Annotated in this window: 56 protein-coding genes (2 of these 56 only partly in view); 11 read left to right on the top strand and 45 right to left on the bottom strand. The window is 61.5% G+C overall.

The window, feature by feature from the left end; genetic code table 11:
- The 4 genes from GNP00_RS06290 to GNP00_RS06275 form a co-directional block, all read left to right on the top strand.
- A protein-coding gene (locus GNP00_RS06290; RefSeq protein ID WP_049764908.1) for a DMT family transporter crosses the window boundary here: on the top strand, positions 1-320 show its end. It extends 541 nt beyond the left edge of the window; only the last 320 of its 861 coding nucleotides appear in the window; its start codon lies beyond the left edge, outside the window; the stop codon is at positions 318-320.
- A 340-nt stretch (positions 321-660) separates the two neighbouring features.
- Positions 661-2610: a PrkA family serine protein kinase gene (locus GNP00_RS06285; protein WP_011579602.1), complete on the top strand. Its 1950-nt coding sequence runs from the start codon at positions 661-663 to the stop codon at positions 2608-2610.
- 18 nt (positions 2611-2628) lie between these two features.
- Positions 2629-3939 (top strand): YeaH/YhbH family protein, encoded by a 1311-nt coding sequence (locus tag GNP00_RS06280; protein WP_011579603.1) that lies wholly within the window; start codon positions 2629-2631, stop codon positions 3937-3939.
- Between the two features lie 5 nt (positions 3940-3944).
- On the top strand, positions 3945-5495 hold the full coding sequence (locus GNP00_RS06275; RefSeq protein ID WP_011579604.1) for a SpoVR family protein: 1551 nt from the start codon (positions 3945-3947) through the stop codon (positions 5493-5495).
- A 9-nt stretch (positions 5496-5504) separates the two neighbouring features.
- On the opposite strand, the gene pbpC is transcribed toward GNP00_RS06275, so the two are convergent.
- From pbpC to GNP00_RS06050, 45 genes are all read right to left on the bottom strand, one after another.
- Entirely contained in the window at positions 5505-7544 is a 2040-nt protein-coding gene (gene pbpC, locus GNP00_RS06270; protein WP_246263705.1) for a penicillin-binding protein 1C, read from the bottom strand.
- 222 nt (positions 7545-7766) lie between these two features.
- The gene (locus GNP00_RS06265) at positions 7767-13235 is read right to left on the bottom strand and encodes an alpha-2-macroglobulin family protein (protein ID WP_041544408.1); all 5469 of its coding nucleotides are present in this window, start codon (positions 13233-13235) and stop codon (positions 7767-7769) included.
- Between the two features lie 276 nt (positions 13236-13511).
- On the bottom strand, positions 13512-14270 hold the full coding sequence (kduD, locus tag GNP00_RS06260) for a 2-dehydro-3-deoxy-D-gluconate 5-dehydrogenase KduD (RefSeq protein WP_011579607.1): 759 nt from the start codon (positions 14268-14270) through the stop codon (positions 13512-13514).
- Positions 14271-14462: 192 nt separating this feature from the next.
- A complete protein-coding gene (locus tag GNP00_RS06255; RefSeq protein ID WP_011579608.1) occupies positions 14463-15707 on the bottom strand; it encodes a Gfo/Idh/MocA family protein in 1245 nt (414 codons plus the stop codon).
- 11 nt (positions 15708-15718) lie between these two features.
- On the bottom strand, positions 15719-16753 hold the full coding sequence (locus tag GNP00_RS06250) for a LacI family DNA-binding transcriptional regulator (RefSeq protein WP_011579609.1): 1035 nt from the start codon (positions 16751-16753) through the stop codon (positions 15719-15721).
- A complete protein-coding gene (locus GNP00_RS06245) occupies positions 16750-17742 on the bottom strand; it encodes an ABC transporter permease (protein WP_011579610.1) in 993 nt (330 codons plus the stop codon). Before GNP00_RS06245 ends, GNP00_RS06250 begins: the two co-directional genes overlap by 4 nt.
- The gene (locus tag GNP00_RS06240) at positions 17739-18725 is read right to left on the bottom strand and encodes an ABC transporter permease (protein WP_011579611.1); all 987 of its coding nucleotides are present in this window, start codon (positions 18723-18725) and stop codon (positions 17739-17741) included. Before GNP00_RS06240 ends, GNP00_RS06245 begins: the two co-directional genes overlap by 4 nt.
- On the bottom strand, positions 18725-20227 hold the full coding sequence (locus GNP00_RS06235) for a sugar ABC transporter ATP-binding protein (protein WP_011579612.1): 1503 nt from the start codon (positions 20225-20227) through the stop codon (positions 18725-18727). Before GNP00_RS06235 ends, GNP00_RS06240 begins: the two co-directional genes overlap by 1 nt.
- A 64-nt stretch (positions 20228-20291) precedes the next feature.
- The gene (locus GNP00_RS06230; protein ID WP_425482924.1) at positions 20292-21272 is read right to left on the bottom strand and encodes an ABC transporter substrate-binding protein; all 981 of its coding nucleotides are present in this window, start codon (positions 21270-21272) and stop codon (positions 20292-20294) included.
- A 194-nt stretch (positions 21273-21466) separates the two neighbouring features.
- Positions 21467-21952: a hypothetical protein gene (locus GNP00_RS06225; RefSeq protein WP_011579614.1), complete on the bottom strand. Its 486-nt coding sequence runs from the start codon at positions 21950-21952 to the stop codon at positions 21467-21469.
- 5 nt (positions 21953-21957) lie between these two features.
- A complete protein-coding gene (locus tag GNP00_RS06220) occupies positions 21958-22356 on the bottom strand; it encodes a hypothetical protein (RefSeq protein ID WP_011579615.1) in 399 nt (132 codons plus the stop codon).
- A gap of 18 nt (positions 22357-22374) precedes the next feature.
- Positions 22375-22911, bottom strand: a complete 537-nt coding sequence (locus GNP00_RS23685) for a rod-binding protein (RefSeq protein WP_011579616.1) — start codon at positions 22909-22911, stop codon at positions 22375-22377.
- Positions 22912-22986: 75 nt separating this feature from the next.
- Positions 22987-23367 (bottom strand): hypothetical protein, encoded by a 381-nt coding sequence (locus GNP00_RS06210; RefSeq protein WP_011579617.1) that lies wholly within the window; start codon positions 23365-23367, stop codon positions 22987-22989.
- 2 nt (positions 23368-23369) lie between these two features.
- Positions 23370-24116 (bottom strand): flagellar biosynthetic protein FliR, encoded by a 747-nt coding sequence (fliR, locus tag GNP00_RS06205; RefSeq protein ID WP_011579618.1) that lies wholly within the window; start codon positions 24114-24116, stop codon positions 23370-23372.
- 127 nt (positions 24117-24243) lie between these two features.
- Complete coding sequence (gene flhA, locus GNP00_RS06200; protein ID WP_011579619.1) at positions 24244-26331, bottom strand: flagellar biosynthesis protein FlhA; 2088 nt, start codon at positions 26329-26331, stop codon at positions 24244-24246.
- An 82-nt stretch (positions 26332-26413) separates the two neighbouring features.
- Positions 26414-26680, bottom strand: a complete 267-nt coding sequence (fliQ, locus tag GNP00_RS06195) for a flagellar biosynthesis protein FliQ (protein ID WP_011579620.1) — start codon at positions 26678-26680, stop codon at positions 26414-26416.
- Position 26681: 1 nt separating this feature from the next.
- Positions 26682-27071, bottom strand: a complete 390-nt coding sequence (flgD, locus tag GNP00_RS06190) for a flagellar hook assembly protein FlgD (RefSeq protein WP_166015777.1) — start codon at positions 27069-27071, stop codon at positions 26682-26684.
- A 2-nt stretch (positions 27072-27073) separates the two neighbouring features.
- On the bottom strand, positions 27074-27511 hold the full coding sequence (flbT, locus tag GNP00_RS06185) for a flagellar biosynthesis repressor FlbT (protein WP_011579622.1): 438 nt from the start codon (positions 27509-27511) through the stop codon (positions 27074-27076).
- The gene (gene flaF, locus GNP00_RS06180) at positions 27508-27855 is read right to left on the bottom strand and encodes a flagellar biosynthesis regulator FlaF (RefSeq protein WP_011579623.1); all 348 of its coding nucleotides are present in this window, start codon (positions 27853-27855) and stop codon (positions 27508-27510) included. Before flaF ends, flbT begins: the two co-directional genes overlap by 4 nt.
- Before the next feature lie 21 nt (positions 27856-27876).
- Positions 27877-28926 carry a flagellar hook-associated family protein gene (locus tag GNP00_RS06175; protein ID WP_011579624.1) on the bottom strand — a complete coding sequence of 350 codons (1050 nt, stop codon included), beginning with the start codon at positions 28924-28926 and terminating at the stop codon, positions 27877-27879.
- A 1-nt stretch (position 28927) separates the two neighbouring features.
- The gene (gene flgK / locus GNP00_RS06170) at positions 28928-30391 is read right to left on the bottom strand and encodes a flagellar hook-associated protein FlgK (protein ID WP_011579625.1); all 1464 of its coding nucleotides are present in this window, start codon (positions 30389-30391) and stop codon (positions 28928-28930) included.
- Between the two features lie 46 nt (positions 30392-30437).
- Positions 30438-31706, bottom strand: a complete 1269-nt coding sequence (locus GNP00_RS06165; RefSeq protein ID WP_011579626.1) for a flagellar hook protein FlgE — start codon at positions 31704-31706, stop codon at positions 30438-30440.
- A 77-nt stretch (positions 31707-31783) separates the two neighbouring features.
- Positions 31784-32455, bottom strand: a complete 672-nt coding sequence (locus GNP00_RS06160; RefSeq protein WP_011579627.1) for a response regulator transcription factor — start codon at positions 32453-32455, stop codon at positions 31784-31786.
- Between the two features lie 138 nt (positions 32456-32593).
- Positions 32594-33142: a transglycosylase SLT domain-containing protein gene (locus GNP00_RS06155; protein ID WP_011579628.1), complete on the bottom strand. Its 549-nt coding sequence runs from the start codon at positions 33140-33142 to the stop codon at positions 32594-32596.
- On the bottom strand, positions 33111-34022 hold the full coding sequence (locus tag GNP00_RS06150; protein WP_166015775.1) for a flagellar hook-length control protein FliK: 912 nt from the start codon (positions 34020-34022) through the stop codon (positions 33111-33113). Before GNP00_RS06150 ends, GNP00_RS06155 begins: the two co-directional genes overlap by 32 nt.
- Before the next feature lie 350 nt (positions 34023-34372).
- Positions 34373-35524 carry a chemotaxis protein MotC gene (gene motC / locus GNP00_RS06145; RefSeq protein WP_246259221.1) on the bottom strand — a complete coding sequence of 384 codons (1152 nt, stop codon included), beginning with the start codon at positions 35522-35524 and terminating at the stop codon, positions 34373-34375.
- A gap of 20 nt (positions 35525-35544) precedes the next feature.
- Complete coding sequence (locus tag GNP00_RS06140) at positions 35545-36903, bottom strand: MotB family protein (protein WP_011579631.1); 1359 nt, start codon at positions 36901-36903, stop codon at positions 35545-35547.
- Positions 36900-37523 carry a hypothetical protein gene (locus GNP00_RS06135; RefSeq protein ID WP_011579632.1) on the bottom strand — a complete coding sequence of 208 codons (624 nt, stop codon included), beginning with the start codon at positions 37521-37523 and terminating at the stop codon, positions 36900-36902. Before GNP00_RS06135 ends, GNP00_RS06140 begins: the two co-directional genes overlap by 4 nt.
- Positions 37523-39160, bottom strand: coding sequence for a flagellar basal-body MS-ring/collar protein FliF (gene fliF / locus GNP00_RS06130; RefSeq protein ID WP_011579633.1), 1638 nt, complete (start codon positions 39158-39160; stop codon positions 37523-37525). Before fliF ends, GNP00_RS06135 begins: the two co-directional genes overlap by 1 nt.
- A gap of 103 nt (positions 39161-39263) precedes the next feature.
- Positions 39264-40145 carry a flagellin N-terminal helical domain-containing protein gene (locus GNP00_RS06125; RefSeq protein ID WP_011579634.1) on the bottom strand — a complete coding sequence of 294 codons (882 nt, stop codon included), beginning with the start codon at positions 40143-40145 and terminating at the stop codon, positions 39264-39266.
- Between the two features lie 155 nt (positions 40146-40300).
- Positions 40301-41170, bottom strand: coding sequence for a flagellin N-terminal helical domain-containing protein (locus tag GNP00_RS06120; RefSeq protein WP_011579635.1), 870 nt, complete (start codon positions 41168-41170; stop codon positions 40301-40303).
- 186 nt (positions 41171-41356) lie between these two features.
- Positions 41357-42094, bottom strand: a complete 738-nt coding sequence (fliP, locus tag GNP00_RS06115; RefSeq protein WP_085953104.1) for a flagellar type III secretion system pore protein FliP — start codon at positions 42092-42094, stop codon at positions 41357-41359.
- Entirely contained in the window at positions 42094-42597 is a 504-nt protein-coding gene (locus GNP00_RS06110; protein WP_041544415.1) for a flagellar basal body-associated FliL family protein, read from the bottom strand. The genes fliP and GNP00_RS06110 overlap by 1 nt, the downstream gene beginning before the upstream one ends.
- A gap of 15 nt (positions 42598-42612) precedes the next feature.
- Positions 42613-43320, bottom strand: a complete 708-nt coding sequence (flgH, locus tag GNP00_RS06105) for a flagellar basal body L-ring protein FlgH (protein ID WP_011579638.1) — start codon at positions 43318-43320, stop codon at positions 42613-42615.
- The gene (locus tag GNP00_RS06100) at positions 43317-43835 is read right to left on the bottom strand and encodes a MotE family protein (RefSeq protein WP_011579639.1); all 519 of its coding nucleotides are present in this window, start codon (positions 43833-43835) and stop codon (positions 43317-43319) included. The genes flgH and GNP00_RS06100 overlap by 4 nt, the downstream gene beginning before the upstream one ends.
- 16 nt (positions 43836-43851) lie before the next feature.
- Entirely contained in the window at positions 43852-44931 is a 1080-nt protein-coding gene (locus GNP00_RS06095; RefSeq protein ID WP_246259222.1) for a flagellar basal body P-ring protein FlgI, read from the bottom strand.
- 26 nt (positions 44932-44957) lie between these two features.
- Positions 44958-45431, bottom strand: a complete 474-nt coding sequence (flgA, locus tag GNP00_RS06090; RefSeq protein ID WP_011579641.1) for a flagellar basal body P-ring formation chaperone FlgA — start codon at positions 45429-45431, stop codon at positions 44958-44960.
- A gap of 1 nt (position 45432) precedes the next feature.
- The gene (flgG, locus tag GNP00_RS06085) at positions 45433-46221 is read right to left on the bottom strand and encodes a flagellar basal-body rod protein FlgG (RefSeq protein ID WP_011579642.1); all 789 of its coding nucleotides are present in this window, start codon (positions 46219-46221) and stop codon (positions 45433-45435) included.
- A gap of 10 nt (positions 46222-46231) precedes the next feature.
- Complete coding sequence (fliE, locus tag GNP00_RS06080; protein ID WP_011579643.1) at positions 46232-46540, bottom strand: flagellar hook-basal body complex protein FliE; 309 nt, start codon at positions 46538-46540, stop codon at positions 46232-46234.
- The gene (flgC, locus tag GNP00_RS06075) at positions 46537-46956 is read right to left on the bottom strand and encodes a flagellar basal body rod protein FlgC (RefSeq protein WP_011579644.1); all 420 of its coding nucleotides are present in this window, start codon (positions 46954-46956) and stop codon (positions 46537-46539) included. Before flgC ends, fliE begins: the two co-directional genes overlap by 4 nt.
- Before the next feature lie 2 nt (positions 46957-46958).
- Entirely contained in the window at positions 46959-47336 is a 378-nt protein-coding gene (gene flgB, locus GNP00_RS06070) for a flagellar basal body rod protein FlgB (protein WP_041544417.1), read from the bottom strand.
- A gap of 67 nt (positions 47337-47403) precedes the next feature.
- On the bottom strand, positions 47404-48009 hold the full coding sequence (locus GNP00_RS06065) for a hypothetical protein (RefSeq protein ID WP_011579646.1): 606 nt from the start codon (positions 48007-48009) through the stop codon (positions 47404-47406).
- Complete coding sequence (fliI, locus tag GNP00_RS06060; protein ID WP_011579647.1) at positions 47999-49396, bottom strand: flagellar protein export ATPase FliI; 1398 nt, start codon at positions 49394-49396, stop codon at positions 47999-48001. The genes GNP00_RS06065 and fliI overlap by 11 nt, the downstream gene beginning before the upstream one ends.
- Entirely contained in the window at positions 49396-50115 is a 720-nt protein-coding gene (flgF, locus tag GNP00_RS06055; protein WP_011579648.1) for a flagellar basal-body rod protein FlgF, read from the bottom strand. Before flgF ends, fliI begins: the two co-directional genes overlap by 1 nt.
- Before the next feature lie 2 nt (positions 50116-50117).
- Positions 50118-50894: a DUF1217 domain-containing protein gene (locus GNP00_RS06050; protein WP_011579649.1), complete on the bottom strand. Its 777-nt coding sequence runs from the start codon at positions 50892-50894 to the stop codon at positions 50118-50120.
- 141 nt (positions 50895-51035) lie between these two features.
- On the opposite strand from GNP00_RS06050, the gene motA reads away from it, so the two are divergent.
- The 7 genes from motA to GNP00_RS06015 form a co-directional block, all read left to right on the top strand.
- Complete coding sequence (motA, locus tag GNP00_RS06045; RefSeq protein WP_011579650.1) at positions 51036-51923, top strand: flagellar motor stator protein MotA; 888 nt, start codon at positions 51036-51038, stop codon at positions 51921-51923.
- A 7-nt stretch (positions 51924-51930) separates the two neighbouring features.
- Positions 51931-52866 (top strand): FliM/FliN family flagellar motor switch protein, encoded by a 936-nt coding sequence (locus tag GNP00_RS06040; protein WP_011579651.1) that lies wholly within the window; start codon positions 51931-51933, stop codon positions 52864-52866.
- Between the two features lie 11 nt (positions 52867-52877).
- Positions 52878-53243 (top strand): flagellar motor switch protein FliN, encoded by a 366-nt coding sequence (gene fliN / locus GNP00_RS06035; RefSeq protein WP_011579652.1) that lies wholly within the window; start codon positions 52878-52880, stop codon positions 53241-53243.
- A 22-nt stretch (positions 53244-53265) separates the two neighbouring features.
- On the top strand, positions 53266-54270 hold the full coding sequence (locus GNP00_RS06030) for a FliG C-terminal domain-containing protein (protein ID WP_041545008.1): 1005 nt from the start codon (positions 53266-53268) through the stop codon (positions 54268-54270).
- Positions 54271-54278: 8 nt separating this feature from the next.
- Positions 54279-55370 carry a flagellar biosynthesis protein FlhB gene (gene flhB, locus GNP00_RS06025; RefSeq protein ID WP_011579654.1) on the top strand — a complete coding sequence of 364 codons (1092 nt, stop codon included), beginning with the start codon at positions 54279-54281 and terminating at the stop codon, positions 55368-55370.
- Positions 55367-55801, top strand: a complete 435-nt coding sequence (locus GNP00_RS06020; RefSeq protein WP_011579655.1) for a hypothetical protein — start codon at positions 55367-55369, stop codon at positions 55799-55801. The genes flhB and GNP00_RS06020 overlap by 4 nt, the downstream gene beginning before the upstream one ends.
- Positions 55802-55917: 116 nt before the next feature.
- A protein-coding gene (locus GNP00_RS06015) for a threonine ammonia-lyase (protein ID WP_011579656.1) crosses the window boundary here: on the top strand, positions 55918-56819 show its 5' portion. 73 nt of this gene lie beyond the right edge of the window; only the first 902 of its 975 coding nucleotides appear in the window; it begins with the start codon at positions 55918-55920; its stop codon lies beyond the right edge, outside the window.

The raw sequence follows: 56819 nt of genomic DNA, 5'->3' as shown, positions 1-56819 counted from the left end.
GGGCGCTCGTTCTCTCTCTGCCGCTGATGCTGTTTCTGACGGCGTTCACCTTTCCGCCCGATCTGGAAGAGGTGCGCGGGCCAGCCTGGGTTGGGCTGGCCTATGTGTCGGTTTTCAGCATGCTTGTCGGCTTTATCTTCTGGTATCGCGGACTTGCGCAGGGAGGCATTGCCGCCGTTGGCCAGCTTCAGCTCCTCCAGCCCTTCTTCGGGCTCGCCATGGCGGGGCTGCTCCTGGGAGAGGTGGTGAGCCTGCCGATGGTCGCGGTTACCTTCGGCGTCATCTCCTGCGTCGTCGCCGCAAGGAAGGCGTCGCGATAGGCTTCTCGCCCGCCTGATTCGTCAGGACCGCGTCCCGATTTGCTCCCGACGCAAAAAAAGCGAGTTTGTCCCTTCCCAGCCCCATTCATGTCACAGAACTGGGCATAATATGGGGGACAACTAGGCCGTGCAGTAGCATACCACCTTAATAGTGGAGCCTGAATCATCCGCTCGTGTTATCGTTTGGCTTCGATGGTGATCATGCGCACGGCGATGCACGGGAAGCTGGCTTCGGGGAGTTCCGTAAGGAACTTTGGGTGGGGGAAACCGTTCACTCCAAGCAGGAGCCGACAGGCAGCGATCTCCGTTGCAACCAACCGGCCTGTCGGGAGAAGGTGCGATGCACAGGAGCGAATCTGACGTCTTTGATCTCTTTTCTGAGATTTACAGCAGCGCGGCGCGGGAAGAGATGAGTCTCCAGGAATATCTCCTCGCTTGCCGGGATGACAAAACCATGTATGCCACCGCCGCCGAAAGGATGGTGGATGCGATTGGCGAGCCTACCTTGATCGATACCAGTACCGACGAAAGGCTGGGCCGAATCTTCGCCAATAGGACGATAAAGATCTACCCTGCCTTCTCGGACTTCTACGGCATGGAAGACACGATCGAAAGGATCGTCGGCTACTTCCGCTATGCCGCGCAGGGTCTCGAAGAACGCAAGCAGATCCTCTATCTCCTTGGGCCCGTCGGCGGGGGCAAATCGTCGCTTGCCGAGCGGCTGAAGAAATTGATGGAGCAGCGGCCGATCTATACGCTTTCCGTTGGCGGAAAGGTCAGCCCGATCTTTGAGTCTCCCCTGGGGCTTTTCCATCCCGACCGCATGGCGGACTTGCTGGAAGACAAATACGGCATAGCCCGGCGGCGGCTCACAGGGCTGATCTCGCCATGGGCGGCCAAGCGCCTCGAGGAAGTGGGCGGGGATATCTCCAAGTTCAGTGTCGTGAAGCTGACGCCTTCGCGCCTCCGGCAGGTCGCTATTGCGAAGACCGAGCCAGGCGACGAGAACAATCAGGATGTTTCCTCGCTCGTGGGCAAGGTCGATATCCGCCAGCTCGAAAATTTCAGCCAGCACGATCCCGACGCCTATTCCTATAGCGGCGGCCTGAACCGGACCACCCAGGGCTTGCTTGAGTTCGTCGAGATGTTCAAGGCGCCGATCAAGGTGTTGCATCCGCTGCTCACCGCGACACAGGAAGGCAACTACAACGGCACCGAAAACTTCGGTGCCTTCCCCTATCAGGGCATCGTGGTCGCTCACTCGAACGAATCGGAATGGCTGCAATTCAAAAACAACAAGAACAATGAAGCCTTCCTCGACCGCATCCTTGTGGTGAAGGTGCCCTACTGCCTCCGTGTGACCGAGGAGAAGATGATCTATGACAAGCTTCTCCGTGAGAGCGAGCTGAAAAGCGCGCCCTGCGCTCCAGAGGTGCTGGAAATCTTGAGCCGCTTCACGGTTGCCACGCGTCTTACCGAGCATGAAAACTCGTCCCTCTACACCAAGATGCGGGTCTACGACGGCGAGAACCTGAAGGATGTCGATCCGAAGGCGAAGTCCGTCCAGGAGTACCGTGACGCTGCCGGCGTGGACGAAGGCATGACGGGGGTGAGCACACGGTTTGCCTTCAAGGTGCTTTCGGAGACCTTTAACTACGATACGAAGGAGGTCGCCGCCGATCCGGTACACCTCATGTACATCTTGGAGCAGGCGATCCGGCGCGAGCAGTTCCCGAAGGAGAAGGAAACGGCGTTCCTTGATTTCATCAAATCGGAACTCGCCACGCGCTACGCCGAATTCATAGGACACGAAATCCAGAAGGCGTATCTGGAGTCCTATAGCGAATACGGGCAGAACCTGTTCGATCGCTATATCGCCTATGCGGATGCATGGCTGGAGGACCAGGACTTCAAAGATCCGGACACGGGGCAGATCCTCAACCGGCAGGTGCTCGATAGCGAGCTGTCGCAGATCGAAAAGCCGGCTGGAATCGCAAATCCGAAGGATTTCCGCAACGAGGTGGTGAAGTTCACGCTGAGGGCGCGCGCTAAGAACAACGGGCGCAACCCGTCGTGGACCAGCTACGAAAAATTGCGGGAAGTCATAGAAAAACGGATGTTCGGCCAGGTTGAGGACCTGTTGCCGGTAATCAGCTTCGGTTCTAAAAAGGATTCCCAAACTGAGAAGCAGCATGCGGAATTCGTTCAGCGCATGGTCGAACGCGGTTATACCGAACGTCAGGTTCGGCGCCTGGTCGACTGGTATATGCGTGTCAACAAGGCAGGCTAACGATGCGCGGGTTCCCTGATGCCGATTTATATCGATCGCCGGCTTAATCCCAAGGACAAGAGCCTGGGCAACAGGCAACGCTTCCTCAAGCGGGCCAGGGAGGAACTGAAGCGGACGATCAAGGAGCAGGTCAGGGCCGGCAAGATCACCGATGTGGACGCGGAGCATCGTGTGCCGATGCCCGCGCGCGGCACCAGCGAGCCGACCTTCAGGCCTGACCGGTCCAGCGGCGAACGGGGCTATATCCTGCCTGGCAACAAGGAGTTCGCGCCGGGTGACCGGCTGCCGAAGCCGGGAGCTTCCGGCGGCGAGGGCGGCACTGGCGCCGGCCGGGGAGGCTCGGACGACGACTTTCAGTTCGTGCTTTCGCGTGAAGAGGTTCTCGACCTCTTTTTCGAGGACCTCGAATTGCCGGATATGGTGAAGCTCAATCTCAAGGAGGCGGTGGCCTATAGGCCGCGCCGTGCGGGTTTTGCCACCAGCGGCTCACCGACCAACATCAATGTCGGCCGTACCATGCGCAACAGCTATGGCCGCCGCATCGCCCTTCACCGGCCCAAGCGGCAGGAGGTGGAGCGTCTTGAGGCAGAAATTGCCCGGCTGGAGGTGGAATCCGATAAGCTCGGGGGCAAGCAGCTGGAGGCGCTGCGCGCCGAGCTGGAGTCGCTGGAGCGCAAGCGTCGGCGCATTCCCTATGTGGACCCCATCGACATCCGCTTCAACCGCTTTGAACAGCAACCGCTGCCCAATGCCAGCGCTGTCATGTTCTGCCTCATGGACGTGTCGAGTTCCATGGGTGAACGGGAGAAGGACCTCGCCAAGCGCTTTTTCGTGCTGCTCCACCTCTTCCTGAAGCGACGCTACGAGCGCATCGACATCGTCTTCATCCGCCACACCCACGAGGCGCGGGAAGTGGATGAGGAGACTTTCTTCTATTCCACCCAGAGCGGCGGCACGGTCGTTTCCACAGCGCTTGAGGAAATGCAGCGGATCATCGCCGAACGATATCCGTCGCGGGAGTGGAACATCTATGCTGCCCAGGCATCCGACGGCGACAATATCGCGGGGGATTCGGAGCGCTGCGCTTCGATGCTGCGCGACGAGCTGATGCAGCTCTGCCAATACTACGCCTATGTGGAAATCATCGATGAGCGGGAGACGGAGATATTCGGGGCAACTGACAATGGTACTTCGCTCTGGCGTGCCTATCGCACCGTCGGCGACCAGTGGCCAAACTTTCAGATGACGCGGATAGCGCGGCCGGCGGATATCTACCCTGTCTTCCGAAAGCTCTTTGCCCGACAATCGGCCTCCCCGACGCGCAGGTGACAGGAATGCCAGGCTCGAAATCTGCTGCAGGGTCGAAACTTCTCTTCGCCGGCTCGGACTGGAACTTTGCGACTTTGTCGCGAACTTACGATGCGATCGAGAAGATCGCACTCGAAGAGTTGCATCTGGATGTCTACCCCAACCAGCTCGAGATAATCTCCTCAGAGCAGATGCTTGACGCCTATTCCTCGGTCGGCATGCCGTTGATGTACCAGCACTGGTCCTTCGGCAAGCGCTTCGTTTTCGAGGACCATTTGTATCGCTCGGGGCGGCGGGGCCTTGCCTATGAGCTGGTGATCAACTCCAATCCCTGCATCGCCTATCTGATGGAAGAGAACACCATGGCGATGCAGGCCCTGGTGACCGCGCATGCCTCCTTCGGCCACAACCATTTCTTCAAGAACAATTATCTGTTCCAGCAGTGGACCGATGCGAGTGCCATTCTGAGCTACATGGAGTTCGCCAAGAAGTATATCGCCAGATGCGAGGAGCGTTACGGGACGCCGGCGGTGGAAGTGATCCTTGATTCCGCGCATGCGCTGATGGACCAAGGCGTTTTCCGCTATCGTCGTCCGCCGCGCCTTTCTTCCGAAAAGGAACGGGAGCGCGCACGCGAGCGTCTGGAATACGAAGAGCAAACATTCAGCGATCTCTGGAGGACACTGCCGCCGCGCACCTCGGAAGACGACGCGGACGAGGTTGAGCAGGAAGTTGCCGAGCGCAAGAAAAAGCTGAACCTGCCTGAAGAGAATCTCCTCTATTTTCTCGAGAAGAACAGCCTCATCCTGCAGCCTTGGCAGCGGGAACTCCTGCGTATCGTGCGCGTGATTGCGCAGTATTTTTATCCGCAGCGGCAGACCAAGGTGATGAACGAAGGTTGTGCCACCTTCGTCCACTACTACATCATGAACCGGCTCTACGATCAGGAGAAGATCTCCGAAGGCGCGATGCTGGAAATCCTCCAGAGCCATACGAACGTCGTCTTCCAGCCCGATTTCGATGATCCGCGCTTCCCCGGAATCAACCCTTACGCGCTGGGTTTCGCGCTGATGCAGGACATCCAGCGCATCTGCAACGAACCCACGCCGGAGGATCGTGAGTGGTTCCCCGACATCGCCGGCACGGGCAACTGGCGCGAAACGCTGCTCGATGCCTGGGCGAACCATCGCGACGAATCTTTTATATTGCAGTATCTGAGCCCCACGCTCATCCGCAATTTCAGGCTGTTCCTGCTCAAGGACAAGTCGAGCGACCCCTATTGCGAAGTGGCCTCCATTCACAACGAGCGGGGATACGAGGCTATCCGGGCGGCACTAGCCCGCAGCTACGACATTGGGGTGAGTCAGCCGGATATCCAGGTGGTCGATGTGGACCTTTTGGGGGACCGCCATCTGCGCCTGCAGCACAATGTGAAGAACGGCGTGCTTTTGGACGAGGAAAGCCGCGATTCAACGCTGCGGCACGTCTGCCGCCTCTGGGGCTATAATGTAAGCCTTGCGGGCGTGGACGCGGAAACAGAGTCAAGGCTTTACGAGACCTCGGCCACTGCAGGCTGACCGGAGCTGCTACTCCAGGAAAACGCTGACGCTGGCGGTGCGCCCTGCCGCGTCGATGACGGTGAGCGTGGAAGCGCCGCCCCCATCAGGCGCCCATGAGGCGGTGCGCCGGCGAAAGGTTTCCGCAAGCGGCTTGCCATTGGCAAGCCACCTGAACGGCGCCCGCCCTCCAATGATTTTGAGGGCAAGGATTCCCGCATTGCGGTTCTCGGAAAGACCGACATCGATGCGTGCGCCTTCTGGCGGAAAGACGATTTCCGGTGCGGGTTCCGTGGGGGCTCCCGTCTGCGCCGCTGAAAACGTGGAGGAGAACCGGCGAAGCGGCATCGGCAATTCTGCCGCGGTAAGCCGTACCGCCCCTGCAGGCCGGGGCGGAAACGGCGTAATCCCGACACCGGAGCGGGAGAAAGCTTCAAACAGGATCGGCGCCGCGGCAAGATAGCCGGTAAGACCCGGCACCGATCCTCCGTCCGGCCTTCCAACCCACACGCCCAGCACGTGTCGGCCATCGTAACCCACCGCCCAGGCGTCGCGATAGCCGTAGGAGGTGCCGGTCTTATAGGCGATGCCGAGGCGCGGCGCGCCTTGCGGCGGGACCACGCCCGAGAGCATATCGGCAATCTGCCAGGCGGCCGCTGGTGTCAGCACCTCCGTAGAGGCCGTCTCTTCGTCCTCGGTCGAATAGCGCAGCATCCTGGCCTCGCCGCGATTGGCAAGCGCGGTGTAGGCTTGCACCAGCTTCTCGAGCGTCAGCCCTGCGCCTCCAAGTCCGATGGCGAGCCCCGGCGCCTGCCCCTTTGGAAGCGCAAGTTGCACGCCGGCGCGCTTGAGCCGGGAGATAAGCCGGGCGGTGCCAACCGCATCAAGCAGCCGGATCGCCGGCACATTGAGCGACATCTGCAATGCCTGCCGGACCGTGACATCGCCCTGATACTCCATGTCGAAATTGCGCGGGCGGTAGCCGTGGAAATTGCCTGGGCGGTCCTCGATCATCGTCTCCTGCATGACGAGGCCGTCTTCGATCGCAAGCGCGTAGATAAAAGGCTTTAGCGTCGAGCCGGGGGACCGCTCGGCCACGCTCATATCGATCCAGCCTGCCCGGCTTGAATCGAAATAACCGGCCGATCCGACGCGCGCGAGCACGTCGCCCGTTCGGGCGTCGGCCATGACCATCGCCACTGACACCTTGCGGCCGAGCCGCCGCGCGCCTTCACGCGCCACTTCCTCCAGCGCGGCCTGCACACCGCGGTCAAGCAGCAGCGGCCGGCGCAGCTCCCCGGGTGTTGCACGGATCACGGTGTCGGCAAGATGCGCGGCAAAGGCGGGCATGGGCAGGCGCTGCGCCGCCACCTTCCCGCGCGAGGCGCGCTCCACCTCTCCCTCGGCAATAATGCCGGCCTTGGCCATGCGGGCCAGCACCCGGTCGCGCGCCGATTTCGCGGTATCTGGATGGCGGTCGGGCCGCCGCGCCTCGGGCGATTGCGGCAGGGCGACAAGCAGGGCAGCCTCGGAAAGTGTGAGTTTCTGCGGCTCCTTGCCAAACCAGGCAAGGCTCGCGGCGCGCACGCCCTCCAGGTTGCCCCCATAGGGCGCGAGCGTCAGATAGCGGTTCAGGATCTCGCGTTTTGACAGTCGCCACTCGATCTGTAGCGCTCGGGCGATCTGGCGGAATTTTGCTGAAAAGCTGCGCTCCTCCCGCGGCTCGATCAGCCGTGCAAGCTGCATGGATAATGTGGAGCCACCGGAGACGACGCGGCCGTTGAGCACCAGCTGCATGGCCGCGCGAGCAAGGGCGATTGGATCAACGCCGGAATGCGACCAGAAGCGCCGGTCCTCATAGGCGACCAGCATCTTGATGAATTGCGGGTCGAGCTGTTCGATCTCCGCCTTCAGCCGCCAGCGCCCATCGGGCGCTGCATAGACACGCAAGAGCGCTCCTTTCCGGTCCACCACTTCCTGTGAAAGCGCGCCGGTGTTTTCAAGCGGGGGCGGATAGGCTTGATCGAGGTGATGGAGGGTGAAGGCGCCGGCGATCGTGGCCGCGGTCATAACGGCAGCAGTAATGCCTGCCCGCCTTGCCCATACCCGCCAAGTTGATTTCATCAACATGGCGGCCACGGAGCGCTTTGGACCGGGTTAAAGACGTTGGCGTCCTTCCGCACCCCCCTCTGCCCTGCCGGGCATCTCCCCCTCAAGGGGGGAGATTGCTCCGGCAGGGCAGAGGGGGGTAGGCGGGCCTGGAGATTTCCAAGCATGACTATCAAAATGCCCCTAATTCCCCTTGATTTCCATAAAGCCCGTCGCGGTGCGAGCGGAAAGCTGCGGGCGGTACATGTCCTCCACGCTGGCAGCGGGGTGGATATAGACGCCCGGCGTCACCGCGCGGACCACATAAGCCAGCCGGAACGAGCGTTCGCTGTCGGCGCTCCGGTCGAAGGCCGCGATGAAACGGTCGTCGCGAAATTCGGTGTGCACCGCGTCCGTCTGCCCGAGCCAGGCGAAGTTCTGCAGCTGCGCGCTGTCGACGAGTTGCGGGTTGTCGATCTCGAAGCCCGCGGGCAGGAGGTCCGACACGAGCACGCGCGACGGCCACGCATTGTCTTCAGTGATCTCAAGCACCACCACGAAACGGTCGTTCTGCTGTGCCTCGGAGACATTCGCCTCGGTGCCGTCCAGCCGGTAATAGGTGCGCTTGGTAGTGAAGCCCTGGCCGCCGGCGGGCAGGGGCACCTGGGGTGCCGCCACTGTCGTCACCACCGCGTCGACAGGATCGGCTCCGGTGTTGGCTATCGTCAAAGGCGTGGCCGCAATCGCCTCGCCCGAGAGCCGGCGGGCGAAGGCGCCGGAATGAGTCGTGCCATCCACTGATAGCCGGATGTCGCTGCTAGCGCCTTCGAGCGCGCGGGCGGCAAGCAGCATCCAGGCTTCATCCTGCGTGCTCATGAAGTTGGTGCGATCCCGAAGATCTGAGACGAGGCTGATCATCTGGGGCATAAAGGCGGGTTCCGGCCGGCTTTCGGCGGCAAGCGCCAGCATTGCGGCCCCGTCGCGCAGCGCCGAGCCATAGTCTGCACGCGCGCTCAATTTGCTCTCGGACGACTGCGCCAGCTGCAGTGCCGAGGCGAAGGCGGTTTCCGCCCGCTGCCCGTCGCCATAGAGCGCAAGTGCTGCCGCGAGTTGCGCCCGCGCCATCGGCGTCGCGAACTCGGTGAGCCGCGTGTCGACATAGTATCGCAGATCGCCCGCCGATGCCCTGCGGTTGCGCGCGAGCACATAGAGCGCATAAGCGATTTCGTTGCCGTTGCTGGCCACATCCGTGTCATAAGCAAGCGTGTTTTGAAGGTTTTCCAGCGCCTGCTCCATCGCAAGCGGCGGAACGATAAAGCCCTGTTCGCGCGCCCGGGTAAGGAAATCCGTCACATAGGCGTCGAGCCAGAGATCGCCGGAACCCGGACCCCAGAGCCCGAAGCTGCCTGACGAGGATTGGTAGGAAAGAACACTCGTGATGGCATCCGCGATCCGGCCCTCGACGGCAGGGTCGTCCTCCAGGCCGGACACTCGGGATAGCTCGCTCACATAAAGGAGCGGGAGCGCACGGCTGGTGATCTGCTCGGCGCAGCCATAGGGATAGCGGTCGAGCGACATGAGCAGCGCCGGAATGTCGAAGGCCTCCGCCCGCGAGATATTCACGGACACCGACGCGCCTTCCAGGAAACTGTCGCCCAAAAGTCCGCCGTCGATCCGCAGGCTGCCGCCGTTGGCGGCGAGCGGAATCTTCTGCTGTGTGGTAACGGGCGCCGTGCCGGGCCGCACCGGCAGCTCGACCGATTTGTCCACCGTCAGCCCGGATTCATGGGCGAGCGAAACCGCGACGCCGCCTGTACCCGGCTCTTCGGCCGAAAGCGGGATGGAAATGCTCGTCCTGCCACCGGCTGCGAGCGTGACGCTCTGCGGGAGAGACTGCGTATCGACCTCCACCGCATCATTGCCGGAGACCGTGACTCTGTAATCGCCGGCCGGCCCGTCTGTATTGGCGATTTCGAGCAGCAGGCGCGACTGGTCTCCAGGCGCCATGAAGCGCGGCAGGCTTGTTGTCAGCACCACGGGATCGCGGATGATGACATCCTTCGAAGCACCGCCCACGCCGCTCTTTGACCAGGCAACGGCCATAACGCGCGCTGTGCCGTTGAACTGCGGCAGGTCGAAGGAAACCTCGGCTTTGCCTTCATCGTCCAGCCGCACGATCCCGGAGAAGAGGGCGAGCAGCTTTTCCGTGGGCGGGCTGCCGGAGGTAGTCATGCTGCCGCCGTCACCGCCGGTGCGCAGCCTTCCCGTTGCGCCCAGCGAGCCATCGATTAGCCGCCCATAGATATCGCGCATTTCAAGCCCCAGCATCCGCTGCCCGAAATACCAGCCGGCGGGATCGGGTGCTTCATAGCGCGTGAGATTGAGGATCCCGACATCGACCGCCGCGACCGTCACGTAGGCTTCCTCGCCCGCGGCAAGCCCGGCGACGGAGACCGGGATCGTCAGCGTTTCGTTGGGCAGCACCTTCTCCGGCAGGTCGAGATCGATACTGAGGCTGCGCTGGCCAGGGTCTACCTTCAGCCACCGCACGCCGATCGCCCGCATGGGCAAGCGGTTTTCCGCCGCGTCGCCGGGCCGGATCAGGGTTGCGGTCACATAGGTGCCGGCGCCGAGATCCTCAGTCACAGGAATATCAATCGTCGTGCCTTCCTCAGGCACATGCGCGGTGAAGGTGTTCCTGAGGCTTTCGTCTCCGAGCGTTACCAGAGCTTCGCCCGCAAAGCGCGGGGAGATCTTGAGCTTCGCCGTATCGCCGACCTGATAGGCCTCACGGTCCAAGGCGACTTCGAGTCCATCAGGTGTTTCGGTGGAGGCCGCCTCCACATACCAGCCTGCGTCGAACTCGCCGCTGCTTATGGGACCTCCGGCATCCGCGCTCTCCACCTCCAGGCGGTAGCGCCCCCAGTCCACCGGCACGCTGATCTGCGGCTCTGCGTCAGTCGTGGCGGAAACCGTCCCCTCCTGGACAAGGCTGGTTGAATCGATGGGCTCGTAATTCCAGGAGCCGTCGCTGCGGTACCACTGGTAATTGCGCTCGATCTTGTAGAGCGACCATTTGAGACCGTTCATCGCAATGCGGCTGCCCGAAGCGTCCGCGGCGATGACGCGGAAGCTCGCCGTCCCGCCTTCCGGCACCTGGCCGCCGGAAAATTCGGGCTTGAGCCCGATCATATCGCCCTCGGGCTCGATTCCGATGTCGATCGACCGTTCCACCGCCCGGCCGCCCGCCTCACTCATCTGCACGCTGACATTGGCATTGAGCAGGCGCGTGGTGGACGGCACGCTGTCGATGAAGACGTCGAACGTCGCCTTGCCTTCGGCATCGGTATCGGGCAGGCCGGTGAGCGGCACGCGCACCGTCTCCGCATCGTCCTCGTCCTCCAGGCCGAACACATAGCCGGGGAACGTTGCCCAGTCGCGTTTGGTGCCGATGGTAAGCTGTCCCTGGAGCTTGAGCCCATCGGCCGGAGCGCCGTAGAGATAGCGCCCGTCGAGCGACACCTGCACGGAAGAACCGACCGGCACCGTGTCTTGGCCCGCCGTAAGCTCGAATTCCGTCCGGTCGGGCACGAAATCTTCCACCAGGAACATCTCTTCCGCGATCGCGGGCTGCTTCGGGTCCGTATGGATTCGGAGCATCCATGTGCCGCGCATGGCGTTTTCCGGGAGAGCCAGATCAACTGCGTGGCCGCCAAGACCGGCGTCTTGCGACACGATGCGGCGATCCTCCACGCCATCGGGGCGCTGGAAGATGAAGGTAAGCGGCAGGTCGTCAACCGCCTCGGCCGAGGGGTTGCGCAGCAGGGCGGCCGCATGCACCGTCTCGCCGGCGCGATAGATGCCGCGCTCCGTCCAGGCAAAAACGTCAAGCGGACCGGGGGAGGGGCGGCCGGTAACGCCGCGGTCGGAAAGATCAAAGCCCGCGCGGGTCATGTCGAGGAAAACGAAATCCTCCTCACCCTTCTGCGCGATGATGGCGGCGGCCGCGAGTCCGGCGTCGCCGCGCGCGAGGCCAGGCGCGAAATGCACCTCACCCTGATCGTCGCTCGTCGCCTCGCCCAGAACCTCATTGTTGCGGGCAAGCAGCCGCACGCGCAAGTCCGTGATGGGCTCGGCACTTGCAAGCGAACGCGCGAAGACGGTGATCCCGTCCTCGCCGGTAAAGGTTGAAAGTCCGATATCGGAAACCAGGAACCACTGGGTGGCTTTGCTGCTCCAGTCGTCATCCGTATCTTCTTCGGGCGTGGCGGCGAGCATATAGATGCCGGGCTTGCGCTCAAGCACCACCTCGTCCACCGCAATGCTGGTTACCACGTCCTTGTTGAGCTCCGACGCGATCTCGATGCTGCCTTCCCAGACTGCCTCGCCCAGATCGCTCGCCACCTGGCCGATTTCGTAGGTGTTGAGCTGGCGCAGGAATGTCGATTGGGTGAGGAGCTGGGTGAGCGAGCGGTCTCCCACGCGATAAAGGGAGAGCTTCGCGCTCGACGTGTTCACCGAAACGATGGGAATCCCTTGCCGCGCGCTCGTCGGCAGCACGAAATTCTCGCCGGTAAAGCGCACCGACGGGGAACGGTCGCGGATGTAGATCGCAAGCGGCACCGGCTTTTCGATCACCTCGCCGATGGCCGAGGGCAGCCCTTGGCGGACCACGATGCGGTATTGCTGCCCATGCTGCAGCCCAGTAACGCAGAGTTCCTTATCGCTTCGGTCGATCGCGGCGGTGCGGTTGTTGTCGACGGTCATGTACTGCGAGTAGTCCACGCCGCTTTTGACCAGCTCTTCCGAGAACTGCACGCACACTCTGGGTGTCACGCTGTCGGAATCGACCGAGTGGTCGACCACGCGGAAACCATGCGTGCTCTTGAGCTGATTGTAGGCCGCCTCCACCTCGGGCGAGGTTTCAAGCGCAAGGCTTGCCTCATAGGCGCTGATGGCGGGGCGGAAGAGACTGCGACTCTGAAGTGCCGAGGCAAGGGCTGCAAGCGCATCGGCGCGCTGGCGTGCGGTGCGCGACAGGTTATACGCGATCACGCCGGCGGAGGTGGCCGTGCTCTGGAGATCGTAAGCGCTCTGGTTTTCATCCGGCTGCGCCGCTGCCGCCGCGCGGGCAAGCTCCGTCCAAAGCTCTGATTTCTCCGGTTCAACTGCCGCGGCCGCCGCGAAGCTATCCATCGCGCTCTTGGCATCGCCGCTCGCCATGGCCTTTGATGCCGCCGCGGTCAGTGCCTCGAGGCCTTCTTGGCCGGGCGTTGCCCTTCTCTGTAGCAGCGTGCGGCGGTACTGCTCGGCTTCCTGCAGAACATGGCTCGGCACGAATCTCAGTGGCGGCGGCGCGCCGATATCCTGCCCGGCGCTGGCCGTCACCACTTTTCCGGCCACCGCGCCGGGAAAAGCATTGAGCGTCGCGAAATCCGACTTCAGGAAGCACCAGCGCGCCTTGGTGTTATAGGTGAAGGCCCGGCACTGCGGGTCGCCCAGACAGGCGGATTTGCATTGATCGAGGGAAACGTCCTGCTCGCTCCTGAGGTCGAAGCCGAAATAGTCGCTGTTCTCGGAGGTAACGATCCGCCTTGTCTCCTGAGCCGTTGCGGAGGCCATGAGAGAAGAAAAGGCGAAAACGAAAACACAAAAGAGGGCAGTCGCGCGCATGAAATTTCTCCGACCCCGGATGCGTCGTGGAGTATATTGGTCCAGCTTTACGAAGCCGTGTCAACGCCGCCGGGCAGGCGGACGAGAGATGGCAAAATCGCTTTACAGAAAACTCGTGCGTTTTGTTATAAAACTATTCACAAGGCGACCGGCCTGGAGCGCCCCGGCTTTCATGCACGGTTTTGGGACGGCACGATGGAGGAACCGCCCGCAAAAAAGGTGGTCTCCTCGCCCTCATTTTCCGCCTGAAGAATTCGCCTCGGCCGTTTGGTTTGCCTAGCGTGCGAGCCAGCCGCCATCGACGGGGATAACGGCACCATGCATATAGTCCGAGGCGGGCGCGAGCAGGAAAACGGCCGCGTCGCCGATGTCCTCGGGGCGGCCCCAGCGCCCGGCCGGGATGCGCGCAAGGATTGAGTCGCTGCGGTCCGGGTCGTTGCGCAGGGCCTCGGTGTTGTTCGTCTCGATATAGCCGGGCGCCACGGCGTTGACGTTAATGCCTTTTCCCGCCCACTCGCAGGCCAGCACCCGCGTCAAACCCAGCACCCCGTGTTTGGAAGCCGTGTAGGAGGCAACGCGTATCCCGCCCTGAAAGGAAAGCACCGAGGCGACGTTGACGATTTTGCCACGCCGCCCGCCGGCAATCAGCTTGCGGCCGAAGGCTTGGCAGAGCGTGAAGAGCGTCTTGAGATTAATGTCCATCACGTCGTCCCAGTCGGCCTCGGTGAGGTCGACGGCATCCACTCGGCGGATGATGCCGGCATTGTTGACGAGCCCGTCGATGGGCCCATGTTCCTCCCAAGCCCGATCGAACATGGCGCTGGAGGCGGCCGGATCTGCTAGGTCGCACGAAATCGCGGTGAAGCTGGTCCCCTGCGCCTCCACGAGCTTCTCGCTCTCGTCCATGGACGAACGGCCGACGCCCAGTACTTCGGCTCCGGCGCGCGCTGCGGCCACGGCGATGCCCTGGCCGATGCCCGTATTGGCACCCGTAACCATGATCCTCCGGCTTTCGAGGCTGAAGGTGGAGGTCATCGCATTGTCTCCCGTAGTACCCGGCCGGCATCCGTGTAGTGACTAATCGCCGACAGTCGCCCAGATAGAGGCATAACTGCCCTGCCGCAACCCGAATGGATCGACCGGGCGGTGAGATCACCGCCTGAAAGGCCTGGCGGGATTGCGCGGCGTGATGCACGCAGCGGAGCGGTCTGCGCTTTTGCCCAGCGATTACCCGCGCGGGCGGGCCACCGGCGGAACATAGTCCTCCAGTTCCGGCGCCGGGAAGCGCACCGTCTCGCCGAGTTCGGCCGAGCGGTAGAGACCCATCAGGATCTCCACCACCGCCACGCCGTCATGGAAGGTTTCGAGCGGCGCCTCACCCTTGCGGAAGCATTCGACCATGTGCCGGTTCTCGTCCGTGTAGCCGTAGACGCCGGCCTCGTCTTCCAACACCGGCATCAGGCCCTGCTCGGCGTTCTGCTTTTCCACCAAGTCCTCGCCTTCCGAACCGGTGACGGCGCGGGACATGAAAACCTTGAGGCCCGTGCCGAGCGAGTTGAACTCCATGGCATATTCAGGCCCCAGCAGCTCGAGCTGGATGCGCAGGCCCGCGCCCACATAGGCCCAGGAGGTGGTGGCCTCGATCATCAGTTCGTTGCCGTTCTCGTCCTCCAGCTCGACCACGCCGCGCGCGAAATCCTCCGAGGGGCGGTTGCGATAATCGACTTCGGCCCCATAGCGCTGGCGCAGCACATCGGCATAATGCGGCCGGCTCCATTTGAGCGTGGCGACTGTGCCGTTGACCGCCTTCACCTTGAGCGAATTGCGCGGCGCGCCGGGCGCGGTCAGGAGATGGCGCGCGACTTCCACGCTGTGGCACATCATGTCGGACAACACACCGCCCCCCTGCTGCTCTCCTTGCCAGAACCAGGCCTCATGCGGGCCCGAATGCTCCTCCGCCGCACGCGCGAGATAGGGCCGGCCGGTGGTGGAAGCGGCGCGGCGCCAGATGATCTCCTTGCCGCGCAGCACGGGCGTGCAGAAAACCTGGTTTTCCAGATAGCCGTGATTGAGCCCGGCATCTTCGGCCAGCCGCAGCATCTCCCGCGCCTCGGCCACCGTGCGGGCGAGGGGTTTCTCGCAGGCAACGGCGAAGACATGGCTGCGGCCCGCTTTCACCTCTTGATGCAACCGGCGCATGACTTCGAGGCGGGTGTAATTGGGCGAAAGGATCCAGATCGCGTCTACATCCCCCGCCTGAAAAAGACCCTCAAGGCTGTCGTGAGCCCTGCACCTTCCGAGTTCAAGTTCCTCAACCAGGGAGACGATACGGTTGCGCTTCTCGGCGCTGCGGCTGAAAACGCCAGTCACCTCCACATTGCGCACGCCTAGCATCGAGCGCAGGTGAAACTGTGCGATGAAGCCGGAGCCGACAAGTCCGATCCTGAGCTTTTCCTTCGGAAGGCCGTTCATTTTCTCCTCCTTCATGCTGATCTTCGGTGAGGCCTGCGGCTGCGTGCCGGCGCTGTGGAAGCCCGTGTCTGAAATGTCGTCGGCATCATGATTGTCTCTCCGGTGTGACCTTCGCCATGCATCACTTCGAGCAGCAGGCGCATGGCCTCGCGGCCGATCGCCGCGCGCGGCTGGCTCACCGTCGTGAGCGGCGGATAAAAGGCCTGGCTCAGGAAAATGTCGTCGAAGCCGACGACGGAAACGTCATTCGGCACGCAAAGGGCCATACGCCTCAATTCATTGATGGCGCCGAAGGCCATCTCGTCATTTGCCGCGAAAATGGCGCTGGGCGGCTCGGGGAGCGAAAAGAACTGCCGGCAGATCCGTTCGCCCGAGGAAAGCAGGTAATCGCCGATACCCTCATATTCCGGCCTCAGCTCCAGCCCCGCTGCCTTTATCGCTTGCCGGTAGCCCTCTCGGCGACGCGTTGCCATGGGCTCGGGAACCGGGCCGGCAATATGCGCGATGCGCCTGTGGCCGAGTGAGATGAGATGCTTCACCGCTTCGCTCGCGGCACCCGTATTATCGATCATCACATGTGGAAACCCGCTTTTCTCTATGGGCTCCAGCGCGACGACCACCGGCAGATCCTTCAATTGCTGAAAGAGGCTTTCTCCTCCCGGCAGCTTGCCCGTGATCAGAATCATGCCGTCGGCGTGACCATCGCGCAGCATGTCGAAATATTCGATCTCGCGTTCGGGGTTGTTTTCCGTATTGCCCATCAGCACGACATATCCGGCCTCGCGGGCAGCGGCCTCCACTCCCTTGACGATGTCGAGATAGAAGGGGTTGCCGATGTCGCGCACCACCATCAGCACGGCCATGGAGCGCTGGGTGCGCAAGTTGCGTGCGCTCACATTGGGCCGGTAGTTGAGGCGCAGCGCCGCCTCCCGCACGCGGCTGCGTGTGGGCTCCGCCACCAGCGGCGAATGGCTCAGGGCGCGGGAGACCGTGGCTGGCGAAAGGCCGAGTTCCGCTGCGATATCCTTGATGCGGGCTCGGCTCATGCGCGCATGGCCCGCCCGCGGCCATAGAAGAGCATCAGCACGAGCAGCGTCGCGCCGAAGATCATCTGCCGGCCGGATTCGTCGATATTTATGGTGGTGAGGATGCTCTGCAGGATAACGAGCAGGACGGCGCCCGCCATCGTGCCCGTATAGCCGCCTTTGCCGCCGGACAGGGGCGTACCGCCCAGTACGACAGCGATGATCGATGGCAGCATGTAAAGTTCGCCCACATTGGCGAAGGAGCTGCCCGCATAGCCGATGAGGCATAAGCCGGCAAGGCCGGCAAAGGCGCCGGAAAGCGTGAAAAGCGAGATGCGGATGAGCCGCACGGGCACGCCCGCAAGGAACGCTGCCTGCTCGTTGGAGCCGATGGCGTAGACACGATATCCGAAAACGGTGCGCCTGAGCAGGAAGGCCATCAGAAGGCCGATCAGGACCCACAGCCAGATGATGCCCGGCAGGCCGAGGAGGAATGGTCGGGTGACGAATTCCGACAGCGCGGGCGCAGCCCTTCCCGAGGGAACGCCCTGGCGAATGACGACCAGCAGGCCCTGCAGGACGCCAAGCATGCCCAGCGTCATCACCAGCGGCGGAATGCGCAGCAGCGTGACGCCGATACCGTTGAAGGTGCCGAAGAGCGCGCCCGCCGCCACGCAGGCGAGGATGGCGGGAAGGATGCCGCTGTCCGCGCCGTTCATCACATTGCCGGCAATGATCGCGCTCAACGAGACGATTCCGCCGACCGAAAGATCGATGCCCTCGCGCCCGCCGAGAATAACGAGGTTCTGGCCGGCTGCGACGATGCCGAGAAGAGCTGCCACGATCAGCAGCCGCAGGATCTGCTGCGGCGAGGCAAATCCCGGCGACAGCATCTCGCCCAGCGCAAGCAGGAGCACGATTAGGACCAGCGCCACCAGGAGCGGCTGCCTGATCAGGTTCGTAAGGGAGAAGCGCGAGGCTTCCGCCTTGCCTGCGGCCTCCACGCTCATCGCTGGACCCTCCGGGTGACCATGACGCCGAGCATCAGCGCGAGGAGAATCGCGAGGCCCTGCACGAGGTTCTGCCACTGCGAGGGCGTGCCGACATAGAAGACGAGCGAGCTGATGAGACCAATGATGAGCGCGCCCAGAACGGAGCCCACGACCGAGCCACGCCCGCCGGAAAGCGCCGTACCGCCCAGTACCACGGCGGCCACCGAATAGAGCGTCATCGCGCCTCCCACCAGCGGATCGCCGCTCGCCGTATCGCCGGTGATGCAAAGGGCGGCAAGAGCCGAGAAAACGCCGCAGAGCATATAGCCCTTCAACCGGATCGCCGTTACCGGCAGACCGCCCTGAAACGCCTTGAAGGCATCGTCGCCCACGGCAAGCATCTGCGTGGTTAACCGGGCGCGTGTGGCCATCACGAGTACGATTGCGAGCGCAGCCACCACATAGAAGACGAACGGGATTTCGAAGAAACGGCCGCCATAGGTGCGCCAGTAGATCGTGGGCGCTGGCGTGCCTGCCACCGGAAGCACATAGAGAGCTATTCCAGTGAAGAAGATGCTGGTCGCAAAGGTGGCTACGATGGCCTGCAGCCGCAGCACCGCAACTACGAAGCCGTTAAGGAGACCGCAGGCAAGCCCGGTCAGAATGCCCAGGGCGCAGGCCATGAGCACGGCAATTCCGCCGCCGCCCCAGCGCTCCATGAGCACGATGATGACGCAATTGACAAGCGAGAGGATCGCTCCCACCGAGAGGTCCACGTCGCCCGCATAGACTACATAGGTCTGGGCGACCGAAAGCATCATCAGCGCCAGATAAGTGCTGATCAGCCCCGTGATGGCGCGGAAGCCGAGGCTGTTCGGCTGGAACCATCCGTTGAGCGCCAGGAGCGCCAAGAGGATGACGAGCGCCGGCAGGAAGGGGAAACGTTCCACCAGCGCGGCTAAGCCCGGGCGCTGCGAAGTTCCTGTCTCGATCGCACTCATCAGGCGGCCTCGTATGCGGCGTGATAGAGGTTGTAGCGGGTGCGGTCTGCGCCGGTAAGCTCCCGGCTCACCGAGCCGCTGTTGAAGACGAGGATGCGGTCAGCATTGGCGAGCAGCTCCGCGTCTTCAGATGAATAGAGCACAATTCCCATGCCCTCGGCGGCCAGCGAGCGGATGAGGGCGAAGAGGTCTGTCTTTGCCTGCAGGTCGATGCCCTTGGTGGGATCGTCCAGCAAAAGCACATCCGGCCGGTCGATCAGCCAGCGCGCGATCACGATCTTCTGCTGATTGCCGCCGGAAAGCGCATTGACCGGCTGGTCATAGCCTGCAAAGCGCGTTTTCAGTGCCGAAAGCGGCTTCGCCGCGCGTTCGCGCAGGCTGCCCGGGCGCACCAGCGAGAGCTTGTTGCGCAGGAAGTGGATAGGCGTCACATTTTCCAGGATCGGCCGCCCATGCACCACCCCGTCACGCCCGCGGTCGCCGGAAATATAAGCAAGCCCGCAGCGGATCGCTTCGCGCGGGGAGCGGATCGTCCGCTTTTCGCCTTTGATATGGATCGTGCCCTGGTCAGTGGGATTGACGCCGAAGATCGAGCGCAGCACGGCTGATTGTCCTTGACCGTGCAGGCCGCCGAAGCCCAAGATCTCGCCGCGCCGCACCTCGAAACTCACATTGACGAAACCCTTGGCGCTCAGGCCGGCGACGGAGAGCACGGCTTCGGTCTTCACCTCCGCGGCGGCGGGCGGCGCGCCGTTGGTAACGGCCAGTTCCGATTCCCCCACCATCTGGTGGATGATGCTTGCGGGTTTCGTCTCTGAGATCAGCGACGTGCCCACGGTCTCGCCGTCGCGGATCACGGTTACGCGGTCGCCAATCGCGAAAATCTCGTCCATGCGGTGGGAGATGAAGATGATTGCGCGGCCTTGCGCCTTCAGCTCGCGCAGCACCTCGAAAAACCTTTCGACCTGCGAGCGGTCGAGGGAGGAGGTCGGCTCGTCGAAGATGAGTATCGGAGCCTCGGTCGCCAGCGTCTTCATGATCTCGACCAACTGCCGCTGGTCTTCGCGCAGGTGCTCCACCCGAGCATCCGCCGAAAAGCCCTCGCCGGCCACATCGGCGAAGCGCCGGATATATCGCTCGGCGATCCCGTTCAGCCTCTCGCGGTCAACGAAGAAGCCGCCCTTCCCCGGCAATTCCGGCAGGCTGATATTTTCCGCCACAGTGCGGTGGGCAGCAAGGCTCAGTTCCTGATAGAAGGTCGCCAATCCCAGAGCGCGCGCGGCGCGCGGCCCGTCGATCGAAACGGTTTTGCCGTCGATCAGCACCTCTCCCGCATCGGGCCGCACGCTGCCCGAGACGATCTTGCACAGCGTGCTCTTGCCCGATCCGTTCGAGCCGATGAGCACATGAACCTCGCCTTCCCTGAGGTCCAAGTCGCCGCGCCTGAGGGCTACCGTCGCGCCGTAAGCCTTTCGCGCTCCCCGGATGGTCAGATTGGACATGGCAACACCTTGGGCGCAAGAGCGCGCCCGCCCAAAGGCAGGCACGCTCCCGCTGCGGAGGAGCTTACTGAAAGAGAGCTTCGGCCTCTTCGATGGAAAGCGAGCTCGTGTAAGAATAGTGGCCCGGCTTGCCTTCCAGCTGCGCGTGGATTTCCTTCACGTTGTCCTTGTCGATGAAGGGGATCGGCAGATACATGGCGTTGCCGTATTGGCCGGCGGTCGCCGGCGTCTTGAGCTCTTTGCCCTGCAGCATGAGCACGGCCACATTGAGCGCGCTGGCCATCACGCCGGGAGGGTTCACCGAGGCGCCGGAGTTCAGGTTGTTCTCCACCCAAAGGTCGAGGAAGTCCTTGCGGATCTCCCCCGTGGCGGCGATCTGGTCGGTCTTGCCGGCATCCATGATAGAGCGCCATGCGCCTGCAGCCATGCCGTCCTGCACCCACACGCCGTTGATGTTGGGATAGGTGGCGAGGATGTTCTGCATGGCCTGCTGACCCTGCGCCTGGTCCCAGTTGGCGTTGACCTCGTTCACCACCTTGATGTCCGGGTAATCCTTGAACACGCTGCGGTAGCCCGCGACGCGCATCTCGTTGGCCGGATGGCCGGCCACGCCGTTGATCGCGACCACCTCGCCCTTGCCGCCCAGTGTCTCAGCCAGCCACTTGGCGCCGGCCGCGCCCCAGGCGGTCTGGTCGATGCCCACATAGATAGCATCCGGCGAAGAAACCTCGGCATCGGTCGAGATCACGAGGATTCCCGCTTCCTTGGCCTGCGCGAAGACCGGGTCGAAGGCGGTCGGGCTGTTTGGATTGATGATGATGGCGTCGACGCCCTGATTGATGAAGTTGCGCACATGGGCGATCTGGCCGGGCACGTCAACATTGGCGCTCTGCACCACCACTTCGACATTCACGCCCTTGTCGGCCCACTTTTGAGCGGCTTCCTGGGCTTCCTCGATCATCTGCGTGCGCCATTCGCTTCCCACCCAGCCGTTAGACAGGCCGATGGTGAAATCCTGCGCGTTGGAACCAACGGCAGTAAGCATCAAAGCTGCGGCCGCAGCCACGAGAGTTCCGGACGTTCTGATCATTCTCTCCTCCACTGAACCGATGAAATCGATTTCAATTTGAGAATGTCTATCAGATGTCGCGGCTCTGATCCAGAGCGTCGGCTTCGATGTGAATTAATCGGAGATGCGGGCAGGCAGGTGTGCAGGATGACGCATTGTCATCCTTCCGATCAGGAATCTGGGCCGATACGCCGGCGAATCGCGTTGTCGCGGATGTCGGCCTTGGAAAGATAATCGACCTGCTCAACCAGCACCTCATGTATGAGTTGCTCGCCTACACGCGCATTGATGCTGTCACGGATGCCGTTTCGCAGTGCGTCGAGATCAACGCTCTCCTTTGCGGAAAAATCGATCTGCGGGTTTCCATAGAGATAGGAGTGCAGTTGGTCGATGAGCAGGACGTCTGTGGGAATCGAAAGTGCCTTCAGCCGTTCGGGTTCCACCGTGTAGACCAGGCGCACGAGAAAATAGCCGCCGACTCCCCCTTCCTTGACAACCGGCACGGACATGACATTCGTGCGCACATAATCGAGGCCCCCGAAGAATGGCGGCGGTGGCGCGGCATTGCTACGAGCCTGGGAGGCTTGAAAGGAGTAGAACACGGCAGCCAATGTGGCGGCGCTGATCCATACGGCTGCTAGGAGAAACTTGAACATGGCAGCTATTTCCCGCCGAATTCCCGCACGGAGTAAGTCCCGTCGGCCTGTGCTTGGCGGATGGCGTCCTGAAGCAGGGTCGCAACCTCGCCCACCGCACTGAGATGAGCCCGCAGCGCCGCTTCATTTTGCGTAAGCTTGGTACGCAGCCGCACCAGGGCCTCGCGGTGATCGGCACCAAGATCTCCCTCGCGGATGGTTCTGACCACCATGCTGAGCTCATGCAGGTAACGGCTCTTGCGGGCATTCGATGCCTTGATATCGAAACGCGGATTGGCGCGGAGTGCGACCGTTTCGGCTTCAATGCTCTCCTCGATCCTTGTGATGAGGCTCAACAGGCCGGCGCTGCGTTGGTCGGGTGAATTGCCGGAGGCCAGAGCAGTTTGGGGGATCAGATCGTACATAACAGTTCCGCGTTGTTGTTATTTCGCTTCTTCGGCCGACCTATCGCCAACCAGAGCTTTGAAAGCCCCGCGCTCGATGTCCTGAACGAGAGCAGTGGAGAGTGTTGCCTGTTCGGCCGCGTGCTCGGCCTCCGGGCCAGATGAAACACCGGCCAGCGGCACTTTCCGCCCGTCGACGAGGTAATGGTCGCCCAGGATACGCTCGGCGATCCCGATGCCTCCGCGCTTGGCCAGGGTCTCACCCAATTGTTGCGCCAGGAGGCCGCGCCACATTTCCCCCGAGAGGCCCCCGCCGAAAACCGCATCGTTTTCCGCGGGCAGCATGCTCTGCATGAAGCTTTCAAGCACCAGCGCCTCGAAGCGCATGAAGGACTCCGGCACTCCTGTGCCAGCGGGTTCTGCACGCACTGCCGCAGTGCGTTCAACGGCTGGGTCTTCGAAAGGCGTATCCGGCTTTGCCAAGGATTGGAGCCGCGCACGGGCTGCCTCAGCCTGTTCAGGCACGGCGGCGCGGGCCACCTCAAGAAGAATATCGCCAGGGGGGGATATCGCCACGGTTCTTTCAGTCCTCCAACACCACCTATATGACAGGGGAAGCTTGCCGCAGACTTGCTCCCGTGCGCATGGCCATCAGTTGCCGGCTTTGACGGCCTGTAGAAGCTCCAGAATCGCTTTTTCCTCGTCGGCCCGCTCACTTTTGCGCAGGGCTTCGCGATGGGCGTTCTCCACCATCTTTGCCCGTGCATCGGCCTCCAGGATCTTTGTTGATTCCTGCGCAGCTTTTTCACGGTTGCTGTCGCAGCGGGCGAGCGCGCGCCCGATCCGGTTGTGATAAAGGTCCGGAAAAAGGGCTGAGAGGCCGGCAGGGTTCTGAAGCTGTTCGGCGATTTCCGCCGCTTCCCTTTCAGCCGCGGACGCTTCCCTCAGGAATGCCGCCTGCTTGGCTTCATGAAGCTTTTTCAGGCGCTGTTGCAGAAGCAGAAGCCTTGCCAGCTTTTGGGGCGTTGCCATCCTCACCTGCCGAGCGTTGTGGGAAAGAACCCATCGGCAAACAAGGAAAGAAAAGTGCCGATGCCGAAATAAAGAAGCAGTAGCCCGCCCGCAATGACGAAGGGCAGCGATATGAAATAGATGGGAATCTGCGGTGTCAGCTTGTTGATGAAGCCGAAAGCGAGATTTATCAGGATCGCATAGGCCACAAACGGGCTGCCCAGCCGGATCATCACAAAGAATGCTTCCGAAAGCGTATCGGCAATGTCCGTGAGCGCGGCTCGCGGGTCGAACAGCGCTTCGATCGGCGCCAGCCGGTAGGAGGCAACCAACGCTTCTATGATGGCGTGGTGAAAGTTGAGCACGAACAGCAACATGAGCGCGGAGAAGGAGATGAGCGCGGCGACGGCAGGCTGCGGTTCGTTTTCCTCGATCGCCACTCCGCCCGCTGCCATCCCGAAGCCCGTCATCAACGCGATTGCCGAGCCGATGAATTGCAGGGCCAGAACGTAAAGCCGTGCCACGAGCCCAATCAACGATCCGATCAGAATTTCCGATCCGATGAGCAGGAGGAGGATGTCCGGGCGATCCGACGCATGAGGCGCAATCACGTCCCATAGATGCGCGAGAAGCGCGAGTGATGCACCGACGGCCACGAACAATCTTACCTGCATGGGAACGCGCGCGCTCCCCAGGCCCGGCATCAGCATGAAGCATGCCCCCACACGGCAAAAGGCGAGGAAGGCTGCGAGAATCGCGGTCTCGGGCATGCGTTATCGCTCCGTCCAGCAGGTCGCGGCGACGGAAGGGGAGCAGGAGCTTCCGCAATCCCCGCTCTTGCGGCGGATGATGGCCGGCAGGCCAGAGAGAGGTGCGAAAGAGCAAAGCATCTTTGATTTAGGACACGCTCCCCAGCACCTGGATCTCCACGCCCTTTGCGATCTCCACATGGCTGAGCACCGGCAGGGTCGGGAATAGTCGTTCGATGATCATGCGCACATAGGGCCTGGCTTCGGGCGCGGTCACCAGCACGAAGCGTTCACCGGCGTCGAGATGAGTCTTGACGGCTTTTGCCGCCTCCTGGCCGAATTCCTCAAGTTGGCGCGGGTCGATATCGAATTCGCGCACCTCGCCTTTCGGGTCGCGCTTCAGCGCCTGGTGGAAGGCGAGATCCCAGCGGCTGCCGAGCCGCAGCACTTTGAGCACTCCGCCGTCGCTGAGATCACCGCAGATCTGCTGCGCCATGCGGATGCGCACATGCTCGACGATCTGCTCCGTGCGGCGGATATGCGGCGCGATCTCTGCGATGGCTTCGATGATCAGGTGCAGGTTGCGGATCGAAATGCGTTCGGCAAGCAGCAATTTCAGCACTGCCTGCAAGCCCGGATAAGTGATGTGAGACGAGCAGATCTCATCGCAAAGCTTCCGGTATTCGGGGTCCAGCCGCTCGATCAGCGCCTTCATGTCCTTATAGGAAAGCAGTTGCGGTAGATTGTTGCGAATGACCTCCGAGAGATGCGTGAGCAGGACCGCCATATTGTCCGCATAGGCAAGCCGTTCATTCTTCAGGTCCTCGGCAAACATCTCGGGGACGGAATAAGCGCGCATGCCGAATGCAGGTTCCTTCACCTCCTCGCCGGGGAGGGATGGCGCGGGCTTGTTGCCGAGAAGCACCATCAGTTCGCCCACGCGTAACTGGTGTTCCGACACGACCGTGCCGTGAATCTTGATCTGGTAGCTTTTGGGCGGAATGGAGAATTCGTCCGCAAGGCGCACCTCGGGAACGACGAAGCCGTACTGCGTCGCGAATTTCTTCCGCATCTTGTTCATGCGGTATGCAAGCTCCTGATGCGAGGCAATCAGGCGCGTGGAGAGCTGCTTGCCGATGAGAAGCTCGATCTCGGCCGTCTTGAGCGAGGATTTGACGGAGTTCTGCTCTTCTTCCGTGGCCGCGGCCTGCTGTTGCCGCTTTGCTTCTTCGGCCTCTGCCGCTCGCTCCCTTTCTTGCTGCGGTAACAGATAAGCAAGGCCGGCCATGACACCGCCGAGCGCAAGGAAGGGCAGGGCAGGCAGGCCCGGCATCAGGGCCAGCAGCGCCAGAAGCATGGCCGCAACGAAGAGCGCACGCGGATAGGCGCCGAGCTGGCCGAAGACCGCCTGTTCGGCGGAGCCTCGCGTGCCGCCCTTGGAGACCAGAAGACCCGCCGCGAGGGAGACGATGAGGGCCGGGATCTGCGAGACAAGCCCGTCGCCCACCGAGAGCTTGGTGAAGACGTCTGCCGCGTCGCCGAGCTCCATCCCGTGCCTGGCATAGCCAATGGCGATGCCGCCGACGATATTGATGGCGGTGATGATGAGGCCGGCGATCGCATCCCCGCGCACGAACTTCGACGCGCCGTCCATCGCGCCGAAAAATGCGCTTTCCTCCTCCAGTTCCCGCCGGCGGTTCTGCGCTTCCTTCTCGTCGATAAGGCCTGCTGAAAGATCGGCGTCGATCGACATCTGTTTGCCGGGAATGGCATCGAGCGTAAAGCGCGCGCCGACTTCGGCGATACGGGTGGAGCCTTTTGTGATGACGACGAAGTTCACCACGATCAGGATGAGGAAGATGATTAGTCCGATAACGAAATCGCCGCCCATCACGAGTTGGGCAAAGCCGCCGATCACATACCCGGCTGCGTTCGTTCCCTCATTCCCTTCCGAAAGGATCATGCGCGTCGTGGCAATGTTGAGCGACAGGCGCAGCATGGTGGAAATGAGGAGGATGGTTGGAAAGGACGAGAAGTCGAGGGGCCGCTGTATCCAGAGCGCCACCATCAGGATGAGAACGGAAAAAGCGATGGAGAATGCGAGCCCGATATCGATCAGGAAGGCCGGGATCGGCAGGAAAAGGACTGAGAGGATGATAACCACGCCGAGGGCGAAGCCGATATCGCGGCCATGCTTCGCCGGTTGCGGGATAAGTATGCTCTCGGTTGCAGCCATTCATGCCTCCATCGAAGCATGAACTTAGCGGCTGAAGCTTGTGCGAGGGCGGAAACAATGCCTGAATCGGCAGGCCGAAAGTTTAAAATCCGTTCTCGATCCGCTGAAAGATCACATTCGTGAAGGAGGAGATCTGCGTGCCGACGAACGGGCCCGACAGGGCGATTGCGAGCATGATGGCGACAATCTTCGGCACGAAAGTGAGGGTGATTTCCTGAACCTGCGTAAGAGCCTGGACCAGCGCTATTCCGACACCGACGACCATGGCGACGATCACGGCCGGGCCGGACGCCAGAAGCACTGTCCAAATCGCATATTGGACAATATCGAGAGCGTCCGCCTCGTTCATTTCAGCTTATCACGACACCGGGGCCGACGACCACTTCTTGTCCGCTCTCAAGCTTTGCGATGACCCCGTCGCTATAAAGCTTTACCTCCTTGACTATCCCCGTCACGCTCCCGTCCGCCGAGGTTATCTCACGGCCGATCACGCCGCCTGCTTGGGAAAGCGCCGAGGCAGCAAGGATCTGCTCCAGCTTCGAATTCATCTGCACCGACTGTTCCACCTGGGAGAAGGTCGCAAGCTGGGCCACGTAATCCGTGGATTCCATCGGGCTGGTCGGGTCCTGATTCTTCATTTGTGCGACGAGCAGCCGAAGGAAAGACTGATAGTCCACCGTCTGCGGGGCCAACGCCGTCTGCTGGTTTTGCGGAGTTGACGTCACGGTCGAGACATTCATCTTTATTCTCCCACGGCCTTGGCGAATATGGCTTGTTCCTGCTGGCGCCCTGCCGAGAGAATCTCTTCCTCAATCGGATAGAGCGCCCGGATCGCCTTCAGCGCCTCATAAATCTGGCCTTCACAGACAAGCGAGTCGACATGCTTGAGGCCAGCAAGAATCCGCTCGTTACGGAAGGTGGCAAGCAGGTTGTCCAGCATGTCCTTGAGGAGCGGCCTCGTCTTATCCGCGCCTTCGGGGCCCATCAGCATCACCTGCACGATGAAGTAAAGCTGGCGCAGCGGAGTGTTGGCATCCTCCGGCTGGAGCACGTGCTGCTGGAGCAAGAACTGGACGTCGTTAAGGAACTCCAGCGAGACCTTGCGGTCGACCTTGATCACCGCCCCGTTCACATAGATCTTTTCGCCTGCCTTGAGCGAAATCCTGAACGTGTTTTTCATCGCAAGCCGTCGCGTATGATTTGCGAAATTTCGATGAGCCCGTCGAAATTGTCGGAGCGGCCCTGCCGCACCTCTTCGCCCTCACGTAGGAGCCAAAGACCGATGGAGATTAGGTTTGCGCGCAGCTCCTTCGGCAGCGCGTTTCCCGGATCACCGAGATCTTCGACCAGCGACGTCCATACCCTGTTCATGAAGAGGATGGCTTCGATCGCCTCGCGGGAACGTGGCCCTGCCTCGCGCGCCTGCGTCAGGAGATCGATCGACCTCGTCAGCAACTGCCGCTCGCGATCCTTTGCATCGGCCACCGAGTCGGACAGAACTTCGCTGTATGAAAATTGGTACATCGTTTCTTTCGTCTCGCTTGGCTACGGCAGATACCGGAGGAGGCTGAGTTGCTGGATGCGCGAGGTGAGCGCGTAGGAGAGCTCGATCTGCGTCAGGATCTCGTTCACGCGGGTCGACGCCTCGTAAGGATCGACACCCTCCAGATCACGGATGAATGTCTTGAAAAGGTCGATCTGTGACGAGATTCGGTCGGTCGCATCCTGAAGGCGCGTCTCGGCCAGACCGACCTCCGCTTGAACGGATGCGATGGCCGGAATGGCCTCGCCGACAAGGCTGGTGGTGCGCTGATAAAGCGTTTGGCGCGCCTCATCGCCCAACGGTATCTCCAGAAACTCAGATAGCACGGCGGAGGCCATGGCGAGCTTGCGCATCCCGGCGCCGTTGGCGGTGGTGGATGTCTCGGCCGTTTCATTGGCGGCGATACGGCTGGTAATCTTCTCATCGGATGCACCAGACCAGGCGTCGCTCCAGCCGGTCCCCATGAAGGCGGGCTCGATGACCGTGTCCAGAAAATCCTCGATTTGAGACGCGGTTATGCCGCTTGCGGCCGGATCGTTCTGGGCAAAGCCGAAGAATGCCAGGAACTGAGCGTCGAACTGCGCTTTGTTGGGCGAAGCAGGATCGGTGAAATCATTGATGGGTTTCACATCGGTGTTGATGCCGGCAAACAAATACTCGCCATTGAAATTGCTGTTGAGCACGCTGGTCATGGACTCCAGGGCGCGCGTCGCTCCGCTTTTCACGATCGAGGTATCGTTCACGCCGGACAGGGCTGCCGACAGTGTGGCGAGCAGTTCCTGGCTGATGTCGGTCAGCTGCGTAAGGTTATTCTGAGTGGCGGTAAGCCTGTTGGCGGCAAGGCTGTTGGCGTCGATCACGTTCTCCAATCGCGAGATCTCGCGGTCCATGGAGAAGCTGAAACCGGCGCGGGCGCCGAGCGTAGCGCCGGGGTCCGCCAATCGTCCGCTGTCGAGCTCTTTCTGGTTTTTCACCAGGTCGGCCTGCATCCGCATCATCTGGTAGCGGAGCGTCTGCGAGATCGCGCTGGTGGAGACGAAAGACACTTTCATCCTAGCGCGCCACCTCCATCAGATTGGCAAGCATCTCGTCAATCACGGACATGAGGCGGGCCGATGCCTGATATGAATGCTCCAGCTCAAGAAGCAGTGCCATCTCCTCGTCGATATTCACGCCCGTTGTGTTCGCAAGCGCGGTGGCAGTGTGGCTTGCCAGAGCTTCCTTTGCGGCCATGCCGCTTGCAGACTGCTGCCGAAGTCCCTCAAGCCAGCCGATGGTCTCCACCGAGAAGGAAAAGAGGCTTTGCGAACTGCCGAGTCCGGTCGCGGGGTCGAAAAGCTGCGGCGTCTCCAGTCTTTCCACGAAGCTGTTGAGAAGGCCGGAGTATGAAGCGGCGCCGGTCGTGTTGTGAAGATAGGCGGTGCCATTCGCTCCACCATCGCGCAGAAGCTCCGGATCGCCGCCCGCTCTCGAATCCATCGCCGGATTGACGCTGATTCTACCGGCGAGTCCGTCCACCAGAATGCCGTCGGCAGGCAAGGCCGGACCGCCCGGCCAGGTAAACAGCCCTGCGGCATCGCTAAGCGTCCCGCTCGGATCCGACTCCGCAAAGACTGAGACGAGCCCGCGTGCGATCTCATCGAGCTGCCGCTGCATCTGTACGGCGATCTCGTCGCGCAACTGCAGATTGGCTGCAAGGCTTCCTGACGCGGTGGTGTTGCCGCCGCCTGCTCCCGGCGAAAGCGGCACGCCATCCACATAAACCGCGTTGCCCAGCGTCCCGGCGGCATAGGCATTGTTTGCCGTGAAGCTGACCGGCCGCGGGACGGTCTCGAAAAGGGTAACGCCTCCGGTGGTCGTAAGCACCATATCGTTGTTGGCGCGCGTTATGGTGGAGACTGGCAGATAGGCAGAAATCTGCTTGAGCAGGGCATCGCGCCGGTCGAGCATATCGGATACGTCCCGGCCGGTGCGCGTACCGGACACGATTTGCGTATTGACGGTTTCGAATTCCGCCAAAAGCCTGTTCAGATCATCGACAGAGGCCGAGATTTCCTGGTCGATGTCGGTGCGGAAAGACTGGATAGCGGCTGTACCGCTGTTCAGTGAGAGCACCATCTGCCGTGCGGCCTCAACGGCATTTTCCGCCAAAGTGCGGTTGGATGGCGTGGCAGCGTAAGTCTGCAGCGCCTCCCGCAGCTTGCTTAATGCTGTGGCGGGCGATGAGGCGTTGTCGACCCCGTTTACGTTGATTTGAAGCCTGTCGAGGCCCCGAGAAAGAAAGGATTGCCCGTTCCAGCTGGATTGGGCTGCGAGATTCTGCCGAAAGAGCACCTCATCGGTCGCGCGGCGGATGTCACCGATCTGTGCGCCTGAATTGGTGCTGACCAGGCTCGCTGCGCGCCGGGCATAGTCTGGGTTTGAGGCCTCGGAGATGTTGCGCGAAACGATGCTCGTCTGACGTGACGTATTGAACAGCGCCGACTGGGCGATATTCAGAGCACTTGTAAGCGACATCTCTCCTCTTTCTGGCGCGGATCACGCCAGCTTCCTTGGTACTTTGCTATCTCTTCAGGTTCACCAGAAGCTCCATCAGGTCGGAGCCGGTTTGAAACACCTTGGAGTTGGCAGTATAGCTGCGTTGCGACTCGATCATGCTCGTCAACTCTTCGGCGATGTCGACGTTGGAGCTCTCCAGAGCGCCTGACGCGATATCGCCCAATCCGTCCGAACCGGCAAAGCCGATACGCACCGCGCCGGATGCGGCGGTTTCGGCGAAAGCGTTTCCGGACAGCACTTCCAACTGATCCGGGCTCGTTACATTCGCAAGTGGGATACGGTAGAGGGGCTTGAACGAGCCATCGGCATATTGCGCATAAACGATGCCCTCCGCGCTGATTTCGATGCTGTCGATCGAAGTCGGCGGCGTGCCGTCCACTTCCGCGTCGTAGACCTGAAAGCCGGAATCGAGCTGCGAAAGTTGAGAAAGGTCGAGTTCAAGATCGTCGCCGCCGGGAACGGGAATAGTAACCCCTGTCACGCTTGTTCCGGTCAATTTCCCGGTGGTCGGATCAAAGGTAAGCTGGTCCGTCGCAAGCGGTCCTGAAGCGTAGGGAAAGCCGGTGTCGGGCGTGGCGTCAGCACGGTCAAACACAGCGACTTCCCATTCATCGTCGCCGGTCTTTGTAAAGTAGACGTCGAGAAGCACCTGCTCGCCGCGGTTGCCATAGGCCACCAGGGAAGTTTTGACCGAGTATTCGGATGTGCTCGTATTGTCCCCTGCCGTGGATTGTCCCGCTCCCGTATCGACGATTTCCGCGTCCAGCGGCAAGTTGGCGGAGAACACACCATTGCGCGAGGGCGTCGCCACCAGTTCCGGCTGCTTGATGGTGATCGGCTCCAGCCCCGCATAGCCATTGGCCGTGGCCGAAGGCGTGCCGTTAGCATAGCTGTAGCCCATGAGCTGATAGCCGGAGGAATTGACCAGACGCCCATCGCCATCGAGCACAAAGGAGCCGGCCCTTGTCAGATATGGCTGGCCGTTCGATCCTTGTACGATGAAGAAGCCGCTTCCATTGACGGCAAGATCGGTAATAGAGGTAGTATACTGCAGCACGCCCTGAGCCGAGACGGCGTTCCGCACCGTTGATGTCACGCCGCCCGAATTGTAAGAGCCCTGGGTGCCCGGCACGACTAATGTCGAGAATTCGGTGGTGGCTCGTTTGTAGCCGTTGGTGCTGGAGTTGGCGATATTGTCGGCAACAGTCGACAGCCGGTTGGCCTGGGCATTCATGCCGGACACGCCGGTTTTCATCATCCCGTAGAGGCTCATCAGGTTCTCCTATCGCTCTCCTGTCGGCAGCATAGCAGCCGGGGCTTGCACGAAACTGTCCTGTGCCCTTGCGAGGCTTAGGTCATGAGCTGGTAACCGAGATACCGTTTGGAATCGATCGGATCGAAGCCAAGTTTGACGCGCAGCTTCTTGCGTAATTTGCTGATGTGGCTTTCCACTACGTTCTCCTCAACCTCCTCGTCGAAGATGCCGTAGATGGCGTTGAAGATCTGCGTCTTGGTTACCCGGCGTGAAGAGTTACTTGCCAGATACTCCAGAATACGGCGCTCGCGGCGCGGCAACGGAAACGGCTCACCGTCAATTTCCGGATCTCGGCCATCGCTGAAGATGCGCAGCCGGCCGATCTCGGTTGACCTTTGGTCCTGTTGCTTGGCCCGCCGGCTGATCGCGCTGATACGTGCAAGAATCTCCAGTACATGTACCGGCTTTCGCACGACATCGTCCACGCCGCACTCGAAGAGTCTCAGCGTATCCTCAAGGGAGTGCTGCTCAGCGAGTGCAATGAGCGGTGCACGGGTCCGGTCCCGTATACGCCGCGCCGGCGTCTCGGGCGTTCTACACCGGCCGAGAAGAAAGGCGCTGACGGAACTCAAATCCTCATCGGGCGCCGACTCGACCCAATCATTGAATTCGCTGGGCCTGAAGCCCGCTGTTGCCACGCCTTCGCGATTGAAAAGCGAAGTAAACCCCTTAGTGACAAGCTCTCGCTCGTCGACTACCACTATCATCGGCCCCGCCCCGAATCAGTTGTCCACCTAAGAGGTACATGGTGGACGGAATCACAGACAACATATTTTTTTAATAAAACGTTAAGTTTTTTCTGAGGCCCTTCCGGGGCGGAAATTGGCGAAGCGATATTTCTACTTTTAGTTGCAAAACTTGCGAGCTGCCGGTGTCCATGATCCGAAGCCGGTTGCCACCATGTTTGTGATTACGCGGCATAGATAGCGTTTCTGTGCCGGATCATTGTTTGGGCCGGCGTGATAACGAGCAACCGCCAGGGACCAGGTCTCGTGCCGTCCTTTTAATTGCGCCAGAAAGCGTGCGGCATAGTCGACATTCTGCCGTGGATCGAGCATATCCGCCAAGCTGCGGAACTGGTCTCTATGGTAATGGTGGTTGATCTGCATGCAGCCGAGATCGATAAGCTTCGCGCCGCGCTGTTGCGCCTTCCTGAATTCCGCCATTGCGTCGGCAGCGCTGCGCGCGAAGATTGCCTTGCCTTCGATATTGAGAGCGTAGGGCTGCAGGCTGCCTCTTATGCCCGTTTCCGTAAGGCCTACCGCGTAGAGAATGCCGACCGGGATATGATATTTCTGCGAAGCCCGCAGGATTTGCGCTTCGCATGGGTTCGCGGCGGCGATGACCGTTGAGAGAAGGAGACTAGATATAGAGGCCGTTATTTGCCGCAGCATCATCCTGCCGCCTTTCAGTCATTTCCGGCGGGGCGGCATGCGTGTTTGCGTCCTGCCCTCGGGAGCCGCCGGAGTCTCCCTGCTGGCCCTGGTTGGCTCCGGTCTGAAAAGAGGAATCCCGGTTGCCGGAACCGGCGCCGGACTGCGGGGAGGTGCCGGTAGCAGCCTGCTGGATCGTGATGCGATCAACATCATATCCCATAGCGCGAAGAGCATGGAGGATGTCGTCACCGTCGGCCTGGAGCCTCTGTCGCGCGTCGGAGCTCTCTACTTGAATTTCAACCTTTAGTTGATCTCCCGAAATAGTGAGTTGGGCAGTAACGCTGCCGAGCTGAACCGGATGTAGCTGTATTTTAAGGGTGTGGAGCGTCCGGTCTTTACCTGCATGGGCCATAGCGAGTGTTTGCGTTGCATCGGCATATGCAGTTTTGAGCGCAGGATCGGCCTGGAAGGCTGCGAGAAGGCTCGCAGTGGCAGTATCGTAACCCTGCCAGGAGAGAGCAGGCGCGGGGATGCTCTGTGCGCTTATCACACGAACCGGCATCGATGCTTCGCCCGAGGAAGCTCGCCCACTGAAGGCTTCGTCAAACCCGTCGGCGGCGGTTTTGTCGATAGGCGAGGAGCTTGTTGGAGATGAAGACTTTTTACCGTCAGGCCTTTTTTGCTGCTCCGGATCGCCCGCGTTGGGTCTGCCCTCCAACTGCATGTTTAGGTCGCGCGCCCGCAAGTCTGCTGCATCTGAAGGCCCATCCGGTTTATTGTGGTGGATTTCCGAACCGCCGGATGGTGTATCCTGCGATCGCCATATCGTCTCGGCTTCTTGCTGAACCGAGGCGGGAATCGACTGTTTCAAAATTCCCGATATCCCTTGCCCTGCCATATGCGCTTCCGCTTCGGGGGGCGATGCCTCGCCCATATCTTCCGACGGCTCAGCCGGTATTCTGGCGGGCATTGGCGGCACGACGGCGGCGATATCCTCGTTGTCCAGCTGATCTGTTCTCCTTTGGGGAGGCACGCTCTGCGGAAGGAAAAACTCCAACACCCTCTCTGCAAGGCGCCATCTCGGCTGCTCATCCGAGACGGGCGCCTGCACGGCCAGCTTTAGGGGCGTTTCTGCCTCATCTCGCCCTAACCCGTCCTCAAACATTGTTTGAGACGAAGCGGCCCTGCGCTCACGGCCAGGTTCAAGTGCGCTCTGTAAGGACGGAAAGCCCGGCGTGATGGATTGTGTCACCGGCGAGCCTCCGCAATGAGCACATCTATGGATTGGAGCGTCTTAAGCGTGTCTGCGACGAAAGCTCCGTTGAGCTGTTCGTCCTCGCCTTCCTGTGCCACCACGGCCTCGCCCTGCGGAAACGAACCCTGCCGGGCGGAAGCCTCTGATCCAGCGGCGGGACGCGAGAGAATATTCCGTGCCACCTCGCGTGCGGCATTCAGAAGCTTGCGGTCGTTCGGGGAAAGCCTCTTTGCGTCGATATGCTCGAGCGTATGGAGAACGTCCTTGACATCTTCCGATGCCACCAAGGCCATATTTCCGTAAAGGACGCTCCGCGGATCCAGGCCGCCGCCGGAATCCGCATATTTGTCGGCATTGCGTGAGGCGAAGGTAAGAAGATTATCATAGCCCTCGATTGCACTCTGGCGAGCTATGCGAAGGTAGATCACATGCGCTTGGTCACGGCGCATGTTGGCCACGATTTCCTCCACCAATGCCAGGTCGATCTCACCACGAAGAGCGACGACGCCGGAAACGAAAGCCTCCGCGAACTGGCTCGCATAGGGAGAGCGCAGGAACCGCCATGCATATTGCCTGGAGGCGAGGGCAAAACGCTCCGGATCGCGCAACTCGGCGCTGAGCGTTAGCGAACGCCGCAGAGCGGCCTCCTCAATGAGGGTGCCGGGGCTTATAAGCCGCGCCTGATCAAAAAATCTGAGTGCTTCAGTAGGGGCCTGCTGGGCAAGCAGGGAGCCGATGACGAGCGCGAGAGGGGCTGCAAGCTCGGGGTCCAGCGTGGAAAGCTCGGTAGCGCTCAGCATCTCACGCGCGGCGCGAAGATCTCCCCGCGCATACTGAGTGAGGCCATTGCTTAGCCTGCTTTGGTCCTCGTCAAGCTTCAATCTGGAAATGACCGCATCGAGCGTGGCTGGATTGCCACCGCTGGCACTGTAAATGAGGAGCGCGCGGAAATTGTGCGGATTCTCGAAATCGGCCGTGTGTAGCCGTTCGTCGATAATGGCTAGCAGCCGGCGCTGTATAGGCAGCGCAGCGTGATCGCCATCAGCAATCCGGTCCTGCACCAGCTGCAGGGAACGTATCATTTGGTAGGGCTCCAGCCCTTCCGCATTCGCTGAAGCCGTAAGGCTGACGCAGGCCGCAAGCATGGCTGCGCCGAAACACCGCCTCATTGCGGCACCTCAAGAAGAATCTCTATGCGCCGATTGGCGTCCGCGAGAGGACTCTCCGGCTCCTTCAGCTTTCGGTCGGCAAATCCGGCGACCTCCGTTATCCGGGTTTCGTCCAATCCTCCCCTTATCAGCATGTACTGCGCCGCATGCGCACGTGCGGTGGAAAGCCGCCAATTATCGTATGTGTCGCTTCGGAACGGGCGGGCATCGGTGTGGCCATGAATACGAATCGTTCCCGGCTGCCCGGCCAGGGTCTTCCCGATTTTCTCCATTGCGCCCACGAGCGCCCGCTCCGGTACTGCCGAGCCGACCGGGAACATTCCGTTTCGGATATCGTCGGTCACGGATATTAGCACGCCTTCCTCGCCGGCTGACACTGTAACGGAACTGGCGAGCCCTTCCCCATTGAGCGCTTGGGCCAGGGCAGCGCGGATGCCTGCCGCGGCATTCTCATGAGCCTCGTTTGCTTTTTCGTTCGCCGGAGCATCGGGTTCGCCGGCAGTCGCGCTTACTTCTTCAGAAGCGCTCTCGTTTCCGGGGGAGGCACTTTGAACGCCATCTTCAGGTACGCCTTCTGTAGCCGGTTCATTTTTCTCCTCCGGGGCAAGCGGCTCCACCTGGGGTACGCGCTTCAGGCTGAGCGCGTCGCTCGTTTCCTGCTCCGGTTCGATCCCTGCGAGCTGATGCTGGCCTGTCTGCTCCGCTTTGATGTCGGCGCCCGAGGGCTGCTCCCGTGCCTCGTCGGGATCGCCTTCCACGCCGATGCGCGGCATAGCCACCTGCTGCGACCAGAAATCGGGTGCGAACGGATCACGATAGGCTTCGCCGCCCGAAGCTCCGGAAGACGGGCCTGCTATCTGTACTCCGCCTTCTCCCTTCCTGGACACGTTCTGGTCTTGGCCGACATCCGCGGCAATCTCCGCCAGCACGGCATAGGGATTTGAGAAGAAATTCTGGTCGGAATATTTACGTGTATCCGCAAGATCGGTTGCGTTCTGAAAATCAGCGGGACCGGAAGTTTTGTCGTTTTCCCCCGAAGGCTGATCGGTCGACTTTTCGCTTTGGTCCGCTTCGGTGGAGACTTGAGGGCCCTGGCCAACTTCCTCCAGTCCCTTGCGGTTGGTATTCCGGTCGATGAGTTTTACCGGGTTGAAATAGCTTGCGAGAGCGGCGCGCGTCTGCTCGTTGGCGGCGTTGATGAGCCACATGACGAGGAAGAAGCACATCATTGCGGTCATGAAATCGGCAAAGGCGATCTTCCATACGCCGCCGTGGTGTTCGCTATCCTCGTCGTCGCCACCGCGGCGCACAATGATGATCTCGGGTTGGCGCTCATCCTCCGTGGCAAGTGTCACGATAACACCTCCGACAGCGCCGCAGCCCATTCCGCAATGCGAGTCTCAAACAGGCTGTCTTCGATCTCCGCTGTAAGGTCGATACCGGGGGCCTCGCTGAAGTCCATCTGGGCAGCGCGTTCCCCGAGCTTTTCCCTGAGGACCGCTTCGAGAACTTCGGGGCCGCGCACGCGAATGCGCAGGGCTTGGCGATCACGCATTGCCTCGCCAATGACCCCAACGAGTTCGTCAATCGCTCGCTTGCACAAATTTTCCGTCAACGCCGCACTAAGGATGCGTGCAGTAACCGCGGCGATTTTCGCTTCGATCTCCCGTTCCGATTCGGAAAAGCGGACCGCCATCGCCTCGGCGGTTTCGTGTGTAAGGCGGGCAACCACGGTTTCCAATTCAACGGCGTGCCGTTGCCGTTCGGCCTTAAGCTTTGCCTCATATTCGCGTGCGAGGCGCTCTGCGATTTCTACTTCAGCCTGGGAAACCCTTTGCGCAACGAGATCTTCGACCGACTCCTCAGAGGACTTTTTCGGGTTCTCCTCCGCGGCAAAAGCGGGTGCCGGATTGCGGACAGCCGATGTTTGCACACCGAAATCGGGCAGCAGATCCGCGAGAGCGATTGCCGGCATCAGCCCGCGGCCTCCACTTCCGCTCTCGCCCATTTGCGGAGGATGTCCGCGGTCCGTTCCTCATTGAGGTCGACCATGCGTGCGAGCAGGGCCTGCGGCGCCGGCTTTATCTTCAACTGCGGCTCATCGTTCGCCTCTTCCGAACTTTGGACGCCATTCCCGGCGGTCAGCGCCAGCCGCTCGTCAGCCCCTTCCTGCGAAAGTGCCTGAATTTCTTCTCCTGCAGCGGATGCTTCGATTTCTGGGCCGCGCGTGAGTGCAGTGGCAAGTGGCCTAAGCCCAAACCAGGTGATGAAAAAGGCGGCGAGCACGAAGGCCAGTGCATTGATCATCGTCCCGGAATGCCTGCCCAATGCGGCCAATGGGCCAGGCTCCGCCATTTCGACGCCATCCAGCCCGTCGACGAACTCGACGGCTGCCACATTCAGCACGTCTCCGCGCGTCTCGTTAAGGCCAGCGGCAGAAGCAACGACCGTCTCAATCTCCCTGATGCGAGTCTGCAGAGCATCCGGCGCTGCGTTGTCGCCGAGAATGGCGGCAAGACGCCCCTCGTTTACCACGACAGCAATGGACAGCCGTGTGACCTGATAGCCGTTGCTGGAGGTGGCGATGCGCTTCGTATTGAGCTCGTAATTGGTCGTTTCCTCTCGCCGCTCGCTCTCTTCCGAGGAGCGGGGCAGTTCGGCCGGGGCTGGTTCTTCCTGCGGCAGGTTCTGCAACACGGTGGTGGGTGTCGCCGCGGTCTCCCGCGTTGCACTGTCTGCCGTGCGCACGATCTGAACCGAACGCTCCACGCGGGAATCCGGATCGAAGATCACTTCCTCCACCTGCCGTGTGTCGGTATTGACCTCCGCTTTCACGCTTGCGCGGAAATTGTCGGGGCCAAGATAGGGTGCCAGTGCGCGGCGGATATTCTCTTCCACCTGTGCTTCAACCGTGCGTTCGATGCCGATGGAGCGCTGGGCAGTGTTGTTTGCCGGGTCGTCGCCTGCCGCAAGCAGCATGCCTGAGGAGTCGAGGACGGTCACTTTCTCCGCACTAAGGCCCGGCACCGCAGCCGCGACCAGATAGCGGATGCTTGCAGCTTTCGCGGCCCCGTCGATGCCGGATGTGCGGATGACGACAGAGGCGGAAGGCTCCTGTCCTTCGCGGCGGAAGTTGCCGCGCTCAGGCATGACGATATGCACGCGGGCGGCCCTGATGCCGGCGATGGAGCGGATCGTGCGTGCGATCTCGCCTTCGAGCGCGCGAACCCGGGTGACCTCTTGCATGAAAGTGGTGAGCCCAAGCGAGCCCACGGTGTCGAATAGCTCATAGCCGGCATTGGCGCTGGAGGGCAGGCCCTTTTCCGCGAGAAGCATGCGTGCCTCCGCGGTCTTCCCGGTCGGCACCAGCACCGCCGTTCCATCCGATACGACATCGAATCGGATTCCCGCCTCGCCCAGAACAAGGCCGATCTGATTTACGTCCGACCTTTCCAGCCCGACATAGAGCGTCTCATAGGCCGGGCGGTTGAGGTAGATCGCGCCCCCTGTCACCACCGCCAAGGTGAGCGCGAGAACTCCACCCATCATGGCGAGCCGGCGAGGGCCAAGCGCCCTCAGGTTTTCGACAATGGTTCGAAGCTGCTCAGGCAATGCACTCGCTCCCAGGCGGAACACGATTCCAGCCTAGGAGGTGAAGCTTGTGCGAACCATTCGAGCTCCTGCGCGGGCGGGCCGTCTCAGGAGGAAGGCTGTTTTATTTGAACAGGGACAGGATGTTTTGGGCGTTCTGGTTGGCGATGGACAAAGCCTGAATGCCCAGCTGTTGCTGAACCTGAAGAGCCTGAAGGCGGGTCGATTCCTCGTTCATGTCGGCATCGACGAGTTGGCCTACGCCTCGTTCGATCGAATCCATGAGATTGGAAACGAAGTCCTTTTGCAGGTCGAGGCGGTTCTTTGCTGATCCCAGGTTTGCCGCCGCGGTGGACATTGCGGCAAGCGCGGTCTCGATGTCTTCCAGATATGCGTCGATCGAAGCTTCGTCTCCGTTGGCCACGAGATCGATCTGCATGACGTCATGCGCAAGATGCTGCGTCGCGTCGGTTGTCGTGCCGTCCGCGGCAAACAGAGTGATTCCCGCAAGATCGACGGAGATCGTGCCGATACTGACCGTGCCGTCCGAGGCGCGGTTGTAGGAAGCGGCAATGTCCAGCGGTCCCGCGCTATCGGTTGCAAGTATGTTGGTACCGGCGTAGCTGGCGCCGATCGCTGCCGACTTGATCTGGTCCTGAAGGATGTCGATCTCGGCCTGGATCTTTTCCTGGTTTTCCGCGCTTGCGCCGCGCGCATTGATCAGCTTGGTTTTGATCGCGTCAACAGCCTCGATGACGTCGTCCATCGCGGTATAGGCAATGTCGATCCGTCCGGCACCGAGCCCGAGGGAATCCTGGATGGCGGAGAGCGCCTTGTTGTCCGATCGCATCGTGGTGGCAATGGACCAGTAAGCCGCATTGTCGCTGGCTTCGGCCACCCGGTAACCGGTGGAAATACGCCCCTGGACAGTTTCGAGCGCTTTGTTGGTTGCCTTCAGACTCTGCAATGCCACCATCGCAGAGGTATTTGTCATGATGCTTGCCACGCGCTTGCCCCTTCGTCTTCCCGCGCCCCTGCGGGCATGATGGTTAACGATAGGTACAAGTTTATGGTTAACGATTGCTTAACCTGAAACCGCAACAAAAAAAGGGCCGCCTCAAAGGCGGCCCTTCGGCTTTCAGGTCTCTTCTGTTCGGCCGATCAGCGGAACAGCGAGAGAATGCCCTGCGTGTTCTGGTTGGCGATCGAGAGCGCCTGCACGCCAAGCTGCTGCTGGACCTGGAGCGCCGAAAGACGAGCCGATTCCTCGTTCATGTCAGCGTCAACCAGCTGGCCGACACCGCGGTCGATCGCATCCGACAGCTTGGACACGAAATCCTTCTGCAGGTCTACGCGCGACTTGGCGGCACCCAGCACCGACGCCTGCTCTGCGAGAGAGGCGAGCGCGGTTTCGACGGTTCCAAGCGCGGTATCGATCGCCGTATCGTCAATAGCCGCTCCCGAAGCGTCGAAGAACGTGCTGGCGACAATCCCCGAAACAATGCCCGCCGACGCGTCGTCACTCAGCACTTGTGCGGAAGAGCCGGTGATCGTGATCTCATCGATGGCAACTGTCGCGCCCGTGCGGTTATACGAGGAGACGATGTTTACATCGGTACCGTCTTGCAGGATGTTGGAACCCGCATAGTTCGAGTTGCCGACAACCGAAGTGATGTGTTCCTGGAGAGCTTCGATCTCGGTCTGGATCTTCTGCTGGTCTTCCTGGCTGGCGCCACGCGCGCTCACCAGCTTCTGCTTGATCTTGTCGACCGTGCCGATCACCTCGTTGATGCCCGTATAGGCCGTGTCCAGCTTGCCGGCGCCTAGACCCAGCGCGTCCTGTACGCTGGAAAGCGCCTTGTTGTCCGACTTCATCGAGGTCGCGATGGACCAGTAAGCGGCGTTGTCAGAAGCTTCGGCCACGCGCAAGCCGGTAGAGATGCGCGACTGCGTGGTGGCCATGTTCTTGGAAATGGTGTTGAGGGTCTGCAGCGCCGTCATCGCCGACGCGTTCGTATTAATGCTAGCCATGGGAAAAACGCCCCTTAAACAAAACTGACGAGGGACATACCGGGCATTACCGGCAATGACGGAGAGGCCTCATGCCGTGAGTCCTGACGCGAACTCACTCCGTCATGCATGGCAGTGTTTATGCCCGCGAATTGCTACCAAAAGGATAATAGCGGACGGTCAGCTGATTTTTCGGGGGAAGGCGGTTTAAGTGAAAGATCGGACCAGGCTGCCTACAAGCAGATTCCAACCGTCGATAAGAACGAAGAACAGGATCTTGAAGGGCAGGGATATGACTGTCGGCGGAAGCATCATCATGCCCATGGCCATGGTGATCGTCGCCACGATCAGATCGATGACGAGAAAGGGCAGCACAATGAGAAAGCCAATTTCAAATCCGCGCCTGATTTCCGAGATCATGAATGCCGGGATAAGCACCCGAAGATCTGCCTGATCCGTCGTCTGCTGGATTCCGCCGCGTTCAGCGGCGAGATCGGCAAAGAGCGTGTAATCCTCCTCCCGCACATTCGCGCTCATGAACGCGCGAAACGGCTCAGCGATGCGTTCCACGGCGGTGGTCTCGTCGATCTGGTTGGCCATGAGCGGACGCACGCCCTCGCTCCATGCCCGATCGAAAGTGGGCGCCATGACGTAGAAGGTCATGAAAAGCGCCAGGCTGACCAGGATGAGATTGGCTGGCGTGGAGGGCAGGCCGATACCGGTGCGCAGGATCGAGAACACTATGACGAACCGGGTGAAGCTCGTCACCATGATGAGAATGCCCGGCGCTATCGAGAGCACCGTCAGCAGACCGAAAATCTGGATGATATAGCCAATTGTCGAGCCATTGGCTTGACCGGCGAGCGCACCGAGATCGAGCGTCTGCGCGGCGGCCGGGTGGGTCCCGGCAAAGATTGCGAAGAGAAGAGCGAGAAGCAGGCGCATCATTCGTATAGGAAGCTCATGATCAATACTTGCTTCACGCGGTCATCGCTGCGGATGCGCGCGCGCTCGAGAATATCCGACTTCAGGTGCTGAAAGCCGCTGGCGCTCTCGATCTGCTTCAGTCGCAAAGTACGGATATAGGCGAATAGGTCCTGATGAATGGTGCGCGCGAGGGTGGGATCGCTTTCCCCCTCGAAGACAAGCGCCAACTCCATTCGAACCCAAATGCTGGTCGGTTCGGCCAGATTGGTGGTGATGGGATCAAGCGCAACGATGCTCGAAAGAGACTCGTTATCCGGCTCGTTGCCCTCTTGCCCTTCCTGAACGGCTACCTCGGTTTTCCCGGCGTTTTCCGATTGGCCGGAGGCGCTGCGCTCTTCCAGATAGGCGCCTGTCAGCCATCCCATGCCTCCGGCAAGCGCCGTCATAACCAGCAGGGCCGCCGCCTGCATGATGAGCGACGGACCTTTTTTTGTTGTTTCTGCTTGAACGACGAGGGACATGGCTGCGCTTGTCGATCAGAAGGGCAGGACAGTATCGAGGAACTGCTGGCCATATGGCGGCTGTTGCACCTCGGTCAGCCTTCCCCGCCCACCGTAGGAAATGCGTGCTTCTGCAATCCGTTCATAGGAAATCGTGTTGTTTGGCCCGATATCGGCGGGCCGCACGAGCCCTGCGATGGTAAGCACCCTGAGTTCGGCGTTGACGCGCACCTCCTGCGTGCCGGAGATGCGCAGGTTGCCGTTTGGAAGCCTCTCCGTCACGATGGCGGCAATGACCAGCCGCATATCCTCCGAGCGTTTCGTTGCGCCGGAGCCGACGGTCGATGTGCCGGAGCCGATATCCGCGTCGGCTTCCGCCGAACCGGTCGCGCTGCCGATCGCGAACGTACCGGCTAGGCCGAGATTGCGCGTCGCCTGCCGGGACCGTTCCGATTCATTCTCGAATTTGGCCTTATCGTTGATGGATATGACGACTGTCAGGATATCGCCCACCTCAAGCGCCCGGGGATCGGTGAACAGACGGCTCTGCCGGTCGCTCCAGAGCGAATAGCGGCTGACATGGGCCTGCCGCCTGTCCGGGTAATGATAGGCTTGCATGGCGGTCGGCTCGGCGCCGGACCCCACCGGCGAAAGCGCAGGCGGCTTGCCGAGCTCCTCGGTCGTCGTGCAGCCGGCCATGGCAAGGCCGGCGAGGAGGAACAGGGTTCCTGCGATCTTGTTCATGAGGGGTCCTCGGGGCGTGCCGCGCTCGCCATGATGCCGGTCAGCGCAGCGGCCGCTTTGCTGTTCATTTCGTTGAGGATGATGCCGGCCGTGCGCGGCTCGAGCTTCACCAGGATGGCGGCTGCAAGGTCGATGCGCACTTCCGCAAGCCGTTCGGCGGCTGCGTCCGGCCGCATGCTCGAATATATCTGCACGAGGTTTTCCTCGGCCTTGGCAAGAAACGCCTCGCGACGTGCAAGCCAATCTTCGTACTCGCGGCGCTTTTCCTCAAGGGCGGCGATCCGCTTCTCCACTTCGCCCTTTAGCGTCTCGAGCTGTTGCGACTGGAGCATGTAGCGCCTGTCACGGGCCTCGTCGGCGATATTTGTACAGAAGCGTTGCACCTCATCCTGGCTGGTAGCCGAATTTGCTTCGGCCCCGCGCAGACCTGTTGTTCCCGCAGCCAGCAATGCCGCCGTCAGTGCGGCTGCCTTCCATGAGGCCGGCGGGCGGCTATCATTCCCAAGGAGGCTCATGGCCTTTTTAATTCTCCTACTGCAAGACCAGTTCGCCCTGCAAAGCACCGGCAGACTTGATGCCTTGCAGGATCGCGATGATACCATCCGGCTTTACGCCGAGCCTGTTGAGGCCCGAGACGAGCGTCTGCAGGTCCGGCCCGTCGAGCACCGCCACGCTGGCGTCGGGCTGCGTGGCGTCGATCACCGTGTAGGGCTCCACCGCGGTCTCCCCGCGGGAGAATGGCTCGGGCTGGACCACGCGCGGCATCTCGGTGACGCGCACCGTAAGGGCGCCATGGCTGATCGCCACGCGCGAGATCCGAACGTCGCTTCCGATCACCACCGTTCCGGTGCGCTCATCCACGACAACGCGCGCCGGCGCATCCACCTCGACGGGAAGATTCTCGATTTGCGCGTAAAAGCGGGCGGCTGAGACACCTTTCGGCTTCTTGATGATGACGGTCCGTGAATCCTGTTCACTGGCGAGCGGTGCGCCGAAATGCCGGCTTGTATAGGCATTGACCACGTCTGCGACGCGAACGGCCGTTGAAAAGTCCGGGTTCCTGAGCTGTAGCGTCAGTGCCAGCAGTTCGTCGAAGGAGGCGGTGACGCTGCGCTCGATGATGGCTCCATTGGGCACTCGGCCGGAGGTCGGAACGCCCTGTGTGAGCGTCTCTGCCTGTCCCTGGGCATTGAAACCGGACACGATGACGGAGCCTTGAGCGACCGCATAGATTTCGCCATCGGCGGCGCGCAGCGGCGTCATCACCAATGTGCCGCCTGCAAGGGAGCTTGCATCGCCAAGCGAGGAGACGGTGACATCAATCCGCGCGCCGGACTGAACGAAGGGCGGCAGATTGGCCGTCACGATGACGGCGGCCACATTCTCCGCACGGGATCGCCCGTCCTCGGAAGCGATGCCCAGGTTCTGGAGCATCGCACGCATCGACTGTTCCGTAAAAGGAGCGTTGCGCAAGCTGTCGCCGGTGCGGTTTAACCCGATAACCAGACCATAGCCCACGAGCTGGTTGTCGCGGGCGGCCTGAAGCTGGGCGATGTGCTTGATCTGGGTCTTGCTCGCTGCGCCAGCCGGTGCTGCGGCAAGGAAAAGCATCAGCCCCCATAGGAACGCTCTGAGGATCATGACGCCCCGACCTTGACGGTGCCGTCCTGCATGACGATCCCGGTGAAGACCGCGCCGCTGTCCACGTTGCGCACCTTGATGAAATCGCCTGCGGCGCCCGGCTGCAGCGGCACTGCCAGGACCGAGATTGTCAGCGGGCCGTCGGTGAAGACCGCCGTGACAGTCGAACCCTGCTCCACCAGATATGGCTCGCGTACATAGGAGAGGGGAATAAGCCGTCCCGGCAAAAGCGTGCGGCGCGCAACCTTGCCTTCCAGGTCGCCGGGTGTCCGTGCGATGGAGGCAGCCCCGCGCGGGGGCTGCCGCAGCATCATCTCCTGAAGCGCTTCCGCGGAGACAGTCTCGCCGGGGTAGATCACCCGCGTCGGCACCACGACCACCTCCTGCGCATGCGCGGGCATAGCGAAAAGAGGTAGCGCGGCAAGCAGCCCCGCCAGGAAAATCCTTCTCGTGCCTGCGCCGCTTCGCATTCTATCGCATCGCTTGTGTCACGGTCGCAGCCATTTCATCGGCCGCGGTGATGACCTTGGAGTTCATCTCGTATGCGCGCTGCGCCGAGATCAGTTCGGTGATCTCCTTCACCGGATCTACGTTGGAGGCCTCCAGATAGCCCTGCTCCACCGTGGCAAAGCCGGGATCCCCCGGAACGCCGATCGTGGCTGGACCTGAAGCGGGTGTCTCGCGGAAGAGATTGTTTCCGATCGGAGCAAGCCCCGCCTCGTTCGAGAAATTCGCGAGGGTGAGCTGGCCGAGCTCCTGCAGGTCGGCCTGCCCGTCGATGCGGGCGAAAACCTGGCCAGACTTGTTGACGATCACCTCCACCGCATCGGCTGGGATCGTGATTGCAGGCGTTACGGGAAACCCGTCCACCGTGACGAGCTGGCCGGTGGCATTGGTGTTGAAGGCGCCCGCGCGGCTGTAGAGCGGCTCCCCGTCGGCTCCCTCGATCTGGAACCAGCCCTTGCCCACAAGGGCCATATCCAGCTTATTGCCGGTGTTGGTCAGCGAGCCCTGCACATGCACGTTGCGCACCGCCGCGGTCTTGACGCCGAGGCCGATATTGGCGCCTTCGGGCACGATATTCTGATTGGCCCGCTCCGGCACGCCCTGCAAGCGCTCGACCTGGTATAGAAGGTCGGAGAACTCCGCCCGCGCCCGCTTGAAGCCGGTCGTGTTGATATTGGCGATGTTGTTGGCGATGACCTCCAGATTGGTTTGCTGGGCGGACATGCCGGTCGCGGCGATGGAAAGGGCTTTCAAGGGCTACTCCTCAGATCGCCATGCGGCTGATTTCCAGATAGGCGGAGACGATTTTGTCGCGAATGGCGATCGCCGCCTGCAGCGATTGTTCGGCATCCATGACCGCATCGACGACGGCGCGCGTGTCGCCATCCCCCTGCAATGCCTGGAGCGAAAGGTTTTCTGCCTTCGTAAGGCGAGAGACGGTGTTGGTGGCCAGTTCGCTCACCATGGCCGAGAAGGCGTCGCCGTCTGTCGGAGCGGCCGTTTCCGCCTGCTGCAGCACGGATTCCGTGCCGGTCGAGGGAAGATTGGTTATGTTTCCAATTCCGGAAATCATCCGTTGCTCCGCAGAAGGTCGATCGTCATCGAGATGAGTTCACGCGCCTGTTTGACGACCTGAAGGTTGGCCTCGTACCCGCGGTTCGCCTCGCGCATGTCGGCCATCTCGACCAGCATGTTGACGTTGGGCATTTTCACGTAGCCGAACTCGTCTGCGGCCTCATGGCCAGGCATGTATTCGACCGGAAATTCGGCCGGGTCGCGCGCGATGGCGGAAACCTCGACCATGGCGCCGCCGTTTCCGCGACCCAGTTCCGCGGCGAAGCTGATCGTCTTTCGGCGGTAGGGATCTCCGCCCGGCACCTCGCTTGTCGATTGTGCGTTGGCAAGATTTTCCGAGACCACGCGCATGCGCTCCGATTGGGCGGCAAGGCCCGATCCTGCAATTTTTACGGCGGTGGATAACGGGTCCATGGTCAGCCCTTCGCCGTCATCAGGATCATGCGGTGAAAGGCCTTCACAATCGCCGTGTTCAGCTCGAATGCACGGCGCACTTCCCCAGCTTTCACCAGCTCATCCTCAAGCACGACACTGTTCTCGGACGGCAGCATCTTGGGGTTTTCGCTCTCGTCGAGCGAGAAGGAGGCAGGCGTAACCCCGGTATGCTGGTGCTGAGCGTGGGTGGCCTGCATGGCGACACGTGTGCCGTCCAGCACTTTCTCGAAGGGCTCCACGTCCAGCGCCTTGTAGCTGGGCGTGTTGATGTTTGCGATGTTGCCGGCCACCGCTGCCTGGCGGACCGAAAGCCACCGCGCCTGCTGCGTGGCCAGATCGAACAGGTTGACGGGTTCCATCGGCTCTATCCAAGATTCGACTGGTTGCATGCTATGCCGCCAGTCTTGCGCGGGCCTTGCGCATTGTTCAGCGCGAGAGCGGGATCTCGGTTTGCGTGCTGGTGACAAGAACCCAGTTTTGGGAACGTTGCTCAATCCCGACCATGCGGCTTCCGTCCGGCAGGAGCGAGCCTTTCTGCACGATCCAGAAGCCGTCTTCGTCCTCGATTATTCCTCGCCCGTTCTCGGCATGAATAAAGCGGAAAGGACGCCGGTCGCCTGGAAACGGCTGTTCGCTCAGATTGGCTTGCACCGGCGTCTCAGGCACCGTTGCGGTGGGTGCGAAATCGAGCTGCGGCATGGCATCCAGGCCCAGCGGCTGGTGAGGCGCCAAACCCGACAAAGCATCCGGTTGCTGGCTTCCTGAAAAAGCCAGTGGTCTAACGCCGAACTGTTCCTGATTGAAAAAAATATACCAGGGAAAGACGGCGCAGATGCCCGCCAGCGCGATGCCACCCGCCGCCAGCAGCCAATCACCTCGGCGAAACCTGGATACCGTGTCGAAAAGACCGGCAGCTGGAGCTCGATCCGGCCTGCGGTGCTTTTCTTTGGGCTTTTCGGGTGGAGCGTCATCGGCCGGGTTCTCCACCGGCGTTGCATCGGGCAGCACGAGCCCCGCGAGCCTATCCGCCATGAGAGGCCTCCCTCGCCTTCAGATGAGCAGCGAGATCTGCGAAGGGATCCATCGCCGGCGGATCCTTCGGCGATTGCCGCAGAATGTCATAGATCAGGGGAACCTGGCGCACTGCGAGATCGAGCTCCGGATCGAGCCCCGCCTGAAAACCGCCCAGCAGCCGGATATCGCGTGTCTCCTCAAAGCGGGCGATCATTGCTTTAAGGCGCTGCACCACGCGTTTTCGGTCGTCCGTCCAGGAACGGTCGGCGAGCCGCGAAATCGAAGCGAGCGGGCTGACCGCAGGAAAGCGGCCCTGCTCGGCGATCGCCCGGTCGAGCACCAGATGTCCATCGAGGATGCCGCGCACGCAGTCGGCAACCGGGTCATTGTGGTCGTCCCCGTCGACGAGAACGGAAAAGACAGCGGTGATGGATCCATGCCCCGTCTCGCCCGGCCCGGCCCTTTCGAGCAGGCGAGGCAGATCCGTGAAAACCGAGGCGGGGTAGCCGCGTGCCACGGGCGGCTCGCCCGCGCCTGTCGCCACCTCGCGCGTGGCATGGGCGTAGCGCGTGATGGAATCGAGCAGGAGCAGCACCTTCTCGCCGGCATCGCGAAAATGTTCCGCCACGCGCATGGCGGTATCGGCGGCGCGGCGGCGCATCATCGCGCTTTCGTCGCTGGTGGCGACCACCGCCACCGTCTTTTTCATTCCGGCTTCGCCGAGCGTGTCTTCCAGAAACTCGCGCACCTCGCGCCCGCGCTCGCCCACCATGGCGACCACCACGGTATCGAATGCTTCGGCCCGTGCGAGCATCGCGAGCAGCGTCGACTTTCCAACGCCAGAACCGGCAAAGATCCCGATACGCTGGCCAAGGCAGAGCGGCGCGAAGAGGTCGACCACGCGCACGCCGGTAAGAAAGGGCTCTGCGACACGCTGCCTGCGCAGGGCCGCTGGTGTGCGAGGCATGGCGGCAGGGCCTTGCGGCGCGGAACGGATGAGCGCCGGGCCATCGTCGAGGGCGCGCGCCAGTGCATCGATCACCCGTCCGCGCCAGCTCGCATGAGGCCTGATTTCGAGAGTCCCGGTGGCGAAGACGGCCTGGCCAAGGCTGGCTTCGGCGGAATGTTCGAACGGCGCCACGATCACATCGTCTTCGGAGATGCGGACCACCTCGCCGCGGTATTCGCTGCCATGGCTGCGATAGGAAATAATTTGGCCGAGCCGCGCCGTCTTCGAGAGCCCGCGCACCCGGTAATACATGGGCGTGACCTCCGATATGCGTCCGCCATGCCTGACCATCCGTTGCGGATCGCCAAAGCGCTGGTAGACGCATTCCAGCGCAGCAAGAGCGTTGGCCTGCCCGGCTGTATCGGGGCCGGTGTTTTCGGCTGCGCTCTGCTCCATCAGGAGCCCATCGCCTGGATAGCGTCCTTCATGGAGGTGTCGCTATCGCGCATCAGCGCGGTCACCTGCTCGAAGGTGCGCTGCACCTGTATCAGCCGCATCATCTCGTTCACCGGATTGACGTTCGAGTCTTCCAGAAAACCCTGCGCGATGCCCACATCCGGCTGGTCTACCACCGGCTGAGGGCGTGTATCCGGCAGAAAGCCCGAATTGCCGAACCGGGTGGCGTTCGGGCCGGGCGTGAAGGAGAAGAGGCCGATCGCCCCAATAAGTTGTCCATTTTGGCGCAGTATTCCGTCCGCTCCGGCCTCGGGCGGCCCCGCCTGCGGGTCGAGCACCAGCGGCGCGCCGCCGGCATCGAGCACCGCATGACCTTCGAGCGTGACAAGCTCGCCGGTCTCGCGCATGGTGAAGCGGCCGTCCCGCGTCATCACCGGCCCGGCGGGTGTTTCAACGGCAAACCATGCATCCCCCTGCACGGCGAAATCGAAGGGGCTGCCGGTCTCCCGCAGCCCTCCCGCGCGCGTATCGTAGAAATTGCTGCCGGTGGAGACGAAGCTGACCGCCTCCTCTGAGAGGCCCGACATCACGTCGCTAAAGGTGATGCCGCCGGCCCGGAAGCCCACTGTTCCCGCGTTCGCAACATTGTCGGCGAGCGTCGCAAGCCGACGCTCCAGCGCCATCTGGGAAGAAAGCGCCACGTATAGTCCCGTCTGCATGGCTATTTCCTCATCTGTGCGATGGTGAGCAGGATGTCCGTGGAGATGCCGAATTCGGCGGGCTGGCTGAAAAGCGCGGCGATCGAGCTTTGCGGGCTGAAAGAGGGATTGTCGATTTCCCAGAGCGTGGTGAAACGCTGCAGGAATTCCTCCAGCTTCTCAGGGTCGTTCAGCTCCTCAAGATCCAGCCGCTCCTTGATCATCTCGGCCTGCTTGTCGATGTCCGCCTGAGCGAGCGCGTCGGGAAAGCCGAGCGCGGTGCGCACGACCTGCGAAAGCGCGGGGTCGGCGAGGATCTCATAGTAGGATTTCAGGCTGCCGGCCTTGCGCTGGAAATAAAGCGCCAGGCGCACCCCCTCGTTCTGGTTGCCGGCGTCTTCCTCAAGCGTCTGGCGCAGATATTTCTCCACCGTGCCGGTGGTCGAACTGTGGAAGGTGGTGGTCTTTTCGCCGTAACGGGCAAAATTGAAGGTGTCGACGAAATCCTTGTAGCGCTTGTCGGTGAGTTTGTTGACGAAGCTATCCTCGTCGTCGATGCCGCCTTCGAGTGCCTTCACCATCAAGGCCTTGGCATAGGCCATATCCTCCAGCCCGTGCGCTTTCATCGCGTAGCGGAACAGGCGATCGTCGGCGACGAATTCCTCGATGCTTTTCACCTTGCCGATATTTTCCTGATAGTAGGCCGTTTCGCGGCTCACCATCGGCTGCTGTTCCACCCGGTCGATGGAACGCTCTATATCGCGCACGATAAGCTGATAGCTCGTATAGGTGTTGATCACGCAGAGCCCCCGGCCAGTCTGGCAGAGACGCTAGCGCGTCTGCCTTGCGCGAGGCTGTTGGCCCGGCAAACGCCCATTCAAGCCTCACGCAAGCCACGGCAGGTATTGCGGCAAGGGATATTGCTTGGTGAAGGTTGCAAATTGGGCATTCTGCTGGGACTTGTCGTCACCCTTGGCTGCGTGATCGGCGGCTTCATGGCCATGGGCGGCCATCTCGAAGTGCTGATCCAGCCTTGGGAACTCGTCATCATTGGCGGGGCCGCCCTAGGTACATTCCTGGTTGCTAACCCCATGTCGACGGTAAAGGACGCGGGCAAGGCGTGCCTTGAGGCCTTTAAGCATCAGGTTCCGAAAGAAACGGAGTATCTCGAGACGCTTGGCGTGCTCCACAGCCTCATGCGTGAATTGCGCTCCAAGTCCCGCAGCGAGGTTGAGGCGCATATCGACAATCCGGAGGAGTCGGCAATTTTCCAGGCCTTTCCGACGGTCCTCAAGAACTACGATCTTACACATTTTATCTGCGACTATTGCCGCCTCATCATCATCGGCAATGCACGGCCTTTCGAGATCGAAGCGCTGATGGACGAGGAAATCCAGACGATTCGCCGGGACAAGCTGAAGTCCTACCACGCGCTGCAGGCCGTTGCGGATGGCCTGCCGGCGCTCGGAATCGTGGCGGCTGTGCTCGGCGTGATCAAAGCCATGGGCGCGCTCGATCAGTCGCCGGAGGTCTTGGGCGCCCTGGTCGGCGCGGCACTGGTCGGCACCTTCCTTGGCATCTTCCTGTCTTATGCTGTGATCGGGCCCATCGCCACGAAGGTCAAGATCGTGCGGGAGAAGAAGAACAGGCTCTACGTTATCGTGAAGCAGACGCTGCTCGCCTACATGAATGGCTCGCTGCCGCAGGTGGCGCTGGAATTCGGCCGGAAGACGATCTCGGCCTATGACAGACCTTCCATCGATGCGGTCGAGCAGAAAACGCTGGGCCAAGCTCCAGCCGGTGCTGCACCAGAAAAGAAGGCGGCTTGAGCGGCGGATGAAGGCACCCAAAAGCGACCCGATACCGATGCGCGACCTCGTCGTTGAACGGCTGGTAGGCGCGACGGGGGATCTACGCCAGGTCACTGAGGCCGCGCGAACCACGGCCATGAGGTCCTTGCCGGTGCTGCAGGACATCTTCCAGGCGAAGTTTTCCGCACCTCTTGTCCTCGATATTGCTGGTGTCGAGGTTGTGAGGCTCGCGGAGCTGAAACCGGAGCCGGACTCCTTCGACGCACTCGTTGTCATCCCTGCGACTGACTCCCGCGACGCGCTCACCATGCGGCTTGACGCGCAGGCGCTGTCCCTTCTCGTGAGCATTCTCCTCGGCGGTGATCCGGATATTCCGCCTTCGCCCCTCGACCGGCCGCCCTCCAGGATCGAGCTGGATGTAGCCAGGCTCGTTTTCGGCGCTTTCGCACAGGCCTTGAACGGTACGGGAAGCCGCTCCCTCGGTTTGCGCCTGCCTGCCCCGCAGCCTCTTGCAGGGCCGGGCGATTTCAAACGATTCCTCGTCCGCGACGGGCCGGGCATACGCATCGCGTTTTCGCTGGGAGCAGGTCCGGTATCGGGCATCCTGACCGCCTGGCTACCCCATCGGATTATCCTCAAGGCGCGGGCTCCCGCCGCCGAAGATGATTCGCCAGCGCACACGCAGTGGAAGCAGCGCTTCGGCGAGGAGGTTCGTCGCTCGACGGTACAGGTGACCGCCACGATTCCTCTTACGAAGCTCCCGCTTGGAGCACTTGCCAATCTCAAGCCAGGCCAGGTGCTCGAGCTGCAGGAGAACGCGCCGAGGGAAACGCGCCTTTCCGTGCGCAATCGTCCCGTCTTCGTTTGCGAATTCGGCCGTTTGGGCCAGAACTACACCGTTCGTATCAGGCAGCCTTTCGATGACCGGCAGGCCGTCCTCGACGGCTTGCTGGGCGACTGAAGGAGAACGAGATGAGCAAGACACCATCCGCCGTCCACAAAAGCGAAGGCGGGACGCTTGATAAAGCGATAGAGGAGATGCGCAGCGCGCTCCATGAAGAGGCACAGCCGAACATGGATGCGGAAAAGACCGGCTTCCTCGTTGACATTCCCGTTGAGCTGCAGATCGTTCTGGGCAGTGCGGAAATGACGGTATCTGAGTTGATGGCGCTGCAGCGTGGCTCCACCGTCTCTCTCGATAGGCGCATCGGCGAACCGGTCGAAATCATGGTCAATGGCAGGCTGATCGCGCGCGGCGAGATAACGATCCTGGAGAACGATCCGAGCCGCTTCGGCGTGCGTCTGACGGAGATCGGCGGCTCGATCAAGGCTGAATGAAAGCGCGCTTCGGAGACGAATGGTGACCACACCCGTCAGGCTGACCCAGGCAGAAAAGGCGGCCGCCATCCTCGTGGCGATGGGCAAGCCCTCCGCGGGCCGGCTGCTCAAATTTTTCAAGCAGGAGGAACTTAAGGGCCTGATCGAGGCCGCCCGGCGTCTGCGCACCATTCCGCAGGCTGAGCTGGAAAAGGTGGTGCAGGAATTTGAGCGGGAATTCACCGAAGGCGCCGGCCTTGTGGATTCGGGCGACAGCATGAGCACCATTCTGAGCGAGACGCTCCCTCCCGAGGAGCTGAATCTGCTCCTGGGCAACGCGCCTGTAGACGACGCGGGACAGGAGGACGTCTGGAATAGGTTGGAGAAGCTCGCGCCCGAGCGGCTTGTGAAGGTTCTCGAACCGGAGCATCCGCAGACAGTAGCCCTCATCCTCGCCAACCTGTCGCCGCAGATCGCATCGAGGGTGACGATGGCGCTCGACCGTCAGCAGCGGGGCGAGGTGCTGCGGCGGATGACCGCCCTGGGACAGGTGAGCGCGGAAGCGCGCGCTATTGTCGAACGGCGGATCAGCGAAATATTGCAAGCTGAAGCCAACGGCAAAGATGCCTCCGCGGGGCAGGCACTCGTGGTGCGGCTGCTCAACGAACTTGAAAAGACTGAAGCCGACGAGGTGATCCGAGATCTTGAAGCAGTGGGCACACCGGATGTGGATGCCATCCGCGCCCGTCTCTTCTCCTTCGAGGAGATTGTTCATCTTGCCCAGAAGGCGCGCGTTGCGCTTCTGGACGGACTCCCGACGGATCTCGTCACGCTCGCCCTGCGCCACGCGCCGCCGGATGTCGTGGAGGCGGTGCTCTCCGCCCTTGGCGCGCGCTCGCGCCGCATGATCGAAGCTGAGCTTGCGGCACCCATGGAAGGTATCTCGGCGGAAGCGATCGCAGGCGCGCGCAAGCGCATCGCGGCCACCGCGGTACAGCTCGCGCAGCGGGGGACGATTGAACTTCCGTCGGCTGCAAAAACCTCCTAGGCCGGGCCATGGCCGAGGGAGCCGACAAGGAAAGCAAGACCGAAGAAGCCACGGAGAAGAAGATCCGGGATACGGTCGAGAAGGGTCAATTGCCCTTCTCCAGGGAAGCCCCCGTGCTTGCCTCTTTTCTCGCGATCCTCGTTTTCGTCGTCTTCTTCGCGGAAGACAGGGCGGTGCAGCTTGCCGGCTTTCTCGCAATCTTCATCGAGCGGGCCGACGGCTGGTCGCTGAAAACTCAAACGGATGCGATTGCGATTTACCGCATCGTCTTCCTGCAGATCGGGAAAGTGGTAGGCATCGTCATGCTGCTGCTGGTCGCGGCGGGTGTTTCAGCATCCATCCTGCAGAATACCCCGCGCTTCGTGCTCGAACGAATCCAGCCGAAGCTCTCCCGCGTCTCGCTCGCCAAAGGCTGGTCGCGGCTTTTCGGCACGCGGGGGCTGGTCGAATTCGCCAAATCCGTCGGCAAGATGCTGGTTGTGGGCGCTCTCGTCGCCTTCACGCTGCGGCACGCGGATACCCGCCTGCTCTCCGGCATGGTCACCCATCCGGTGGCCTTCACGGTCACGATCCGGGATCTGGTGATCAATATCCTCATCGCCATCGCATTGTTCATGACGCTGGTAGCCGTGGCGGACCTTGTTTGGTCGCGCTTCAGCTGGCGCCAGGATTTGCGCATGTCGCGCCAGGAAGTGAAGGACGAGCAAAAGCAGACGGATGGCGATCCGCTCATGCGGGCCCGCTTGCGCTCCGTGGCGCGGGATAGAGCGCGGCGGCGCATGATGTCAGCGATCCCGCAGGCAACGCTGGTGATCGCCAATCCCACGCACTACGCCATCGCCTTGCGCTACCAGCGTGACAAGGATGCGGCGCCCGTGGTCGTGGCAAAGGGGCAGGACCTTGTCGCGCTTAGAATCCGCGAATTGGCGCGGGAGCACAATATCCCGGTTTTTGAGGAACCGGCGCTCGCCCGTTCCATGTACAAACAAGTTTCGGTGGATAGTCTTATTCCGCCTCAGTTCTACAAGGCGGTGGCCGAGCTCGTCCGCCGCGTCTACATGGCTGGGGGCGTTAGGACAAAGATGAAGGCAACAGCATGAACCGGCAGCCCCATTCCGCAGAACGCGAGGTCATCGTGGCGAGGGCCATCGAAGGGATGGCAAGTGAACTGCGGCTGATAGAGCTTGCCGACTACGTTGCCTTCATCCGGCTGGAGAGCATGGCGAGCATCGCGGATATCGTTGAATCGGCGGCCGAGCTCTACTTCGCGCCCGGCACGTTGAGGCTCGGGCATGGCTGCGAGGCGCATGTGGGCTGGACGGAGGTGCCGCGCATCGTGCTCGACCTGGAATTGCGGCCGAGGGGAGCAACGGTCTATTTCACGCTCACCTTGGGGGCCAGCGATGCATCGGTCGACGTCAAGTATGTCGCCTTTGAAAAGTCGGCCGATGATCCCGAGGCCAACACGGCCTTCTTGGCAAAGGCGCTGGAGGCATCCCGCATCCGCAGGACGGAGGCCGTTAGGGGTTGAGCTGCCCGCGGCGAGGCGGAGCACATAGACGAAGCATGACATTGCCGCGCATTCGCGTTAGGCATCTCCCGACTGGAACTCTCGTCCCTCGATTGCTTAAGCCAGGAGCGCCGGCCATGACCGACATTGCCATGATCGAAGCCGCGCGGAGCCGCATTGCGGGCCATGTGCGCCGCACACCGCTCCTTTTCTCGCCGTTTTTCGATGAAATCGCAGGCCGGCGTGTTCTTGTGAAGACCGAGTCCCTCCAGCTTACCGGCTCTTTCAAGTTCCGCGGTGCCTGGTCGGCGATATCGGCGCTGGACCCGGACGTTCGGGCGAAAGGCGTGCTCGCCTTTTCCTCGGGCAATCATGCGCAGGCCGTGGCGCTCGCCGCGCGAATGCACGGCATTTCTTCCACCATAGTCATGCCATCCGACGCGCCGAAGCTGAAGATCGAAAACACGCGGGCCTATGGCGCCGAAGTGGTGCTCTATGATCGCGCGAAAGAGGACCGTGATGCGATCGGTGTGAAGCTCGCGGCTGAAAGGGGACTTACGCTGATCAAGCCCTTCGACGAGCCGCTGGTCATTGCCGGCCAGGGCACTACGGGCCTTGAGCTCGCGGAGCAGGCCAAGGAAATAGGCGTGGAAAGGGCGGAAGTGCTTGTCCCCTGTGGAGGTGGCGGACTCACCTCCGGCATAGCGCTAGCGCTTGAAGCGCGTGCACCCCGGCTCAAGGCGCGCCCCTGCGAGCCCGCGGGCTTCGACGATGTGACCCGCTCCCTCGCTTCCGGGAAGATCGAGCGCAATGCGGCGATGTCAGGTTCGATCTGCGACGCCATTGTCACGCCGTCGCCCGGCACGATCACCTTTCCGATCCTGAGGCGGCTTTGCGGCGCGGGAATCGTCGTAACCGACGAGGAGGCGCTGCATGCAATGGCGCTGGCCTTCACCCGGCTCAAGATCGTGGTAGAGCCGGGCGGCGCGGTGGCGCTCGCGGCAGCACTGTTCCATGGCGAGGAGATGGCGGCTGACAC

The sequence above is a fragment of the Chelativorans multitrophicus genome (assembly GCF_011317445.1).
In the GTDB taxonomy this organism is placed as follows: Bacteria; Pseudomonadota; Alphaproteobacteria; order Rhizobiales; family Rhizobiaceae; genus Chelativorans; species Chelativorans multitrophicus.
This window is presented reverse-complemented; position numbering and strand designations above follow the sequence as displayed.

What these genes read in the sequence shown, in the direction of transcription:
- GNP00_RS06285 (WP_011579602.1), top strand. Translation starts at nt 661, where the DNA reads ATGCACAGGAGCGAATCTGACGTCTTTGATCTCTTTTCTGAGATTTAC.
- GNP00_RS06280 (WP_011579603.1), top strand. Translation starts at nt 2,629, where the DNA reads ATGCCGATTTATATCGATCGCCGGCTTAATCCCAAGGACAAGAGCCTG.
- GNP00_RS06275 (WP_011579604.1), top strand. Translation starts at nt 3,945, where the DNA reads ATGCCAGGCTCGAAATCTGCTGCAGGGTCGAAACTTCTCTTCGCCGGC.
- pbpC (WP_246263705.1), bottom strand. Translation starts at nt 7,544, where the DNA reads ATGACCGCGGCCACGATCGCCGGCGCCTTCACCCTCCATCACCTCGAT.
- GNP00_RS06265 (WP_041544408.1), bottom strand. Translation starts at nt 13,235, where the DNA reads ATGCGCGCGACTGCCCTCTTTTGTGTTTTCGTTTTCGCCTTTTCTTCT.
- kduD (WP_011579607.1), bottom strand. Translation starts at nt 14,270, where the DNA reads ATGACCTCCACCTTCAGCCTCGAAAGCCGGAGGATCATGGTTACGGGT.
- GNP00_RS06255 (WP_011579608.1), bottom strand. Translation starts at nt 15,707, where the DNA reads ATGAACGGCCTTCCGAAGGAAAAGCTCAGGATCGGACTTGTCGGCTCC.
- GNP00_RS06250 (WP_011579609.1), bottom strand. Translation starts at nt 16,753, where the DNA reads ATGAGCCGAGCCCGCATCAAGGATATCGCAGCGGAACTCGGCCTTTCG.
- GNP00_RS06245 (WP_011579610.1), bottom strand. Translation starts at nt 17,742, where the DNA reads ATGAGCGTGGAGGCCGCAGGCAAGGCGGAAGCCTCGCGCTTCTCCCTT.
- GNP00_RS06240 (WP_011579611.1), bottom strand. Translation starts at nt 18,725, where the DNA reads ATGAGTGCGATCGAGACAGGAACTTCGCAGCGCCCGGGCTTAGCCGCG.
- GNP00_RS06235 (WP_011579612.1), bottom strand. Translation starts at nt 20,227, where the DNA reads ATGTCCAATCTGACCATCCGGGGAGCGCGAAAGGCTTACGGCGCGACG.
- GNP00_RS06230 (WP_425482924.1), bottom strand. Translation starts at nt 21,272, where the DNA reads ATGCTTACTGCCGTTGGTTCCAACGCGCAGGATTTCACCATCGGCCTG.
- GNP00_RS06225 (WP_011579614.1), bottom strand. Translation starts at nt 21,952, where the DNA reads ATGTTCAAGTTTCTCCTAGCAGCCGTATGGATCAGCGCCGCCACATTG.
- GNP00_RS06220 (WP_011579615.1), bottom strand. Translation starts at nt 22,356, where the DNA reads ATGTACGATCTGATCCCCCAAACTGCTCTGGCCTCCGGCAATTCACCC.
- GNP00_RS06210 (WP_011579617.1), bottom strand. Translation starts at nt 23,367, where the DNA reads ATGGCAACGCCCCAAAAGCTGGCAAGGCTTCTGCTTCTGCAACAGCGC.
- fliR (WP_011579618.1), bottom strand. Translation starts at nt 24,116, where the DNA reads ATGCCCGAGACCGCGATTCTCGCAGCCTTCCTCGCCTTTTGCCGTGTG.
- flhA (WP_011579619.1), bottom strand. Translation starts at nt 26,331, where the DNA reads ATGGCTGCAACCGAGAGCATACTTATCCCGCAACCGGCGAAGCATGGC.
- fliQ (WP_011579620.1), bottom strand. Translation starts at nt 26,680, where the DNA reads ATGAACGAGGCGGACGCTCTCGATATTGTCCAATATGCGATTTGGACA.
- flgD (WP_166015777.1), bottom strand. Translation starts at nt 27,071, where the DNA reads ATGAATGTCTCGACCGTGACGTCAACTCCGCAAAACCAGCAGACGGCG.
- flbT (WP_011579622.1), bottom strand. Translation starts at nt 27,511, where the DNA reads ATGAAAAACACGTTCAGGATTTCGCTCAAGGCAGGCGAAAAGATCTAT.
- flaF (WP_011579623.1), bottom strand. Translation starts at nt 27,855, where the DNA reads ATGTACCAATTTTCATACAGCGAAGTTCTGTCCGACTCGGTGGCCGAT.
- GNP00_RS06175 (WP_011579624.1), bottom strand. Translation starts at nt 28,926, where the DNA reads ATGAAAGTGTCTTTCGTCTCCACCAGCGCGATCTCGCAGACGCTCCGC.
- flgK (WP_011579625.1), bottom strand. Translation starts at nt 30,391, where the DNA reads ATGTCGCTTACAAGTGCTCTGAATATCGCCCAGTCGGCGCTGTTCAAT.
- GNP00_RS06165 (WP_011579626.1), bottom strand. Translation starts at nt 31,706, where the DNA reads ATGAGCCTCTACGGGATGATGAAAACCGGCGTGTCCGGCATGAATGCC.
- GNP00_RS06160 (WP_011579627.1), bottom strand. Translation starts at nt 32,455, where the DNA reads ATGATAGTGGTAGTCGACGAGCGAGAGCTTGTCACTAAGGGGTTTACT.
- GNP00_RS06155 (WP_011579628.1), bottom strand. Translation starts at nt 33,142, where the DNA reads ATGCTGCGGCAAATAACGGCCTCTATATCTAGTCTCCTTCTCTCAACG.
- GNP00_RS06150 (WP_166015775.1), bottom strand. Translation starts at nt 34,022, where the DNA reads ATGGCAGGGCAAGGGATATCGGGAATTTTGAAACAGTCGATTCCCGCC.
- motC (WP_246259221.1), bottom strand. Translation starts at nt 35,524, where the DNA reads ATGCTTGCGGCCTGCGTCAGCCTTACGGCTTCAGCGAATGCGGAAGGG.
- GNP00_RS06135 (WP_011579632.1), bottom strand. Translation starts at nt 37,523, where the DNA reads ATGCCGGCAATCGCTCTCGCGGATCTGCTGCCCGATTTCGGTGTGCAA.
- GNP00_RS06120 (WP_011579635.1), bottom strand. Translation starts at nt 41,170, where the DNA reads ATGGCTAGCATTAATACGAACGCGTCGGCGATGACGGCGCTGCAGACC.
- fliP (WP_085953104.1), bottom strand. Translation starts at nt 42,094, where the DNA reads ATGCGCCTGCTTCTCGCTCTTCTCTTCGCAATCTTTGCCGGGACCCAC.
- GNP00_RS06110 (WP_041544415.1), bottom strand. Translation starts at nt 42,597, where the DNA reads ATGTCCCTCGTCGTTCAAGCAGAAACAACAAAAAAAGGTCCGTCGCTC.
- flgH (WP_011579638.1), bottom strand. Translation starts at nt 43,320, where the DNA reads ATGAACAAGATCGCAGGAACCCTGTTCCTCCTCGCCGGCCTTGCCATG.
- GNP00_RS06100 (WP_011579639.1), bottom strand. Translation starts at nt 43,835, where the DNA reads ATGAGCCTCCTTGGGAATGATAGCCGCCCGCCGGCCTCATGGAAGGCA.
- GNP00_RS06095 (WP_246259222.1), bottom strand. Translation starts at nt 44,931, where the DNA reads ATGCTTTTCCTTGCCGCAGCACCGGCTGGCGCAGCGAGCAAGACCCAG.
- flgA (WP_011579641.1), bottom strand. Translation starts at nt 45,431, where the DNA reads ATGCGAAGCGGCGCAGGCACGAGAAGGATTTTCCTGGCGGGGCTGCTT.
- fliE (WP_011579643.1), bottom strand. Translation starts at nt 46,540, where the DNA reads ATGATTTCCGGAATTGGAAACATAACCAATCTTCCCTCGACCGGCACG.
- flgC (WP_011579644.1), bottom strand. Translation starts at nt 46,956, where the DNA reads ATGGACCCGTTATCCACCGCCGTAAAAATTGCAGGATCGGGCCTTGCC.
- flgB (WP_041544417.1), bottom strand. Translation starts at nt 47,336, where the DNA reads ATGGAACCCGTCAACCTGTTCGATCTGGCCACGCAGCAGGCGCGGTGG.
- GNP00_RS06065 (WP_011579646.1), bottom strand. Translation starts at nt 48,009, where the DNA reads ATGGCGGATAGGCTCGCGGGGCTCGTGCTGCCCGATGCAACGCCGGTG.
- fliI (WP_011579647.1), bottom strand. Translation starts at nt 49,396, where the DNA reads ATGGAGCAGAGCGCAGCCGAAAACACCGGCCCCGATACAGCCGGGCAG.
- flgF (WP_011579648.1), bottom strand. Translation starts at nt 50,115, where the DNA reads ATGCAGACGGGACTATACGTGGCGCTTTCTTCCCAGATGGCGCTGGAG.
- GNP00_RS06040 (WP_011579651.1), top strand. Translation starts at nt 51,931, where the DNA reads ATGAAGGCACCCAAAAGCGACCCGATACCGATGCGCGACCTCGTCGTT.
- fliN (WP_011579652.1), top strand. Translation starts at nt 52,878, where the DNA reads ATGAGCAAGACACCATCCGCCGTCCACAAAAGCGAAGGCGGGACGCTT.
- flhB (WP_011579654.1), top strand. Translation starts at nt 54,279, where the DNA reads ATGGCCGAGGGAGCCGACAAGGAAAGCAAGACCGAAGAAGCCACGGAG.
- GNP00_RS06020 (WP_011579655.1), top strand. Translation starts at nt 55,367, where the DNA reads ATGAACCGGCAGCCCCATTCCGCAGAACGCGAGGTCATCGTGGCGAGG.